The following is a 53,690-nucleotide window of genomic DNA, read 5'->3' on the forward strand; positions in this document are numbered from 1 at the left end:
CGGCATGCCCAGGTGCACCCGCCAGGCGGGCAGTTCGTGCATGGGCAACGCGGCGGCGAAGGCGGCGTCGGAGCGGGGCGCGTCCAGCATGTGCCAGGTGACGATCAGCGGCGCCGGGCCGTCAGTGGCCGGGGGCAGGGCGGTGTACGGCACGCCGGCGGCCGTGCCCGTGATCGGTGAGTGCATGCGGCCACCGTAGGTCCAGGGCTGTGCGCCCGGGATCGGTTACGCCACCAGCGGAATCGCCTGGTTCAGCGCGGCGGGGCCCACCCGCTGCCCGGCGGGGTGGGGAGTGGCTGGACCGGCGGGCGGGTCCGGCCGCGGTGCCGGGCACCACCGCGGCGAAGCCGATGGCGCTGAGCACGTGCACGATGCCGGTCTGGATCTGGGTCGAGCTGGACGGGCTGTACCCGGGCCCGGAGCAGATCCCGCCTTTGCACACCGTCGGCTGCGTCGCCGCGCACCCGGCGGCGCCCAGCAGCACCGTTGTGGTGAGCACGGTCGCGGACATCCAGCCTCGCCGCATCGGGACCCCTCCCCCTCGTCTGTGGCTACCGTGCCTGACGTTAACCACGGAGCAGGGGGAGGGGTCCCGATGGACACAGCGGTGCGCACGCCACGGGGGCTGACCGTGGCCAGGGTGATCATGTTCGCCCAGGCGGTGGCCACGCTGGGCGCCTGGGTGGTGCAGTTGCTGACCATCTCCACCCGCCTCGACCACGGTCAGACCGTCTCCGGGTTCGCCTGGGTGGTGGTCGTGGCCAACCCGCTGATCGCGCTGCTGGTGTTCCTGGCCGCGCTCCGACTGATCGCCAGCCCGGCCTGGGCGCGGCCGCTGGCGGTGACGATGCAGGTGGTCGGCATGGTCACCGCGGCGATCACCGTGTTCACCGGCTTCTACCAGGGCATGCTCGCGATCGGGCTGGCCATCGCGGTGATCGTGCTGATCAGCCGCCACCCGGCCGACTAGAACAGGCTGATCTGCCGCGGTTTCCGCTTGCGCGGCACCGCGTCACCGTGCCGTTCCAGCAGGTCCGGGCCAAGCACCGCCAGGAACGGGGAGACCGGCAGGTTCCGGTCCGCGCCGTGGCGGTGCCGCTGGGCGGCGTGGCTGAGGTAGAGCCGATCCTGGGCCCTGGTCATGCCGACGAAGAACAGCCGCCGCTCCTCGTTGACGTGCTCGGCGTCCAGGCCGGTCGCGCCCTGCCAGCGCAGCGGCAGCAGACCGTCCTCACAGCCGATGAGGAAGACCACCGGGAACTCCAGGCCCTTGGCCGCGTGCAGGGTCAGCAGCGAGACCCGGTCAGCCCTCGGGTCCATCGAGTCGACCTCCGCGCCCAGGGACAGCTCGGTGCGGAAGGCGTCCAGGTCGTGTTCGTGCGCCCGGCTCAGCGGGGCCAGCAGGTCCAGCGCGGTGTGGATGTCCACCGCGCGTTCGTCCAGCTCGGCCGCCGGGATCCGGCTCAGCGCGGTCTCGGCGGCGGCCCGCACCCTGGCCGGGACGTCGGTGGCCTGCTCCGGGCTGACGAAACTCAGCTCGCGCAGGATCTCCGCGACGCCGGGACGGTGCAGCAGCCGGTCGTGCGAGCGTTTCTGGAACGGCACCCCGGCCCTGGTCAGCGCCTCCACCACGGCGCGGGCCTGGCTGTCGGTGCGGTAGAGCACGGCGAAATCGCTGAAGGACAGACCGCCGTCGCCATCCCCCTGGACCCGGCCGCTGTCCAGGGAGTGGAAGGAGGAGCCGCCGAGCAGCTGGTCGATGGTGCGGGCGAGGAAGGCGGCCTCGGTGGTCTCGTCGGCGGCGGTGTGCAGGCCGATCAACGCGTGCTCGGCGTGGCTGCCGCAGGCGAGCAGTTCCCGGCCTGGCACCAGGGTGGTGGGTTCGATGGCCTGGCGGGCGCCGGTGATGATGTGCTTGCCGGAGCGGTAGTTGCGGGTCAGCTGCACGGTCGCCGCGCCGGGGAAGTCCTGCCGGAAGCGCAGGAAGAAGCCGACGTCGGCGCCGCGGAAGCGGTAGATGGCCTGGTCGGGGTCGCCGATGGCGGTCAGATTGGCCCGCTCCCCCGCCAGCAGCCGCAGCAGCCGGTACTGGAGTTCGTCCACGTCCTGGTACTCATCCACCGAGATCCACCGGTACCGGTCACGGTACGACTCGGCCAGTTCCTCATCGGCTTCGAGCAGGGCGACCGGCTGGGTGATCAGGTCGTCGAAGTCGACCAGGTCCCTGGCGCGCAAGGTCTTGGTGTAGCGGTCGCGCAGGTCCGCGTCCCACTCGGTCTTGCCGTCGAGGAGTTCGCGGGCGGTCTTCTCCGCGCCGGTGACCTCGGTGAGGATCGCGAGCTGTTGCTCGGTGCCCGCGATGGTGAAGTTGGCCGACAGGCCGAGGCGTTCGTGCAGCTCACGCAGGAAACGCACACCCAGCGCGTGGAAGGTGCAGATGGTCAGCCGCCCGGCGTGCCCTGGCGCGAGGGCGGCGAGTCGTTCGCGCATCTCCTCGGCGGCGCGGCGGGTGAAGGTGATCGCCAGGCACTGTTCCGGTGGCACGTCGTGCGCGGTGATCAGGTGGGCGAGGCGGTGGGTGAGGGTGCGGGTCTTGCCGGTGCCGGGTCCGGCGATGATCAGCAGCGGGCCGCCAAGGCGTTCGGCGGCGGCGCGCTGGTCGGGGTCCAGGCCGTCGAGCAGGGACGGCGCGGCACTGGGATCGGGCTCAGTGGCGGCTTCGACCACGAGGGTGGCGGGCTCGGCCAGCTCGGGTTCCGGCGCGGCGAACAGCACCGGTTCCGGGTCGGCGCGGCGGACCGGTGCGGTGCGTTCCGGTGCGAAGAGGGAGTCCTCGAACAGGGCGAAGGTGCTGGCCTCATTGCGGCGGCGCAGTTCGCCCGGCTCGAACATCCGGATCACGCCGTACTCGCCGTCGAAGCCGGAATCGCGGAAGACCTTGCCCTGCCGCAACCGGCCGATCGCCTCGCCCAGCAGCTCGTGCTGTTCGGCGATCAGGTGCAGCGGCACCTCGTCCAGGATGGCCAGTTCCGGGCCGAGCGCGGTGGTCAGCGCGTTCAGCGCGGTCTGCACCTTCTTCGACTTCGGCCCGACCCCGACGATCTCGCTCATGATCTCCGGCAGCGGCACCAGGTTGCGGAACCCGGCCGCGCCCTCGGGCCGGAAGCCCAGCGGCCGGTCGGCCAGGTCGTTGATCCGGCTCAGCACGCCGACGGTGAGCGGCTTCTTGCACTCCGGGCAGCGGCCTTCGTGCGCGCGGGTCTGCGCCGGGTCGAAGCGCACCTCGCATTTGCGGTGCCCGTCGAGGTGGTACTTGCCCTCCTCGGGGAAGAACTCCACGGTCCCGGCGAAGCCCTCGCCGGTCTTCAGGGCGCGGCGCAGCGCGAAGTAGTCCAGGCCGGTGTCGAAGACGGTGGCCTCCCGGCCCAGCATCGGCGGGGAGTGCGCGTCGCTGTTGCTGACCAGGCGGTACTTGTCCAGGCCGGAGACCTGCCAGTTCATCTCCGGGTCGCTGGACAGGCCGGTCTCCACCGCGAAGATGTGCTGGGCCAGGTCGAGGTAGCAGTCCTCGATGGCGTCGAAGCCGGATTTGGAGCCCAGCACCGCGAACCACGGCGTCCACACGTGCGCCGGCACCAGGTAGGCATCCGGGCTGGCCTCCAGGGTGATCTCCAGGAGGTCGCGGGAGTCCAGGCCGAGGATGGGGCGGCCGTCCGAGCCGAGGTTGCCGATCTTGCCAAGGCGCTGGTTGAACCGGGCCGCCGCCTCAAGGTCCGGCATGTAGATGAGGTGGTGGACCTTGCGGGTCTTGTCACCGCGCTTGTAGATGGTGGAGATCTCCACCGAGAGCATGAACCGGACGTCGGTGCCCGCGCAGCTGGTCGGCAGGGTCCGGTTGATGTCGCGGTCGAGGTCGGGTTTGAGCCGGTACAGCCCGGGTTCGGCGGGCTCCAGGGTCTCGGTGAGGTGCGCGTACCAGGCGGGGTGGGTGAAGTCGCCGGTGCCGACCAGGGCGATGCCCTTGCGTCTGGCCCACCAGGTCAGGTGTTCCAGGTCGCAGTCGCGGCTGCAGGCGCGGGAGTACTTCGAGTGGATGTGCAGGTCAGCGTAGAAGCGCACACGGCGATCTTGCCAGCCCGCACCGACACCCTCGTCTTCAGACTTCCCGACGGCGCAACGTGATCACCGGGATCGTCCTGGCCCCGGCCCTGACCTGGTACTCCGCCAGCGCGGGGGTGCGGCGGACCGCGGTGGACCAGATCCGGTACCGCTCCGGGCCGGTGGTGACCGCGGCGACGGCGGGGAAGGTCTCGCCGTCGAGTTCGACGGTGACCTCCGGGTGGGTGAGGACCTGGTGGAACCAGTCCGGGTGCTGGGGCGCCCCACCGACGGCGGCGAAGACGACCAGCCGGTCACCATCGGTGTGGTAGGTCAGCTTCGGCCGTTCCGGGCCCGCGGCGAGCGTCAGCGTGCGCTCGGCGGCGTTCGCGCTGCTCAGGTAGGTCATGGCGGCAGCGTAGGCGGGGGTCCTGACGTCGCGCTTACCGCGAACACAACGCCGGGACAGCCCGTTGAATGTCTACAGTCCGCCCGCCACCCGGACCACCGCACCCGTGGTGAAGGAGGAGTCCGGGCCCAGCAGCCAGGCGATGGCCGCCGCGATCTCCTCCGGCTCGCCGGGCCGCCCGGCCGGGATGCGTCCGGCCAGGCGTTGCGGGCGGTCCGGATCGCCCATGGCGGCGTGGATCTCGGTCTGGATGATGCCAGGGGCGACCGCGTTGACCCGGATGCCCTCGGGCGCGAGTTCCTTGGCCAGGCCCACGGTCATCGAGTCCACCGCGCCCTTGGTCGCGGCGTAGTGCACGTACTCGTTGGGGCTGCCCAGGGTGGCCGCGGCCGAGGAGATGTTCACGATCGCCCCGCCCGCGCCGCCCGCGGAGGCGGCCATCTGCCGGGCGGCGCGCTGGGCGCAGAGCAGGTAGCCGACCACGTTGACCTCCACCACCCGGCGCAGGGTGTCCCCGGACAGGTCGGCCAGCCTGCCCAGCGGTCCGGTGATGCCGGCGTTGTTGACCAGCCCGGTGACCACGCCCAGTTCCTGTCCTGCCAGGTCGAAGAGCCGGTCCACGTCGGCTTGCACGGTGGTGTCCGCGCGCACCGCCACACAGCGGCCGCCAGCGCCCGCGATCTCCCTGGCCAGTTCCTCGGCCGGTCCGCTGGCCTGGACGTAGCTGATGGCGACCCGGTGACCGTCGGCGCTGAGGCGGCGGGCGGTGGCCGCCCCGATGCCGCGACTGCCCCCGGTGATCACGGTGACGGGTGGCATGGCTGCTCCAATCGGTTGCGCGCCTGGGCGCCTGGTGTCAAGACCGAAACACAACGGTTCTGCTGGTGCACGTTTTGCGTAGTTTGGGACTGGCTTGTCTCAGGCACACTCATGTGATGACGCCTGGGGGCCAGCAACCACGCCGGCCGGGTCGCCCGGCCAGGTTGACACGAGAGGCGGTGGTCGCCGCCGCGGTGGCCATTGCCACGGAGGAGGGGCTCGCGGGGGTGAGCATGCGCCGGGTCGCCGAGCGGATGCGCTGCTCTCCGATGGCCCTGTACCGCCACATCAAGGACAAGGAGGAACTGGTCGAACTGGTGCGCACCCGCTTACCCGATGATCACTCCAAGCGGTAGAGCAGGCTCTCCCGCTGGCTCTGCTCGACCATCGCGATGGTGATCTCGGGCGAGCGCAGGTGCGCGTGGGTGACCTCGGCCGGAGTGGGCTGGGCGCTGGGATCCGGCCAGCCCTCCGGCTGCCAGGCCTTGGAGCGCACGAACGCCTTGGGGCAGTGCGCGTAGACCTCCTCGGCCCGCAGCACCAGCGCACTGACCGGGGGCTTGCCGACGGCGGTGAGGGAGTCCAGGAGTTCTGGGCGGGCGCTGAGGCAGGCGGCGCCGTTGATCCGCAGGGTCTGCCCGCGGCCGGGGATGACGAAGAGCAGCCCGGCCCGCCCGGTCTCCAGCACGTTGTGCCAGGTGTCCAGGCGTTTGTTGCCGGTGGCGTCCGGGATGGCCAGGTGCTTGTCGTCGAGCACGGTGACGAAGCCTGCCGGGCCGCCGCGCGGGGTGACATCGCAGTCGCCCGCCGCGCTGGCGCTGGAGATGAACACCAGCGGGGAGCAGGCGATGAACCGGCGGGCCATCTCGTCGATCTCGCTGATCTGCTTGCGCGCGGCCAGCGGGGAGGGCGCCTCGTAGAGCGAGCGCAATGCCTCGGGTGAGCGGATGGCGTCGGTGAACAGGTCCCCAGTCATGCCGCCCAGGCTAGCCGCGGATGATCGGATGGCACGTGCCGGTTTCCCGCGCAACCCGACTCCGCCCAGGACCACAAGATCGGGTGGTCTTGCGCCGGATGCCCGCCCGGATGCGTTTCGATCGCCGTGAGCGGACCCGCCTCGGGGTCGATCGCAGGAGCGAAAGGCGCCGACGCGCAGATGACCGACGTCCTGGTGCAGGCGAGCCCACCCGCCGAGCTGCTGACCCGCCGGGCCAGTGATCCCTACCCGTACTTCCGCTGGCTGCGCGAGCACGCCCCGGTCTTCGCCGAACGCAAACGCGACGGCCGCCTCATCTGGCACGTCTCCCGCCACGACGACGTCCGCGCCCTGCTCGGCGACGAGCGCCTGAGCAAGAACCCCGGCACCGTCCCCGGCTACCGGCCGGGACCAGAGGGGCTCAACAAACACCTCGTGCACGCCGACCCACCCGAGCACACCCGGCTGCGCCGCCTGGTCAGCACCGCGTTCCTGCCCCGCCGGATCGCCGCGCTGGAACCCTTCGTCCAGCGCACCGCGGAGGACCTGCTGGACCGGATCGACCCGGACACCGGAACCGACCTCATCGCCGAGTTCGCGCTGCCGCTGACCTTCACCCTGATCTGCACCATCCTGGGCGTGCCCGAGCACCTGAACACCCCCGCGACCCGCACCCTGCTCACCAACACCGTGGTGCCCACCGCCGGACACCGCACCGACGACCGGCTCCGGGCCTTCCTCACCGAACTCATCGCGCACAAACGCCAGCAGCACACCGGCGAACTCGACCTGCTGGGCGCCCTGGTCGGCGCGCGGGAACAGCTCTCCGAGGAGGAGCTGGTCAGCACCGCCTACCTGCTGCTGCTCGTCGGCCACGACACCACCGTCAACCTCATCGGCAACGGCATGCTCGCCCTGCTCCGCCACCCCGGCCAGCTCCAGGCGCTGCGTGCCGACCCGGCGCTGATCGGCACCGGCCTGGAAGAGCTGCTGCGCTACGACTCCCCGGTCCGCGACGCCACCTTCCGGGTGGCCGCCCAGCCGATCCGCCTGCACGAGCGCCTCATCCAGCCCGGCGACATCGTCAGCCTGCTGATCGGCTCGGCCAACCGGGACCCGTCCCACTTCCCCGATCCCGACCGCCTGGACCTGACCCGAGACCCCAACGACCACCTCGCCTTCGGCCGCGGCCCGCACTTCTGCATCGGCGCCGCACTGTCCAGAATGGAGGGTGCGCTCGCGGTGAACCTGTTGCTGCACAAGCTGGGCGAGATCCGCCTGGCCGCCCCCGAGCACGAACTGCGCTGGCGCCCCTCCCGCGTCATGCGCGGCCTGGAAAGCCTGCCGGTGGTACGCCGATGACCGTCGACACCGAGACCGTGCACACCGTCCTGGTCATCACCCTCAACCGCCCCCAGGCCCGCAACGCCATCAACCACGCCACCGCCGTAGCGGTCAGCGCCGCCCTGGACCGCCTCGAGTCCGACCCCGGCCTCACCGCCGCCGTCCTGCACGGCGCCGGCGGCCACTTCTGCGCAGGCATGGACCTACGCGCCTTCGCCGCAGGCGAGGACATCCCGGTGATCGGCGACCACGGCCTGGCCGGCCTGACCCGCCGCCCCCTCACCAAGCCCATCCTCGCCGCCGTCGAGGGCTACGCCATGGCAGGCGGTTTCGAGCTGGCCCTGTCCTGCGACCTCATCATCGCCGCCCAGTCAGCCCAATTCGGCCTCCCGGAGGTCAAACGCGGCCTGATCGCCGGCGAAGGCGGCGTAACCCGCCTCCCCCAGCACCTCCCCCACCACATCGCCATGGAACTCCTCCTCACCGGCGACCCCCTGCCCGCCACCGCGGCGGCGAGTCACGGCCTGGTCAACCGAGTGGTGCCCGACGGCGAAGCGCTGGCCGTGGCGCTGGAGCTGGCGGCCCGGATCAGCCGGAACGCGCCGCTCGCACTGGCCGCGGTGAAACAGATCGTGCGTCCGGTGCTTGAGAGGGACGCGTTCGCGATCCAGGATCCTTGGTATCACAAGGTTTCGGGGTCGATGGATGCCCGGGAGGGGGCGGCGGCGTTCAGCGAGAAGCGGGCGCCGCGGTGGCGGGGCTGTTGATGGGGTGGCTCTGATGGGGTGGCTTGATTGGGGGCAGGCTGCTGATCGGCTGGGCGCTGTTGATCGGCTGGCAGGAGTGGCTGGCCGCTGACTGGCAGCAAGCTCGATTCGCCGACCCGACCCGGCCCGGCCCGGCCCGAACAGGACTGGTCAGGCGCGGTCCGGCCTGGTCTGGTCTGGTTGGGTCTGGCCCAGCGCGGTCCGACGCGGTTTCGAGGCCAGGGCTCGCGGCAGGTTCGAGACTGGGGCCCGCGGCAGGCTTTCTCGGCTCGACCGTCCTGCTGGGCTCCGGCTCCGCGGGGTTCCGCTCTGCTGGGGTTCGGCACACTTTCGGCGGAAGGCCGAGGATGCGGCGGGTGTGGATAAGTCCAGCGGACTGGCGAGTTCCGGCTGGTCGAGGCGGTAAAGTGAGGGCTGGTCGCGGCTGGTCCGCCAGGCGCGTTGGATCGCGAATGACCCGATCGAGCGACAAGATCCACACGCCAAGGCAACCAAAACAGCCGTTTCCGCGTTCCGCAGAGGAACGGTGGCGGCGGCGGACCCCGGCACGGGACGGATCAGGACCTCACGGGCACTGGCCGACCTCACGGCCACCGGCCAGAGTCAGAGGCACCGGTCGGAGCCACTGGTCGGAGCCAGAGGCAACCGCCAGGCAACCGATCGGGGCCAGGGGCATCCGTCGGGCAGCGGCCGGGTCGGGCAGGACGACACCAGCCCGCCGGATCGAAGAGGTCGGGCCAGCGAGCGCGCCGGGCAGGCGGGCGCGGGGCATGCGGGGCCCGGCCCGGCCCGGCCCGGAGCCGACGCCGGTCGCCCGACACCCGGCACCTGTCGCCGACAGTGCACACTGGCATCGTGACCAGCGAGAACACCGTCACGGAGCGCGCATGACCGGCTGCGCGGCGTGGCTGGCCGAGCCGGTGGCGGCCACCGGGCCGACTGCCGCGACCTGGCTCTGCCTGGAGCAGCCTGGGCCGTGGGGACGTAAGGCGCTGCTGGAGAGTCGGCTTGATCCGGGGCTCGGGGCGGAGCTGATCCGGCGCAGTGAGGGCACCGGGGTCAAGGTGTTGTTGATTCGCTCGCCTGGGCGGAGCGACCCCGCGCGGCCGCGGCGGGTTTTCCTGGCGCGGACCGCGCCCGGCGCGACCACCCTGCACACCGCCACCCTCGCCGACCCGCGTGAGTTGCTCGACCTGGACTTCGCCGACCCCCGCCTGGGCGAGCCCACCGCCGAGCCGCTGCTGCTGGTCTGCACCAACGGCCGGCGCGATCGGTGTTGCACCCAGCTGGGCCGGCCCATCGCCGAGGAACTCGACCGGGGGTTCCGGCCCGCGGTCTGGGAGTGCAGTCATCTTGGCGGGCACCGGTTCGCGCCCACCGGGCTGGTGCTGCCCACCGGGTACAGCTACGGCCGCCTCGATCTGGCCACCGCCCAGGCCGCGTTGCTGGGGGCGCGCAAGGGGCAGGTCGAGATCGTGGGGTTGCGGGGGCGGAGTACGTGGAGTCGGCGGGGGCAGGCCGCGGAACTCGCGGTGCGGGAGGTCTCCGCCGAGCTGGATCCGGATGCGCTGACGGTGTTCGAGGAACAGGATGAACCGGTTCGGGTCGAGCACCTAGACGGGCGGCGGTGGCTGGTGGAGGTCGTGGAACGGCCTTTGCCCGCGGCGCCGGCCAGTTGTGGTGAGGAACCCGCGCCTCGGTCCGCCTTCGCGGCGGTCGGGCTGCGGCCGGTCTGAGCGCGGCGGCCGGTCTGAGCGTGGCCTGGCCGGGCGCGATCGGCCCGCACCCGGGTGAGGTTGGGGCCGAGCGTGGGCTGAGATGGGTCTGCACCCCGGCCGAGTCGGGCTTGCGCCCGGGCTGAGTGGGCTTGCACCCGGGCTGACCTGCGCGGAGATTACTTTTTGGGTGTGGGCCGGTCATAACTGGTGACGCGCCGAACAGCGGCGCGGGTAACCCGGGGAGGCGTTGTGGACGTCGCGGTCACCATGAACGAGCAGGACTTCGGACAGCTCGTCGAACGGCACCGGCACGAGCTGCGGGTGCACTGCTACCGGATGGTCGGCTCCTTCGAGGAGTCCGAGGATCTGGTCCAGGAGACCTTCCTGCGGGCCTGGCACCGCAGGGAGACCTACCAGGGGCGGGCCACGTTGCGGGCCTGGCTGTACCGGATCGCCACCAACGCCAGCCTGGACGCCATCGCCAAGCGGCCCGCCCCGCAGCAGACCGCGGTGGCCGATCCGGAACTGGCCACTACCAGTGAGGTGTCCTGGCTGCAGCCCTACCCCGATCAGCTGCTGGAGCTGGCCGCGCCCGCCGCGGACGAACCCGACGCCGTGGTGGTGGCACGGGAGACCATCGAACTGGCCTACCTCACCGCGCTGCAGCACCTGCCGCCCCGCCAGCGGGCCGTGCTGATCCTGCGTGATGTGCTCGGCTGGGCCGCCGCCGAGACCGCCAAGGCCCTGGACACCACCGTCGCCTCGGCCAACAGCGCCCTGCAGCGTGCCCGCGCCACCCTCAAGGACCACCTGCCCCGGCGGCGCGCGGACTGGACCGTGCCCGCCGAACCCTCCGCCGAGGAACGAGACATCCTGGCCCGCTTCATCGCCGCCACCGAATCCGCCGACATGACCGCGATGGCCCAGCTGCTGCACGCCGACGCGCTGCACACGATGCCGCCGCACCCGTTCTCGATGCGCGGCCGGGACGAACTCATCGCGCAGTGGAGCCTCGTCATGCCCGGCGGCTCCGACTCCTGGGGCCAGTGGGCCGCGCTGCCCACCTGGGTCAACCGGCAGCCCGCGGTGGCCAACTACGTGCTCAAGCCCGGCGCGACCGAGTACACCGTGGCCGCACTGGACGTGCTGCGGGTGGAGGACGGGCTGGTCGCCGAGGTGGTCACCTTCGAGGGGAAGTTGATCACCGCCTTTGGTCTGCCCGCGACGCTGCCGATCACCCGGTAAGCCCAGACGAAGGTCAGCGGCCCGCTCGACTTTGGGCAACTGACGGAGTGACCTGCGCTTTTCTACCGTTGTGTCATGTTTGAGGCAGAGAACGTCAGCAAGCGGTTCGGGCGCCGCACGGTGTTGGACGGGGTGTCCTTCGCCGCGGCGCCCGGACAGGTCACCGCACTGGTCGGGCACAACGGCGCGGGCAAGACCACCCTGATGCGCAGCGCGCTGCGGCTGGCCCGGCCCGACGCAGGCCGGCTGCTCGTGCTCGGCAAGAACGTCCGCGACTACCCCTCGGTCGGGCGGGTCGTGGGCAGTTCGCTGGACGCCTCCGCGCTGCCACCCAACTGGACCGGCAGGCTCGCGGCCACCCTCATCGCCGACCTGCTCGGCCTGCCCGCGCACGCCGCCGAGGAGATGCTCGCCAGGGTCGACCTCAGCACGGCCGCCGGGGACCGCGTCCGCACCTACTCCCTGGGCATGCGCCAGCGCCTGGCCCTCGGGCTCGCGCTGCTCGGCGACCGGCCGGTGCTGCTGCTGGACGAACCCACCAACGGCCTGGACCCGGTGGCCCAGCGCTTTGTCCGGGACACCCTGGCCGAACGCGCCCTGGCCGGGGCGACCGTGCTCGTCTCCAGCCACGACCTGCTCGCCCTGGAGACCTACGTCGACCGGGTGGTGCTCATCCGGGAAGGCCGGATCGTGCTGGACGAGTCGATCCAGGTGCTGCGCGCCACCGGCGCCAGCCTGGAAGAGCTGTACCTGCAAGCCCACGACACGGAGCTGAGGAAAGCCGGATGACCACCCTGACACCCACGCCCATCGGCCTGCCGCTGCTGGTCAAAACCCACCTCGGCACCCTCCGCGCGCACCGCGCCGGACTGCTCGCGCTGCTGCTGCCCGCGGCGCTGGGCACCGTCGTGCTGATCACGGTGCTGGCCAACATCAGCTCGTTCACTCCGGACAAGCAGACCACCGGGCTCGCGCTCTACCTCAGTCTGCTGGTGCTGCTCGCCCCAGTCGCCGGGGCGGTGCTCGCGGTCGACCCGTGGGCCCGGCGCGGCGTGGCCGTGGTGCTGGGCGTCAGCTCCGGCCGCGGCCGCTGGTTCGGCGCCCAGGCCATCTCCGCGCTGCTGGCGGGAGTGCTCGGCTTCGGCCTGGCCACCGCGCTCGGCGGGATCACCATCGCGGGCTTCGCCGCCGCGGGCGGGCAGAGCGTGGGCAGTCTGGACGGGCTGCTGCTGGAGGGCTTCGGCAGCCTGATGCTGGCCTACGCCTTCGGTTTCGCCCTCGGCGCGGCCACCCGCAGCGTGCTGTTCAGCCTGCTCATCGCGATCGGGGTGCCGTTCGTGCTCAGCGCCGTGCACGGCCTGGCCACCCTCTCGCCACTGGCCACCGACATCCTGTCCTGGCTCAACGTCACCGCCGCCTTCTCCCGGCTGTTCAACCCGGGCGAGCTGCCGCTGTGGCAGGCGATCACGCTGACGGTGCTGGCCATCGGCGGGCCGCTGGCCATCGCGGTGAGCCGCAACGCCACCGCCGACCTGCGCTGAAACTAGACTGCCCAGATGGACACCACTGCCCGGCAGCCGTGGCTGGGCATCTCCGGCTGGCGGCAGTGGACCCTGGAGGGCGGGCTCTACCTGCTGGTCGGGATCTCCGTGCTGCTGCTGCCGCCCTGGCCGATGGCCACCGAGGTCGCCATCCCGGCGGTGACCTTCACCGCGGTCTCGCTGTTCCTGCGCCGCCGTTTCCCGGCCACCGCGCTGGTCGTGGGCGCGCTCGGGGTGGGCGCGGTGGGCATCCCGCTGGCCTACGCGGCGGGCAGGCGGATCGGGCCGCTGTATAGGCTGCTCGCCGCCGCGCTCGGCCACTTCGCGGTGGCCGCCGCGGTGTCCCCGCTCTACGGGGACAGCGTGGTGGCCAGCATGATGGCCCTGGGCTTCAACGTGATCATGACGTTGTGGTTCATCCTGCTGCCCGCGGTGCTGGGGCGCAGCAGCGCCCGGCGCAGCCTGCTGGTGGAGGCGCTGCGGGAACGCGCGGAGTACCTGGAACGGGAACGCCGCTCGCTGGTCGCCGAGGCGCGGATCCGGGAACGCACCCGGATCGCGGTGGACATGCACGACAGTCTCGGCCACCACCTCACCCTGATCTCCCTGCAGGCCGGCGGGCTCAAGCTCGCGGCCAGCCAGGATCCGGCCCAGGCCGAGGCCGCCGGGATCCTGCACGACACCGCGCGGCGGGCCATGGAGGAGCTGCGGGAGATCATCGGCGTGCTCGGCCAGGACAGCCAGGACGTGCCACTGCACGCCCGCCGCCTGGACCAGCTGCCCGAACTGCTGGAATCCGCGCGCAGCAGCGGTGCCAGGGTCAGCCAGGCCGAGACCGGCCAGGCGGTGCCGCTGCCCCGGCCGATCGAGAACGCGCTCTACCGGGTCACCCAGGAGGGCCTGACCAACGCGCTGCGGCACGCCCCCGGCGGCGCGGTCACCGTGCGGCTCAACTACGAGTCCGACGCGGTGATCATCGAGGTGGTCAACACCGCGGCCACCGCACCGCCGAGGGGTGGCGGCAGCGGGCAGGGGCTGACCGGGCTGCGGGAGCGGGTGCGGCTGGCCGGGGGCGTGCTGCACGCCGCGCACACCGCCGACGGCGGCTTCCGGGTCGCCGCGGTGCTGCCCTTCGAGGGCGAGCCCGCCGCCGAGACCGAGGCGGACCTCGACGCCCCGCTGACCACCGTGCCCGCCACCCATCCGCTGGCCCGCACCGAGGTCAGCACCCTGATGCAGACCATCCGGCACCGCCCGGTGCTCACCGGCCTGGCCATCAGCGGACTCGTCCTGTTCAGCCTGTTCTCCTTCGTCGGGGCCATCGTCTGGGTGATCATCCGCAACGGGGAGATGCTGGTGCCCGAGCGGTTCCACGAGGCCAGGCTCGGGGAGACCGAACAGGTCATGGTGGAACGCTTCGGCGAGGCCAGCGCGGGGGCCGAGACTCGCATCGGCGACCAGGCCGGCCCGGTGCCGGAGGGCACACGCTGCCGGTACTACTACGTGGAGGGCTCCGAACTGCCGGAGAACCGGACCGAGGCGTTCCGGTTCTGCTTCCGGGACGGCCAGCTGACCCAGAAAGATCGGTTGGTCGTCAAACGACCGTTCTGATGTGCCCCGTCGCCGCCGCTCGCCCCGGCTGGATCATTTCCCCGTCGCCGCGGCTCGCCCCGTGCCGGTGTGCGAGCATCTCCCAGCAAGGGCGAGGGCCGGGCGCGGCCAAGTGGGAGGCACACGTGGTCCGGGTGATCGTCGCCGATGACGAACCGCTGGTGCGCGCGGGCATCAAGCTCGTGCTGTCCGCGGCCGAGGACATCGAGGTGATCGCCGAGGCCGGCGATGGCCGCGCGGCCATCGCCGAGGTCACCGCGCGCTCGGCCGACGTGCTGCTGCTCGACATCCGGATGCCCGGCATGGACGGCCTCTCCGCCCTGGCCGAGCTGACCAAACTCGCCCCGGACACCCGGGTCGTCATCCTCACCACCTTCGGCGAGTCCGAGTACATCGGCCGGGCCCTGGACGCCGGGGCCGCCGGGTTCCTGCTCAAGGACTCCGCGCCCGAGGAACTCATCCGCGCCGTGCAGGTGGTGGCCGCCGGTGAGGCCTACCTGTCCCCGTCGGTGACCAAGTGGGTGATCGGCCGGGTCTCGGCCACCGGCGGCACCGCGAAGGCGGTGGACGCCCAGCGCCGCCTGGACGTGCTCACCGACCGCGAACGCGAGGTCCTCGAACTGCTCGCCCAGGGCCTCTCTAACGCCGACATCGGCGGGCGGCTCTACATGAGCGAGGCCACCGTCAAGATGTATGTCAGCCGGGTGCTGGGCAAACTCGACTGCTCGAACCGGGTGCAGGCCGCGATCCTGGCGCATGAGGCCGGGATCGGTGGCACCTGAGATGGACCCCGGGGTAGACCTTCGTGAGCGCGGCCCCAGACTTCAGAGTGATGTGGTCAGCGCCCCCGCCGGAGGAGTCTGGCTGAGTCGGCGGCAGCGGTGGGGGAAGGAACAGTCGGGGTGATGAACCGGAGAGTCCGCAACGCCATGGGGATCGGTGTGGGCGTGGTGCTGACGGTGACCCTGGTCGCCTTCATCGCAGGCTGCTGGATCCTCAAGGCCTGGGACGGCATGGCCCTGGAGCGCAGCACCTACGACGCGGTCAGCGTGGGCCAGAGCAAGGCCGAGGCGGACCGGATCCTGCCGCACGGCAGCTCAAAGATGCTGGCCCGCTACCGCCAGCAGGGCCCGCCGAAACCGCGAGGGGCCAACTGCAGGCACTTCCTGTCCAAGGACGAGCAGCCCAGCGGGCGCGGCGGCATCGTGGTGTACCGGTTCTGCTTCGTCACCAACACCGTGGTGGAGAAGAGCCGGTTCGAGGCGGTCAAGGACAACCACAAGAACCCCCGCCCCTGAGCCGTCCGGCCGGGATTGTCGGTGGCGGCTGCCATAGTCCGCGCCGTGGGGATGAACATCGTCATTACCGACGCGACACCGACCGGGCAGCAGACCGCCCGGCTGCTGCTGGCCGGGGTGCCCAGCCCGATCACGCTGCGGGAGCTGATCCGCTTCCGGGTCCGGGAGGAGGTCGCCCGGCACAACGCGCGCCCGGCGGCCCGCTTCGCCGGGCTGGTCACGCCCTCGGCGGCGGAGACCGCGCTCAACGGCTACCGGTCCCGGCGACGGCTGGACTGGGAGGCCGCCGCGGACACCGCGGTGCGGGCGTTCGGGCGCAACGGTTTCTTCGTTTTCGTCGGCGACCGCCAGGTCGGTGACCTGGACGAGCAGCTGACCCTGACCGAGGCCGACGAGGTGAGCTTTGTCCGGCTGGTTCCGCTGGTGGGGGGCTGAGGTGTCCTGGAAGGACCACGAGAACCGGGCCAAGGACCTGATGGTCCCGCTGCGCGAGGGCCGGTTCGAGGACTGGGCGCTGGGGCTGGCCGGGGAGCCGCCGGAGCGGGTCGGGTCGGCGCTGATGACGCTGGTGCGCCTGACCGCGGGTGGGCGGGTGAGCAACGGCCACTGGTGGGAGCTGCGCGAACTGGTCACCGCGGTGCTGCGCGTCCCGTTCACCGTCACCCCCGAGGACGCCGAACAGGCCGCCGCGGTGGCGATCAAGGCTAAGCACGGCGATGTCCTGGTGCCCTTCCGGGTCGCCGCGGCGCTGGCCCGGCAGGCCGGATCGGTCGAGGCCACCCGGACGTTGCTGGCCGCGCTGAACCAGCGGGCTGACCTGGCCCCGGAGGACCGCGGTTCGTTGCGGTCCCGGCTGGCGGCGGCGTTGCCCGAGGAGCAGGGCGCGGAACTGGATCTCTCGGTGCTCTTCGGCGAGGACGGCTGGGCGATCGCCGTGCGCGCGGAGCTGACCGGGCACGACCCGGCGGCCGCCACCGCCGTGCTGCGGCAGCTGGCCACCGCGCCCGGCAGCAAACCCACCAAGACCTGGACCACCGGCACCGCAACGGTGTTCGCCCAGCCCGGGACCCTGGCCGTGCTGCGCGCCCTGCTGGACCGGGTGGCCGACGCCGCACCCGTCCCGGTGGACTGCGTCTGGGGCGAGCAGCTGCCCATCGTCGTGCATGACCGCAACGCCGACCTGGTCCGCGCCGCGGCCTGGGCGACCGGTCAGCTGCGGCCGGAGTGGGCGGTGACCGCGCTGGTGCGGGTGGCCCAGCGATCGCTGAGCACCGGGGACGGGTGGATCACTAGCCAGAAGGTGCCCAACTCCGCCTACTTCGCGCTCGGCCTGCTCGGCACCGCCGAGGCCGTGCAGGCGTTGCTGCGCCTGGACGCGGCCACCCGCAACAACGGCGACCGCAAACTCATCGCCGCCGCGCTGACCACGGCAGGCGCACGCCTGGGCCTCTCCCCCGGTCAGCTGGCCGAGCGGATGGTGGACGACGCCGGGTTCGACGCCGACGGGGTGGCCGAGCTGAGCCACAACGACGTGCGGGCGCGGGTGCTGCTCGGCGCGGATCTCGGGATCACCGTGCGCTGGCAGGACGGGACGGACTGGGTGGCCAAACCGCCCGCGACGGCCGAGGAATCGACGGTGCGAACGCTCAAGCGGCGGATCACCGAGGTCAAGGCCGTGATCGCGGGCGAGCGGCGCCGGGTGGAGGGTCTCTTCGCCGAGGACCGTGAATGGGACCAGGCCGAGTGGCGCCAGTACTACCTGGAGCACCCGATCACCGGCCGGATCGCCGCCCGCCTGCTGTGGACCGTTGGCGAGACCACCGGGCTGCCCCAGCACGGGCGGCTGCTGACCCTGGACGGCGAGATCGACTTCCCCGCGGGCCCGGTACGGCTGTGGCATCCGGCGCGGGCCGCCACCGAGGAGGTCGCGGCCTGGCGGACCTGGCTGCTGACCGAGGAATTCCGCCAGCCGTTCAAGCAGGCCTTCCGTGAGGTCTACCTGCTCACCGACGCCGAACGCGCCACCGGGACCTACTCGAACCGGTTCGCCGCGCACGTGCTGCGCTACGCCCAGACCTACGCGCTGTTCAAGGAACGTGGCTGGGTCGCCAACTACCTCGGCCCCTACGACGGCGGCTACGAGGGCCGGGCCCGCCGGGAGTTCCGGGACGCCGGGCTGACCGCGGTCTTCGAGCACTTCGCCACCGACGCCAACGCGCACGGACCGGCCGAACTGTGCTCCACCGACCGGATCTGGTTTCACCGGGCCACCGACCGGGCCAAGACCCCGCTCACCCTGGACGAGGTCCCCGAACTGGTCTTCACCGAGGCCATGCGCGACGTGGACCTGTTCGTCGGGGTCTGCTCGATCGCCCTGGACCCCAACTGGGTGGACCGCGGCGAGGACCCGCACTTCGGCTACTGGCAACAGGTCAGCTTCGGCGAGCTGAGCGCGCGGGCCCAGGTCCGCCGGGACGTCCTAGCTCACCTGCTGCCCAAACTCGCCTTGGCCGACCGGGTCGAGCTGACCGAGCGGTTCGTCCGGGTGCGCGGCAACCTGGCCAGCTACCGGGTGCACCTGGGCTCGGCGAACGTGCTCATCGAGCCCGACGACCGCTACCTGTGCATCGTGCCCGGCAACCGCGGCAAGGGCGGGAAGGTGCTGCTGCCCTTCGACGGCGACGACCAGCTCAGCGTCATCCTGTCCAAGGTGCTGTTGCTGGCCAAGGACGACCGGATCACCGACCCGACCATCACCAGCCAGCTGCGCAACCGCGCTTAGTTCTCGCCGCTGACCACGGTCGGCACCGGCTCGCACGGCAGGTCCATCACCACCACGGTCGGCCCGCCCGCCGGGCTGGTCACCATGACCCGTCCGTCGAAGGCGGACAGCCGCCGTTCGATGCCGCGCAGGCCGGTGCCGCCGCTGGGGTTGGCCCCGCCCTGCCCGTCATCGCCGACCAGCACGTGCAGCTGGCCCTCGGAATGGGTCACCCGCACCCACGCCTTGGCCGCGCCGCTGTGCTTGACCACGTTGGTCAGCGCCTCGGCCACCGCGAAGTAGGCCGCGGACTCCACTGGCGCGGGCAACCGGCCGGGCAGTTCGATCTCCACATCGGTGGGCAGCGGGTTGGCCAGCACCAGCGCCTGAACCGCCCCGGCCAGCCCGCGGTCGGCCAGCACCGGCGGGTGGATGCCGCGCACCAGGTCTCGCAGCTCCGAGAGCGCCTGGGTGTTGGCCTGCCGGGCCTCGGCCAGCAGCTCCTGCGCGGCCTTCGGGTCCTTCGTCATGAGTTGCTCGGCCATACCCAGGCTCATGCCCATGGCGACCATCCGGGCCTGCGCCCCGTCGTGCAGGTCGCGTTCGATCCGGCGCAGCTCGGCGGCCTGGGTGTCCACCGCGTCCGCCCGCGATTCGGCCAGTTCACGCACCCGGGTGACCAGCATGGTCTTCTCGGTGGGGGCCAGCAGTGCCCTGGCCAGGATGGCGTAGCCGCGGAAGATCCACTGGCTGCCGATGTACCACAGCGCCAGGTAGACCAGGCCGTGTCCGGTGCCGACGAAGAAGGCCGAGGCCCAGGAGTCGATGGTCCAGAAGGTCAGGGTGAAGCTGCTGCCCTCGGGCAGGAACGGCCAGATGAACCAGGGCAGCGCGACGATCCCGCCCAGCCCGGCGAAGAACAGGGCCAGCACGATCGCGCAGACCGCGATGCCCACCAGGAGGTTCAGCGGCAGCCAGGCGAAGTCCCGCCAGCTCGCCGGATCGCTGACCACGTGCCGCAGCAGCCGGAAGAACCCCTTGTCGGTGCGCGGCCGGTACGGGCGGCCGATCCGGACGCCGAGCACGGCGCCGGCCCAGCGGCGGTGCAGGTCGGTGTAGCCGCGCAGGATCGCGAAGCACAGGATCGACATGGGCAGGCCCAGCCACACCGTGTACAAGGCGAAGGAGGCCACCACCAGACCGAACAGCGCGATGCCCAGTCCCGCGTAGACGACCAGCGGAATCGTCCAGCTCAGCAGGGCGAACCTGCCCACGCGGTGTGCCACGGCCATTCGTCAGATCCTCCCCAGCGCGACTGCAACCCGCTCATTCTCGCTGGTGGCCCCGGACCGGCGCAGTGGTGGTGGACCTACCGTCGTGGTGGTGCGGGGATCCCTCCGGTTACCTTTGCCCGCCCGCTCCCGTCATACCGGCGACACCGACAGTGGAGTGGAGGACCAGGATGCTGAAGAACATCATGTTCGTGACGGTCTGCGTCACCGATCAGGACCGGGCGCTGGAGTTCTACACCGAGGGGCTCGGCCTGGAGAAACAGATCGACTACCCGGGGGCGGAGGGCCGCTTCCTCACCGTGGGGGTGCCCGGCGGCCCGGTGCAGATCATCCTGTGGGCGCACGAGGCGGACCCGCGAGTCGAGGCGTGGCAGCTCGCCGCACCCGGTCCGCTGGTCCTGGAGTCCGACGACCTGCGCAAGGATTTCGAGGTGATGCGCGGGCGGGGCGTGCCCTTCGACCGGTCCGAACCGGAGGACTACCCCTTCGGCGTGCGCATCGCGGCGGTGGACCCGGACGGCAACCGGATCTCGCTGCGCGAACCGCGCCGGGCCCGGTGAGGTGATGACCGACCCCAGCCAGGCGAACCTGGTGGCCGCGGCGTTCCAGGCCCAGCGCGACCGGCTGCGCGCCCTCGCCTATCGCGTGCTCGGCTCGCACGCCGACGCCGAGGACGCGGTCCAGGAGGCCTGGCTGCGGGTCGCCCGCCAGGACACCGCGACCATCGACAATCTGGCGGGCTGGCTGACCACGGTGGTCGGCCGGATCAGCCTGGACGTCCTGCGCTCCCGCCAGACCCGCCAGGAGACCACCTACGGCGAGGAGGTGCCCGGATACGTGATCACCGTCGACGACGGCCCCGAACCGGCCGAGCACGCCGCGCTCGCCGACTCGGTCGGGCTGGCCCTGCTCGTCGTGCTGGACTCGCTCGGACCGGGTGAGCGGCTGGCCTTCGTGCTGCACGACCTGTTCGGGGTGCCCTTCGCCGAGATCGGCCAGATCCTGGGCAAATCCGCCGACGCCGCCAAGATGATCGCCAGCCGGGCCCGCCGCAAGGTGCGGGCCACCGAGCGGCCCACGGCGCCCAGCCGGGAGCAGCGCGCGGTGGTCCAGGCCTTCCGCGCGGCCGCGGCCGGTGGCGATTTCGCGGCGCTGCTGCGGGTGCTCGACCCGGACGTGCGGCTGGCGGTGGACACCCCGGGTGGGGTGGTGGTCACCCTGGGCGCCACCGCGGTCGCCTCCGGCGCGCGCCTGGCCGCGGGCGCGGTCGCCCGGCACCAGGCGGTGCTGGTCAACGGCCTGCCCGGGTACGTGTCCTGGCGGGCGGACGGCACGCCGCTCTCGGTCATCTCCTTCACCGTCGCCGACGGCCGGATCACCGCCATCGCGATCCTGGTCGATCCGGCCCGGCTCGCCGCCGTGGGTCTTCCGGACACCGTCGGCGGGGAAGGGCCCGGCGTTGTCGGTGCCGACCGCTAGGTTGCCCGGGTGGCCTTACGGGGGATCTTCATCAAGGACGACTACCTGCCCGAGTACGGCACCCTGGTGCTGATCGACGCCTTCCGCGGCGGTGATCCGGAGCCGCCCGAGGGCGGCGAGCAGCTCACCGACGGCGCCCTGGACCTGCAGCCGGGCGGGACGGTGGCGGTGGCCGGGTGGGGGTGGCTGCACGGCAACGCCTTCGACGGCTACCACCGGGTCGCCCTCGAACTGCACGACGCGGCCCCGCCGCCGGAGCGGGTGGCCTGGACCGAGGTGGTCGAGACGCCCTACCTGAGCTACTCCGGGTTCGTCGGGCTGACCTTCCTCACCGGCGGACTCATCGAGGAGGGCCTGGACCTGGGCGCGCCAGGGGCCTACCGGGTCCGGGTGTCCAACCGGGCCGCCGAGGACGAGGGGCTGCTGTGGCGGTTGCAGTTCTGGCCAGCCGAACCGGAACCGCCGCGCTGGCACGCCCGCGGCGAGCGGAGCGCGGACCGGTCGAAGTGGTTCGTCACCGACCTGATCATGATGGGCGCGTGGAGCGAGCTGACCGGGCGGCGCTGGCGGCTGGCCGAACTGGCCGACTGGCTGCTGGTGGACCGCACCACCGTGCTCGACGCGCTCGAACAGGTCGCCGACCAGGGCACCGTGGTCGCCACCGGGGACCTGCTCGGCGAGTTCGCGCTGACCACGAACCCGCCACGGGAAGCAGGCCACACCGGTATCACCAGCGGCGTCACCCAGCTGCCGCCGCCCGGCGCGCCCTGGGACTCCCCCGGGTACCGGCCGCCGGCGGGTCCGCCGCCACTGGCCGGGATCCTCGGCCAGGACGGCACGCTGACCCGCTGGGTCGACGGCGCGCCGCTCACCTGCCCGAGCGTGCCCAATCCCCGGCGGGCCCTGGACACCCCCTACGGCGTGGTCGTCTTCGGTGAGCAGACCGTGCTGGTGCGGCCCGGCGGCGAACTGCTGCGGCTGGGTAGCGGGCACCTACCCGGCACGGCGCGGCTGGAGCCGGACGGCAGGCGGCTGTGCGTGGACGAGCACCACATCGGCCGCCAGTCCTACCGGCGGCGGCACCACCTGGACCTCCTCGACGGCGCGCGCAGGCTGGAGTGGCTGCCCGAGTACGAGTGGCCGACCGGGCCGGTCAGCCAGGCCGACTCGCGGTCCGGGCTGATGCTCACCGTCGCCTCCGCCGACGATGTGGTGCTCACCGGGCCCGGCGGGCTGCGCCGGGAACTGTGGCTGCCCAGCACGGTGCGGCTGGCGCCCGGCGGCGCGGGCCTGTTCACCACCAGCCACGCCCCACCCGCGCTGACCTGGTTCGACCTGGCCGAAGCCGATCCCACCGGGGTCGTGCGCTGGCTGCCCGGCGGGATCCAGCCCGACCGTGGCCTGGTCTGGGAGACACCCACGCAGGTGGTGGTGACGGTGGATCCGCGGGACTGGTCGCGGGTCGGGGCCCGGCTGCTCCGGGTCGAGTTGGGGCGCGGCGAGTACCAGGCCGTGCCAGGGGAAGGCGTGCTGGTGGTGGAGCCATGGTTCAGCGTGGGCTAAAAGTATTTGCCGCGGGCCGCCCCGGGGCGATGCTGCTCGCATGATCGCCCCGACCACGCCGTTCGAGCGGCTCACCCCGGCTGACCTGCCCGCCTGCTCCGCGCTGGCCCTCGATCGCGAGTGGCCGCGGGAGGAACGCAAGTGGCGGTTCCTGATGGGCGTCGGCGAGGTGCACGCGCTGCGCGCCCCCGACGGCGGCCTGGCCGCAACCATGGTGCTCACCCGCTACCGGGCCGAGCTGATCGCGGTCAGCATGGTCCTGGTCGCCGCCCGCTTCGCCCGCCAGGGCCTGGGCACACGCCTGATGCGGCACGCCATCGACCAGGCGGGCGGGGCCACCCTGGCGCTGACCGCCACCGTCCAGGGCCTCGGCCTGTACGAGCAGCTCGGCTTCATCTCGCACGGCCGGATCCAGTCCCGCCGGGGCCGGTTCCAGGCCGAACCCGGCGCCGCCGGGCACAGCCGCGCGGCCACCCCGGCCGACCTCGCCGCGGTCCTGGAACTGGACCTCGCGGTGTTCGGCGCCGACCGCTCCCCGGTGCTGCGCCGCCTGCACTCCTTCGCCGAACACCTCCGGGTGATCGAGGTCGACGGCAGACTGGCCGGGTTCGCCGCGGCCTGGCGCAATGACGACCACCTGGTGCTCGGCCCGGTGGTGGCGCAACGCCCCGAACTGGCCCAGGCCCTGCTCACCGACCTGGCCCTGGCCGCGGGCGCGGCCGAGGTGCGCATCGACGTCGACGACCTGCACACCGGCCTGGCCGACTGGGTGGCGGCCCGCGGACTGACCCCCGGTTTCGCCTCGACGATCATGACCTACGGTGGTCCGCTGCCCGCTGACCGGAGCCGCCTCTACAGCCCCCTGATGCAGGCACTGGGCTGAGCCATCCGGCCGCATCATTTCCCGGTGACCTGCGGATATCGAAAATCCAACTAATTTCGATGGCAGCCACCCGGCGAGTTGGGCATTATTGGTGTTGCACCACATTGTTTGGTGACAACAGAACTGGGGAGCGTTTCCATGGGGGAAAAATGGGGATCGCTCGGCAATGCCGGGGGAAGGCAGAGCCGGCGGGCGCGACAGCACACGCGGGGCTGGGACCAGTCAGCCCGTAAGAGCAGGCAGAGGGGTGAAAGGTGACCAGCACCTGACCTGACTGCCGCACCGGCGGCCGGGAAATGCACGTTGCGTTTTTCCGGCCGCCGGAAACGGTGATCTATTCGTTACGCAAGCTTGGCAACCTTTTATCAACGAGCGGTGTCGTCAATATGTTCCGCAGGTAATCCGGCCAGCGTGGCCAGGTCGAGGTTCTCCAGGGTGTCGCGGAAGACGCGTCGGGGGCCTGGCTCGACCGGCACCTCACACGGCACCACCAGCACCGTGCACCCGGCCGCGGCCGCCGAGGCCGCGCCGGTGGGCGAGTCCTCCACCACCACACAGTCGGCGGGGGCGACCCCGAGACGGGCGGCCGCGGTCAGATACGGCTCCGGATGCGGTTTGGTCCGGCTGACCTCATCGCCACACAGGGTGAAGTCGAAGAACTCCCGGCCGATGCTGTCCAGGGCCAGCTCGGTCAGCTCCCGCTGGGTGGAGGTCACCAGCGCGGTCGGCAACCCGCTCGCGCGCACCATCCGCAGCGCCTCCAGGGCGCCCGGCCGCCAGGGCAGGCCCAGGGTGAACAGCTCGGCGGTGCGCTTGGTCAGCCAGGCCGAGGCCGCCGCCAGCTCCGGCTCGACGTGGTCGAGGCCGAGTTCGGTGAACAGCATCGCGATGGTGCGCTCCTGGTTGGAGCCGACCATCGCCTGCCGGGTGGGCAGGGACAGCGTGCCGCCGAGTTCGGCGGCCAGATCGTCCAGGGAGATGTCCCAGACCTTCTCCGAGTCGACCAGGGTGCCGTCCATGTCCCACAGCACGGCGGCCGGGAAACCCGTGGTCCTGGCGGGTCGCGGCAAGGCTTCTAACAGCGGCGACACGTCATGATCAGACATGCCGACAGCCTACGGGCCCGTACCGGGGGTGCTGGGCCTTAGTCTTGCCCGGTGACAGATCCCGAAGAGCGCCCCGCAGCATCCGAGGACACCCAGGCTGACCCGCCGACCCTCGTCAACCCGGTGCTCATCGCGGCTTTCGAAGGGTGGAACGACGCAGGTGACGCGGCCAGCACCGCGATTGAGCACCTCCAGCTCACCTGGGACGCCACCCCGCTGGCGGAGATCGACCCGGACGACTACTACGACTTCCAGGTGACCAGGCCCACTGTGCACATGGTGGACGGGGTCACCCGGCGGGTCGAGTGGCCCACCACCAGGCTGTCGGTGTGCCGCCCGCCCGGCGCGGACTTCGACGTGGTGCTCATGCACGGCATAGAGCCGAACATGCGCTGGCGGGCCTTCTGCGCCGAGCTGCTGCACCACGTGGAGAGCCTGGGCGTGACCACGGTGGTGACCCTCGGCGCGCTGCTGATGGACATCGCGCACACCCGCCCGGTGCAGGTCACCGGCACCGCCTACGACGCGGAGTCGGCGGCCACCTTCGGGCTGGAACGCTCCCGCTACGAGGGCGCCACCGGCATCGTCGGGGTCTTCCAGGACGCGTGCGTGCAGATGGGCGTGCCCGCGATCTCCTTCTGGGCCGCGGTCCCGCACTACGTCTCCCAGCCGCCCTCACCCAAGGCCACCCTGGCGCTGCTGCACCGGGTGGAGGAGGTCCTGGACCTGGAGGTGCCCCTGGGCGCGCTGCCGGAACAGGCCGAGGAGTGGGAGCGCACGGTCTCGGAGATGGCCGAGGAGGACGAGGACGTGGCCAGCTACGTCCGGTCCCTGGAGGAGCGCGGCGACCCCGACGGCGACATCAACGACCGGCTCACCGAGCTGAGCGGGGACGCCATCGCCGCGGACTTCGAGCGGTACCTGCGCCGTCGCGGCGGCCGGGGCGGACGCGGTGATCAGCCGGGGCCGCACGGTCCGGGCGCGCGCTGAGCGGGTTACCCGGGCGCCTCGCGGTCGCCGGGCTGTACGCGGGCGGGTTCCTCGGCCCGTTCGGCGGTGGCGTGGTGGCCTCGATGCTGCCGGAGCTGGGCGAGGCGTTCCAGCTCTCCGCCGGGGCCGCCTCGGCCTCACTCACCGTGTACATGATCCCTTTCGCCGGGTTCATGCTGTTCTCCGGCACCTGGGGTCAGCGCTGGGGCGCCCGCCGCACGGTGATCACCGCCTACCTGGTGTACGTGGCCGCCTCGCTGGGCTGCGCGCTGGCCCAGGAGGAGTACCTGTTCCTGGCCGGGCGCGCGGTGCAGGGGGCGGCCAACGCCTTCGTCACTCCCCTGCTGCTGGGCGCGCTGGCCGCGATCACCCCGCAGGCCCGGCTGGGCCGCACGCTGGGCTGGTTCGCCTCCATGCAGGCCGCCGGGCAGACCTCCGCACCGCTGATCGGCGGCCTCGCGGCTGAGGTGAGCTGGCGTTATGCCTTCCTCGGGGTGGCCGTGGTGGCGGCGGGGCTGGCGGTGCTGGGCTTGCCGGGCGGCGAGTCCGGACCGCGACGCTCGGCCAGTCTGCGCACCGCGTGGCGACCGGCGGTGCTGCGTGCAGGCCTGGTCGCCGGGATCGGCTGGGGCTGCCTGGGCGGACTGTCCTACCTGGTGGCGCTGCGCCTCGACGATGACTTCCAGCTCTCCGCGGGCACCAGGGGACTGGTGCTGACCGGGTTCGGGCTGACCGGGATCCTCACCGCGCGGGCGGTCGGCCGGGCCATCGACCGCTTCGGCGCCCGCCGCTGCGTGCTGACCGGCACGGTGCTCGGCGGCGTGCTGCTGGCCGGGGTCGGCCTGGTGCCCTCCCTGCTCGCGGTCGGCCTGCTGTGGGCGGCGGCCGGCCCGGCCATGCAACTGATCATGGTCGGGCTGAACGCGCTGGTCCTGGCAGGGAACGGCGACAACCGCGGCGGGGCCGTGTCGGTGGTGCAGTCCCTGCGCTTTGGCGGCGGCGCCCTCTCCCCCGTGGCCTTCGTCCCCGTCTACCACCTGGATCCCCTGGCCGCGTTCCTGCTGCCCGCGGCTCTGCTGCTAACCACCGCACCTGTGGTACTTCCGCGGATACCGCCTGGTCAGGGCACGGAGAAATAGTTCGCCACAGTCGTGGTGACTCGCTAGCGTGCCCCTCGTGGCCGATCTTGGACGTGACCCGTTCCCGCTGCGTGGCCGAGTCGCCCTGGTGACCGGCGTGAGCCGGGTGGCCGGCATCGGCTACGCCACCGCCCGCCGCCTGCACGCCTACGGCGCCGACCTGCTGTTGCACCACCACAGCCCACACGACGCCGACCAGCCTTGGGGTGCGGAACCCCTGGCGGAGGTCCTCGAAGGGGTGCGCGCGGCCGGTGACGCCCGGGTCGAGGAGATCAGCGGCGACCTGGTCGCCCCCGACGCGCCCGCCCGGATCGTGGATGCGGCCATCGAACGGTTCGGCCGCCTCGACATCCTGGTCTGCAACCACGCCCGCAGTGGCGGCGACGGCACCCTGCGCGAGATGACCGCGGCCAAGCTGGACGAGCACTACGCGGTGAACACCCGCTCCACCCTGCTGCTCACCCAGCGCTTCGCCCACCACTTCCAGGCGGGCCGCGGCGGCCGGGTGGTGTTCCTGACCTCCGGCCAGCAACTCGGCCCGATGCGCGGCGAGGTGGCCTATGCCGCGGCCAAGGGCGCGCTGGCCGCGATCACCGCCACGGTCTCCGACGAACTGGCCGAGGCCGGCATCACGGTCAACGCGGTCAACCCGGGCCCGGTGGACACCGGCTGGGCCACTCCCGACCTGGCCGAGTTCGTCGCGAAGAGTTCCCCCTCGGGCCGCTGGGGCCGCCCCGACGATCCGGCCCGGCTGATCGCCTGGCTGGCCACCGACGAGGCCGAGTGGATCACCGGCCAGGTGCTCAACAGCGAGGGCGGCTTCCGCCGCGGCTAACGCGGGTGCACGCCGTCCAGGGCGAGGGTCAGCAACCGGCTCGCGGTGGCGGTGCCCTCCGGCGCCTGCTCGGTGAGCAACGAGATCGCGCTGACCAGCGTCAGCAGATCGCCGAGCCCCACTCCGTCCCGCACCGCCCCTGCCCGCTGCGCCCGCCGCAACAACTCACCCCCCGCTTCGCTGATCATCGCGTGCCACCCCACCCCGTCCCCGGCCACGGGCAACACCGACGCCGCCAGCCCCCGGTTGGCCGTGGCCAGCGCCGCGAACTCCTGCAACCAACCCACCAGCGCCGCCCCCGGTTCCAGGGTCTCGGCCAGCACATCGGCCTGATCACACAACCCCTGGACCCGATCCCGGAACACCGCTTCCAGCAGGGTGCGGCGAGACGGGAAGTGCCGGTGCAAGGTCGCCGACCCGACCCCGGCCTGCCGGGCGATCTCCTCCAGTGACGCCTCGGCGCCGTCCCTGGCGAAGGCCACCTCGGCCGCGGCGAGAATCCGGTCATAGTTGCGTTGCGCGTCCGCGCGCATCGGCCGCTCCGGCACAGAGGTCATCCTAACCATGATCAGAACCGATACCGGACCAGCCTGCTGACCCGCCGCAACGGCCCGAACCGGTCCGCGAACCGCGCCACGAGCTGATAGAGGTGCGGCAGCCGATTGAGTCCCCGCAACCGCACCGCCGTCACCTCCTCGACCAACCGAACCCCCGGCACCAGCCGCTCCAGGTCCCGCGCGTCGTCCAGGCCCCACCGGAACCGTGCCCCCATCCGCCGCAACAACGGACTGAGGTTCCCGACCCGGATGCTGAGCCGGTTCATCGCGTCGAAGTCGAGTTCGCCGCGCGGGAAGTGGTTGGTGACCCGGCGTAGGAGGGGTAGTAGTTCGGCTTCGGTGAGGTACATGGTCAGGCCTTCGGCGATCATTAGGCCGGGGCGGCCGGTGGGGAGCTGGCCGAACCAGGCGGGGTCGGTGACGGAGGCGCCGATCAGGTGGTAGCCGGCTTGCGTGACCGGCGGGAAGAGCCTGCGGCGCAGGTCGACGACATCGGGAAAGTCCACCTCGAACCAGTCCACGGTGGACGGTGGTGCCAGCCGCAGGTACCGGCTGTCCAGGCCACAGGCCAGGTGCAACACCACGGCGTCCGGATACCGCCGCAGAAAGGTCCGCACCCACTCGTCGAATTGCCGGGCCCGCATCGCCACCGCCATCGCCGAGGCGCGGTCGACCCGCAACCCGCCGAAGTCGTAGTCGATCCGCGCCACCAGCCGCTCAGCCACCTCATCCCGCAGGATCGGCTCCGGTTCCCGGCTGTGCAACGCCCGCCCGTAGAGCGTCACGAGATTGGTCTCCCGCACCTCGCGATAGTCGATCTTCTCCCGGTCCACTCACCCGATGATCGTCGCGTTCGCACCGCCCCGCATCCCCGGATGCCCTCGGTTTCGGGATTTTTCGCGGACGGTGGGAACCTGGGGGGTGGGGCGGACAGGAGGGGGTGTGGGGATATCCATTCGGGCTCGGTTGCGTGCGGGTGATCCGCGCGCCTTTGCGGAGTTGTTCGATGAGCATGCGGGGGTGGTGCATCGGCATGCGGCCCGGGTCACCGGGAATGTGGCGGTGGCTGAGGATGTGGTGTCGTTGACCTTTCTGGAGGCTTGGCGGGCCCGGGGGCGGCTGGATCCGGAGGGGGAGTCGGTGCGGCCCTGGTTGTTCGGGATCGCGACCAATGTGTTGCGCAATGTGACGCGGGCGGCTCGGCGGCATCAGGTCGCGCTGGGGAAACTGCCGCCGCCGGAGGTGGTGCCGGACTTCTCCGAGGAGCTGGTCGGCCGGTTGCATGATGGGGAGTTGGTGGCTCGGGTGACCGCGGCGCTGGGGAAGTTGCGGCGGGCTGAGCGGGAGGTGTTCACCTTGTGCGTGTGGGCGGGGCTCGACTATGCCGAGACCGCCTCGGCACTGGGGATTCCGGTGGGGACGGTGCGGTCTCGGCTTTCCCGGGCCCGGACGCGGTTGCGGGCCTGGGCGGCGGAACCGGGGGGCCGGGGCGGACAGGTATCGGGTGACCTGGGACTTTCGCCTGTGGAGAGTGGACTGTGAGCCTTGATCAAGAGCGGGTTGAGTTGACCCGGCTGTTGCCGCCGCCGGGGGATCCGGAACTGTCCGAACAGCGGCATGCCGAGTTGCGGGCGGAGTTTCTGCGCCGGGTGCACTCCCCCGCGCCGCGGTGGCGGTGGGCGCGGGTGCGGTGGCCGGTGCTGGCGATTCCGTTCGTCGTCGCGGCCGCGGTGGCCGCGGTGGTGCTGGTGGCGCCTGCTGTTCGGGACGCGGCGCCGGTGGGGTCGAACTCGCAGCTGGCGCGGCCGCCGGTGCGGAATGCGGCCGAGTTGCTGAGTAAGGCTGTGCAGGCGGTGCGGGCCCGGCCGCTGGTGGTTCGGCCCGATCAGTACCTCTACGTGGACAGCTTCAATCAGTGGCGGACGACTGTGGTGGGCGAGGACGGGAACGCCCGGATGCTTCCCGGGCCGGAGTTCAACCGGTTGGAGAACTGGTATCCGGGGGCCACCAGCGTCCGGGGTGCTTCCCGGAACAACGGTGGTGAGCTGCGGGAAGGGCAGAGCTGGGACGAGTCGGACCGGAACATTCCCCCGGTCAGCACGCTGCCCACCGACCCCGACAAGCTGCTCGCCCAGTTCTACGGGGCACTCCAACCGGACCAGCCCAGGGATTGGGGTGTGTTCCACCGGATTTTCGAGTTGCTGCGCAGTGGCGACGCGCCGCCTGATGTGCTCGTCGCCCTGTACCAGGCCGCGGCCCGGATTCCCGGGGTGCAGCTGGTGGGCGAGACGATGGACGCGAAGAGGCGGGCCGTGATCGCGGTCGGGTTCACCATCGGCGATGTGCGGGCCGACTTGTTGTTCGACCGGAACACCTTCGAATACCTCGGGCAGCACAGTGTGGCGCTCAAGGCTGACCAGTACCACCGGGAGGGGCAGAGCTTCGGGCCGGTGCTGATCATGCGGCGGGCTGTGGTGGATCGGCCGGGGCAGACGGCGTGATCACCTCATCGGGTCACGGGGCGGGCTGAGCCTGCTCGCAAATTTGCGTACAGGTATACGTGGGGTCATGTCCAGCCCGAAGCACGCCATCCTGCCTGGGCGCAGTGTCGGCGGTGAACTCCGCGCCCTGCGCAAACAGCGTGGGCTGACCTGCGTCCAGGTGGCCGCGGAACTGGGCTGGCAGGCCTCCAAGATCTCCCGGATGGAGACCGGCAAACAGGGCGTGACGCCGGCGGACGCGGCCTCCATGCTGGCCATCTACCGGGTGGTCGGGGTGGAGCGGCAGCGGTTGCTGACGCTGGCGCAGCGCGATGGCGAGGACGCCTGGTGGGAGCTGAGCGGGCCGCTGTCGGAGGAGGTCAAGACGCTCATCCGGCTGGAGAACGAGGCGATCCGGATCGACAGTTGCCAGCCGTTGCTGGTGCCGGGGCTGTTGCAGACCGCCGACTACACCCGGGCGCTGATGAAGGCGGGCGGCATGCCGGAGAGCGAGGTCGAGGGGCGGGTGGCGGTGCGGATGGGGCGGCAGGCGGTGCTCAGCCGGGACGTGCCGCCGGAGTACCACGCGATCATGGACGAGATGGCGTTGCGGCGGGTGCTGGGCAATCCGCGAGTGATGGCCCGCCAGCTCCGCCAGCTGGTGGACACCGCCGAGCGGCCCTCGGTGACCCTGCAGGTGCTGCCTTTCGACCTGGGTGGGCACGCGGGCCTGGATGGGCCGTTCACCCTGCTCGACTTCGCCGAGCAGGGGCCGGTGGCCTTCCTCGATCACAAGATCTCCGGGTTGTTCCTGGACAAGCCGGAGGAGCTGGCCTTCTTCCAGCACGAGGTGGACAAGCTGATCGAGGTCGCGTTGAGCCCCGCCAGGTCGGTGGAGTTCATCGCCGGCCTGGCCAGGCAGTACGAACAAGCGTGAAGGAGCCGCACCGATGGACCGATGGACGAGCGCGCGCTGGCGGCGCAGCACCCGCAGCGGCACCGGCGCGGACTGCGTGGAGGTGGCCTGGGCGGACGGGCTGACCGGGGTGCGCGACTCCAAGCACGCCGGCGGGCCGGTGCTGGAGTTCGCGCCGCAACGCTGGCTGGCCTTCCTCAGCTCGGTTCCCGCCACATGCCGAACAGCGGTGGCGCCGCCGGGGGCAGGTCGAGTTTCTCGGTGACGGTGAAGCCGAACCTTTCGTAGTAGCCGACGTTGTCCCGCACGCATTCCAGGTAGGCGGGCGCGCGCAGGCCGGTGAGGCGGGCCCGCAGCAGCGCGCCGCCCACCCCGGAGCGCTGCCGGTCCGGGTCGGCGGCCAGCAGGGACAGGTACCAATGCGGTTCGCGCGGGCGGGCGGCGGCCAGGGCGTGGTCGACCGCCTTGCCGCGGCGGAGGAACTCGCGGAAGTTGCCGGGGCCCATGGCGGTCAGGATGGCCGGGATCAGCAGGAGTTTGTGCCAGCGGCCGCCGTGCGCCGGGCCGGGCGGGGCCCACACGCCGCCGCCGAGTAATCGGTCCTGTTCGTCGAGCGCGACCTGCACGCCGCCGCCGGGCAGGTACTGGCGGCGCAACGCCTCGGCGGTCAGGCCGCCGTGCACCCGAGGGCGGCTGGGCGGGTCGAGGTAGACCCAGTTGATGAACTCGTCCCTGGCGAAGGCGCGGACCAGCAGGCCGGTCAGGGCCGGCACGTCGCCGGGTTCGGCGGGGCGGATGTGGATCCCGGTCACGGGGCGGCCCGTTCCGTCTGCCAGCGGGTGATCAGGTTGGGCAGTTGCTCGCGCATGTAGGCCAGGAACTCGCCGGTGACGGCCATCCGCCTGCCCGCGGGGGTGTCCGGGCCGAGTGCGACGGTGCCCTCGGTGGCCGCGGCCAGCAGATCGTCCAGGGCCCGGTTCTTGCGGGAGAGGGTGTCGTACCAGAACTCCTCGCCGACCCGGAAGACATCGCGCCGCTGCCCCGGCTCCCGGTCCCGGATGACCAGGCGGGTCTCGGTCAGGAAGCGCACCGCCCCGGACACCGCGGCTGGGCTGATCTCCAGCCGCTGGGCGATCTCCGCCGCGGTGTGCGCGCCCTGTTCGGAGGCCATGATCAGGGCGAAGACCCTGGCCGCCATCCTCGGCATGCCGCCCTCGGTCATGAGCAGGGCGAAGCGCTCCACGAACCGCGCCACCGCCTCCTCATCGCGCGGCCGCTCGGCCTCGGCGAACTCCGCCGCGCTCACCGGTGCCGCCGCAGCAACAGCACCGGGATGCGGCGGCTGGTGCCCGCCTCGTAGTCGGCGAAGTTCTTGTTGCGGGCCACCGCCTTGGCGTACCAGCGGACCCGCTCGGACTCCTCGGCGATCTCGGTCGCGGTGAAGGCGAAGGTCTCCGCGCCGATCTCGGCGGTGCCGACCGGGTTGGCCTTGAGGTTGTGGTACCAGGCCGGGTGCTGGTCCGCGCCGCCGTTGGAGGCCACCACGCCGAGCTGGTCGCCCTCCTGGAAGTACAGCGCCGGGCTGGTGCGGGGCAGCCCGGATCTGGCCCCGGTGGTGGTGAGCAGGACGAGGTCGGCTCCGGCGAACATGCCGCCGACCTGGCCCGCGCTGGCCCGGAACTCCTCGATCAGCTTCCGGTTGAACTCGTTCATACCCAGGGTTTACCACGATCATCGAGACGGTGGCGGCGGTTGTCCACAGGCCAGGAACCTGTCCACAACTTCGCGGAACGAGTTGCAGAAAAAAGTGTGCACAGGTTCCTTTGCACAGGTATGGTCACTGGCATGACCGAGTCTCCCCGGGAGCTGACCGACCCAGCGGCGCTGAAGGCCTTCGCGCATCCGCTGCGGCAGCGCATCCTGCGGGAGCTGCACCGCAACGGACCGGCCACCGCGACCACCCTGGCCACCGCGCTCGGGCAGAACACCGGGGCCACCAGCTACCACCTGCGCCAGCTCGCCCGGCACGACTTCGTCCGCGAGGACACCGAACTGGGCCACGGCAAGGAACGCTGGTGGCGGCCGGTCTCCAAGGACATCCGGTTCCCTCGGTCGGCGGGTCAGTCACCGGAGGTGCGGGCCGTGCTGGCCCAGCTCGCCGACGACGGACTGGCCGCGGACCTGGCCACCTACGCGCGCTTCGCCGAGCGTCGCGCGGAGTTCGGCGAGTGGGCCGACGCGGTGCCCTACTCGCGGGGCGCGCTCACGCTGACCCAGGAGGAACTGACCCGGTTCTTCGCCGACTACCTCGACCTGCTCAACCGGTACCGGGCCGAGCACGATCCGGCTGCCCCGGACTCGCGCCGGCTGCTGGTCAGGTGGGTGGCCTTCCCCGATCCGGGGGACGGCTGAGAAAGAAGTAAGGCCGGTGTCGCCGAGTTGCCGCTCGGCGACACCGGAGCAACGGAAGCACGCGCCATTTCCCGTGTACGCAACCTCCGCAAGGAAAGGAGAGCACTCCGTGCTGCTCCGGATCAAGCTCGCCACGCTGCTGGCGACTGTCGCCACTCTTGCCTCCGCCTTACCTGGGCACGCCCAACCGGCGGCCAAGGCGGAGCAGACCAGTTTCACCAGGGACGGCCTGTCCTTCCCGGCCATCGTCACCTCCCCCGGCACTCCCGGCCGTCATCCGGCGGTGGTGCTGATCAGCGGTTCCGGGGCCACTGAGGCGGACAACATGCTGCCCGAGGCGCAGGCCTTCGCCAGGGCCGGGATCGTCGCGCTGACCTACCGCAAGCGCACCGAGGGCTACTCGAAAGTGCACCGCGACTACACCCAGCTCGCCGATGACGCCCTGGCCGGGATGACGCAACTGCTGAAGAACCGCCCGGATGTGGATCCGGCCCGGATCGGCCTGCTCGGCTTCTCCGAGGGCGGCTGGGTGGCGCCCCTCGCGGCGACCCGCTCGGACGCGGTGAAGTTCCTGATCACCGTGGGCGCCAACGGATTGACCCCGGCCCGGCAGGAAACCTGGGCGGTGGCCAACCGGGTCCGCTGGCACGGCATCCAAGGCTCGATGGGGCACCTGCTGCACACCGCGATGCGCCAGGTCACCGAGGGCGGGGTGTTCCCGGAACCGTTCTACGACCCGGTGCCCACCCTGGCCAAGGTGACCGTGCCGGTGCTCGCGGTCTGGGGTGGTTACGACGTGCTGACCCCGCCGGGGGAATCCCTGGAGGTCTACCGGGACACCTTCGCCCGCACCGGACACCGCCACCACACGCTCAAGACCTACCCGGACGGTCAGCACCGGATCCTTGGCACCGACGACCGCGGCTTCACCAAGCGCGCGGACTACCAGCCCGGCTACCTGAACCTGTTGGGCGAGTGGGTGAACACCGTCGCCTTCGGCCCGCCAGTGTCCACTGTGGACGCTGCGGCCAAGCAGGACGCGCGCACCCTGCCGCGAGAGCCGCTCGGCTGGTGGGAGGCGGGCTGGCTGCAGCTGGCCGTGCTGGCGCTGCTGCTGATCGCCTTCCTGGGCTACGGGATCGGCGCGCTGCGGCGCACCCGCTCGGTCCGCCCCGCGCGCTGGCTGGCCGGACTCGGCTCGGCCGCGGTGCTCGGCGCGCTCGGCTACCTCGGATTCCTGTTCACCAGCAACGCCTTCCACGTCGGCGGGCCGATCATCCTGGGCCGTCCGCTGCCCTGGCTGGCCGTGCAACTGCTGTGGGTGGCGACCGTGGTGGCCGGAGTGCTCACCGCGCTGGCCTGGCGGCGGGAGAAGGCGAACGTGACCGCGCGGTTCCGGCTGCCGCTGCTGCTGGCCGGGACCGCGGTGCTGGTGCCGTTCGGCCTGTACTGGGGCCTGTTGCTGCCCTGATCCGCAACCGCTGAACGGCGCTACCGTGCCCCGGACACCTCATGTTAGGAACTGACTGTTCCTGCGGCAAGGTTGCCAATGGGTAACCATGCCGTGCCGTCCCCCACCACGGCAGGTGTCCATGCGGAGAACACTGTCACGTCCCTTGGTCGTCGGCGGCGTCGCGTTAGCGGCGGCGCTGTCGGCGACCCCGGCCGCGCTGGCCGATTCCAGCCGCTGCACCGCGGACGCGGCCTGCGCGGGCAAGGCGAGCTTCAAATCCCTCGGCGAGGTCTTCACCCTCACCGACCAGGTCGGCGACGGGCACTCCGCGGTGCTCCTGTACTGGCTGCCCGACGGCACCGGCCCGCACCTGGTGTGGAACCCCAACGGCAAGGGCACCAGCGTCACCGCGAACCTCGAACTGGGTGAGGGCAGCTGGGTGCACTACCGGGTCTGCCTCGGCGAACACGGCAGCAAGGACGTCCTGGAGAACACCTGCGGCGCCCCCATCACCGACCGAGCCTGACCGGAGGATCCCGATGTCGCTGAACCGTCGCCTGTTCCTGGTCACCGGCCTGGCCGCCACCGGAGCCCTGGCCGCTCCCGGAATCGGACTCTCTGACGCCCCCGCCCGCAGGCTCGCGCCCCTAGCTGACCCCTTCACCCTGGGTGTCGGCTCCGGCGAACCGCGGCCGGACGGCATGGTGCTGTGGACCCGCCTCGCGCAGAACCCCCTTGACCCCGACGGTGGCATGGGCGCCGCCGCGGTGGAGGTCGAGTGGCAGCTGGCCACCGACGCCGCGATGACCGCGATCGTGGCCTCCGGCAAGGAAACCGCGGTCGCCGCCGAGGGCCACAGCGTGCACGCCGAACCCCGCGGCCTGCAGCCGGGCCGGGAGTACTTCTACCGCTTCCAGGCAGGCACCGCCCTCTCCCCCGTCGGCCGCACCCGCACCGCACCGGCCGCTGGCACCGAACCAGCCAAGCTGACCTTCTCCTTCGCCTCCTGCGCGCACTTCGAGGAGGGCTGGTACCACGCCTACCGCTACCTGGCCGCCGACCGACCCGACCTGGTGCTCTTCCTCGGCGACTACATGTACGAGAAGCCTTCCGGCCAGGCCACGAAGGTGCGTGGCTACACCGATTTCGACGAGACCGACACCCTCGGCGAGTACCGGATCCGCTATGCCCAGCACCGCCTGGACCCGATGTTGCGGGCCGCGCACGCCGCCGCGCCCTGGCTGGTCGTCTTCGACGATCACGAGCTGCGCAACAACTGGGCAGGCGGGCACACCGAACCGGCCGCGGCCCGCAGACAGGCGTCCTTCCAGGCGTTCTGGGAGAACATGCCGTTGCCCAAGGCGATGAAACCGGCCAGCGGCAAGATCAACCTGTATCGCGGGGTCGCCTGGGGCTCCCTGGCGCGCTTCCACATGATGGATACCCGGCAGCACCGCTGGTTGCAGGCCCCGGCCGGTAGTTGCGCGGAGATCACCAAGGAGGCCCGCACGCTCACCGGCGCGGCCCAGGAGAAGTGGCTCCTCGATCGGCTGGCCGTGAAGGACTCGCGCTGGGACATCCTGGGGCAGCAGGTGTTCTTCGCCCAGCGCGACACCGACGGCGCGGCCGGGACCTGCGATGTCAGCACCGACGCCTGGGACGGCTACCGGCGCAACCGGGAACGCCTCACCCAGGGCTGGATCGACCGCGGCGTGCGCAACCCGGTGGTGCTCACCGGCGATGTGCACCGGGCCTGGGCGAACAACCTGCGGCTCAACTACTTCCAGCACTCCTCGCCGATCGTGGGCGCCGAACTGGTCACCACCTCGATCACCTCGCACAGCTCCACCACCGTGCCTGGCGGGCTGGACAAGAACCCGCACCTCAACTACGTCGGGCACACCCGGGGCTATGTGCGGGCCACACTGACCCCAGCCCAGCTCACCGCGGAGTTCATGCAGGTCTCCTCGGTGCTGGAGAAGGATCCGGCGAAGGTGACGCTGTCGGTGGCGCGCCGGTTCGCGGTGCTGGACGGCAAGCCGGGCGTGCAGCGGCTCTGAGGCGGTTACCGTGGGGACATGGCACAGCTCGGTGAACTGTTTCCCAGCCGCAAGCTCGGCAAGGTGACCACGAACGAGGACGACGACGGCGAGAAGTTCGAACGCGGACCCCTGGACCTGGAGTCCGGTGTCGTGCGGTTCGGCCGCCCCGCACCCCGCAAGGCGGCCGAACCCACGAACGATCCGGAGAGCTAGGCCGGGCGCTGGCCGATGACCACGGTGGCGCCCGCCTCCTCGTCCTCGGCGATCTCCGGGACCAGGCCGTGCCGGGCGAAGGTGGCCGCGGTGTGCGGGGCCTGGCGGCTGCTGGTCTCCACCAGCAGGTGACCGCCGGGCGCCAGCCATTCCAGGGCGTCGGCGGCGACCCTGCGTTGCACGTCCAGGCCGTCCGGTCCGCCGTCCAGGGCCACCCACGGTTCGTGCAGGCGGGCCTCGGCCGGCAGCAGGCCGATCGCGTCGGTGGGCACGTACGGCGCGTTGGCGACCAGCACGTCGATGCGTCCGCGCAGGTCGGCGGGCAGTGGCTGGTACAGGTCGCCCTCGTACACCGCGCCGAGCAGGTTGCGGCGGGCACAGCGCACCGCGGCCGGGTCGATGTCGGCGGCGTGCGCCTCGACCTCGCCGAGTTCGGCCTCGATGGCCGCGGCGACCGCGCCGGAGCCACAGCACAGGTCCACCAGCACCGCCCCGGGCTTGGCCAGTGCGACGGCGCGGCTGACCAGGAACTCGGTGCGGCGGCGGGGCACGAACACGCCGCGGTCCACCACGATGCGCAGCCCGTGGAACTCCGCCCAGCCCAGCACATGCTCCAGGGGTTCACCGGCGATCCGGCGCAGCACCATGGCCTCGACCTCGGCCGGGCCGGTGGCGGTGTCGTGGATGAGCCGGGATTCGTCCTCGGCGTAGACGCACCCCGCGGCGCGGAGCCGGGCGATGGTGCTGGGGGTGGTTCGAACGGAGAGAGTCGTCATGAACGCGCCTTTCGGGTGGCCGATAGGGGCGCTCGGGATCGACGCGGTCAGGCGGACCGCGGGACCGGGTGGCGAGAGCACCCCGCTGCACAAGCGGTAATGGGTCCCACCTCCTCGGTCGATCCGGTGTTGAGGCGGCCAAGGCTACACCAGCGCCACCGCCGGGGACTCAGTGGTTCAGGATTCCGCGCTGGTACCCGGCGGCGACCGCGGCGGCCCGGTCGGGCGCGTCCAGCTTGGCGAACAGGTGCAGCAGATGGGTTTTCACGGTGGCCTCGCTGATGTGCAGCACGGCGGCGATCTCCCGGTTCCCCTTGCCCTGGGCGACGAGCGCGAGGACCTCGCGCTCCCGGTTGCTGACCGTGCCGCCGCGCAGTGCCCGCGGCGCGCGGACCCGGTTGACCAGGCGGGCGGCCACCGTCGGCGAGAGCACCGTCTCGTCCCTGGCGGCGGCGCGCACGGCCCGGAACAGCTCCTCCCTTGGCGCGTCCTTGAGCAGGTAGCCGATGGCCCCGGCCTCGATCGCGGGCAGCACGTCGGCGTCGGTGTCGTGGGTGGTCAGCACCAGGATCCGCACCTCGGGGGCGCGTTCGCGGAGCAGCCGGATCAGGGTGGCGCCGCTGGGTTCGGGCATCCGCAGGTCGGTGACCACCACATCCGGGCGCAACGCGGCCACCAGGGTCAGCGCCTCGTCGCCGCCGGCGGCCTCGCCGACGATCTCGAAATCGGGCTGGCTGCCGAGCATGCCGCGCAACCCGTCCCGCACCACCGGGTGATCGTCGACCACCAGCAGCCGCAGCGCGCTCATGGCCGTGCCGCCAGCACCGGCAGGGTCACGTTGACCGCGGTGCCCTCGCCGGGCGCGGATTCGACGGTGACCGTGCCCGCGAGCCGGTGCACGCGTTCGCGCAGCGCGGTCAGCCCGAAGCCGTCCGCCGTGGCCGGGTCGAACCCGGTCCCGTTGTCCAGCACGTCCAGCACGACCACATCCTCCATGTAGGACAGGGTGAGATCCACCCGGTCCGCGCGGGCGTGCCTGCCCGCGTTGGCCAGGGTTTCCTGGGCGGCGCGCAGCAGGGTGATCTCCAGTTCGGGGTGCAGTGGCCGGGGGTCGCCGGTGATCACGCAGGTGGCCACGGCCTGGTGCTGGTCCCGCCAGGTGGCCACGGCCTGGCCGATCGCCTCGCCGAGCCTGGCCTCGCGCAGCGGGCCGGGGCGCAGCGCGTCGATGGCCCGGCGCACCTCGACCAGGCTGTCCCTGGCCAGCCGCCGGGCGGTGGCGATCCGGCCGCGCACCGGATCGCCGTCGGCGGTGAGCGTTTCGGCGACCTCCAGCTGGGTGACGATGCCGGTCAGGCCCTGGGCCAGGGTGTCGTGCATCTCGCGGGCCACCCTGGCGCGTTCCTCGACCACGGCGGCGGCGCTGGCCAGCCGGGTGTTCTCCTCGGCCATCGCGGTGAGCCGGGTGTTGGCCTCGCGCCGCCGGATCCCCTCGCGTTCCATCGACCGGATGATCCAGCCGATCATCCCGGCCATCGGGGTGGCGAAGGCCAGGTTGACCAGCACCGACCGCGGGTCGGCGCCGGCGGGCAGCAGGAAGATCCCGCTGGTGGCCAGCACGCCGAGGTAGGCCAGCGCACCGGGCAGGGTGACGAAGGCGAGCGCGTAGCAGGCCGGGACGAACAGGGCGAAGGCGTTGTCCAGCCGGACCAGCGTGGCGGTGGCGGCGAGCAGTCCGGTGAAGTAGACCGCCATCGGTCCGCCCGCGCGTTCCGGCCAGCGCGGGTGGGCCAGCACGAACCAGCCGTGCCAGCCGCTCAGCAACGCCACCAGCGGCAGGATGACCGGCCAGGCCGTGGCATCGGAGACCAGCGAGACGGCGGTGGCCAGGGCGAGCAGCGGGTAGGGCGCCAGTGCCCAAACCCGGTTCCACCGGTGTTCGGCCTGTTCGCCCCGCTGGTCCTCGATCATGCCCGCACCGTCCCCCGTCGCGCTCGGCTGCCGTGCACCAGTCGCCGCAGCAGCGCTTCGGCGGGTCCGGTCCGGCCCGCCCGGCGCAGCAGTTCGGCGAGCACCACCGAGATCATCCAGGTTGCCAGCGCCAGCGCGGCCACCCCCGCCGAGCCGAGCACGCCGCCGAGGGCGAGGGTGTAGGGCTTGAGCAGCAGGGTGAACACCACCGACTGGAACAGGTAGCCGCTCAGCGAGCGTTGTCCGCAGGCGGTGATCGCGGTGACCACGGGTCCGCGCCGCTGCCCGATGCGGGCGGCCAGCAGTCCCAGCAGCGCGCCGTAGCCGAGGCCACCGGCCACCCCGGTGACCGCGTGCAGGGCCGAGAGCGCGAACAGCGAGCCGGCGGGCGGGGTCCAGAAACCGCCGGTGGCCAGGCCGGTGGGCAGACCGCCGAGCACACCCAGGGTGATGCCGATGGCCGCGGCGCGGATCAGCAGCCCGCGGTGCGCACCGGGGTCGGTGAACAGGCCGCGGCGGGCCGCCCAGACGCCGGCCAGCGCGGCACTGACCACGCCGATGATCCCGAACGGGGTCATCACCCACTCCAGGGGATGCAGGCTGAACGCGGTGCCAGGGTCGGCGATCGCGAAAGACCAGAGGTGGCTGCGCTTCTCCCCCGGCGGGGTGGCGTGGGCCATGCCCTGGATGAGCGCGACCACGGCCAGCCAGCCGGTGGCCAGGATCAGCAGGGTGCGGTCGGTGACCTTGGTCAGGCAGGTCAGCGCCAGCCCGAGCAGGCCGTAGAAGCCGAGCACGTCGCCGGGGAAGAGCAGCAGGGCGTGCGTGCAGCCGAAGACGATCAGCCACCGGCAGCGCCGCCGCACCACCGGGGTGGCCTGCGCGGCGACGCCGTAGGCGAACAGGGCGGCGAAGAGCGGGTAGGCACGGGTGTCGACCAGGGTCGCGGTGAGCAGGCTGACGATCCGGTCCAGCAGACCGGTCTCGACGATGTGCTGACGTAGGCCGTAGGGGCGGGCGTAGAGGTAGAGGGCCGAGTTGGCCACGGCGATCAGCGCGAGCATGCCGCCCCGGGCGAGGTCCGGGGTGAGCAGCCGGTTCTGGCTGTAGGACATGGGATTGAGCCTGCTGATCACAGCCCTGGACGACATCGGTCGGCTGGTTGCGCGCCGCCCTCCACCGTGGCCGCGCCGGGGTCAACCGGATGGTGGATGCGCGCGGACCGGGTCGGTGATCAGCAGCGGGTTGCCGGTGGCGAGTTCGGCGAGCACCCGGTCCGCGCCGTGCTCGCGGATCCGGGCTTGTTCGGCCGGGGTGAGGCCGACTGCCTGCAGGAACAGCACCTTGCCGTTGGGGGTGGCCAGCTCGCCCAGGTCGGGGTCGACGGTGAGGGCGTAGCCGGTCAGGCCGGTGGGCGGGGCGTCCGGCAGGCTGGGGTGGCCGGTGGCGGGGCGGCGCAGGTCGAGGCGGTGGCCGGGTTCCAGGATGACCAGGCGGGTGTTCACGTGCCGGGCCAGGTGTTGCACGATCTCGAACGGCCAGGCCGGGGCGGTGGTTTCGGGGCCGCGGCGCACCCGCAGGGTCAGCTCGAAGCCCCAGCCGGAGAATTCCGGGTCCTCCTCGGGACCGGCCTGGTGCAGTTCGCTGAGGCCGTAGCCGATGTAGTGCCAGTGCCCGTCGGCCGGATAGGCCACGCAGCCGGCCAGCGCGCCGCCCGGTTCGCCGCGGCCAGGCCGGTAGCCGACCCGGTGTGGCACCCGGTCCGGGTAGAGCCGGGCCAGGGCGGCCTCGATCGCGTCCTGGCCGGGCGCCGGGCGGTCGGTCATCGGCGCATCATGCCGGTTCAGGCGGCCCGGTGCAGGAAGCCGCGCACGGCCGCGGCGAATCCGGCCGGATCGTCGTCGTGGATCCAGTGCCCGCACCCGGGCAGCTCGACCAATTCCACCCCGGGCCGGACCATGTCGGCGGCCAGTGCGGCGGGCAGCATCGGGCTGTGCTGCCCGCGCAGCAACAGGATCGGGCAGCGCACGGCCAGCCAGTCCGGCCAGTGGTCGCCGAGCCCGCCGCGCTGGGTGGCGGCCAGATCGGCGTGGTCGAAGCACAACCGCCAGCCCTGGGCGGTCTCGATCGCGCTGGCCATGAAGTAGTCCACCACCGGCACCAGCCTGGCCACCGCCGCCCGCAACTCCGCTTCGGAGTCGGCCAGCAGTGGCCAGCCGGTGAGGTCCAGTTCGGGGTGTTCGACCTCGGGTGTCCGCATGACCGCGCCGAAGTCCTCGACGATGAGCGAGCTGACCAGGTCCGGGTGCCGGGCGGCGAGCTGGAAGGCGTTGAGCCCGCCAAGGGAGTGGCCCAGCACCGGTAGTGGCCCCAGGTCCAGGTGGCGCAGGAACTCCGCCGCGTCGGCCACGAACTCCGCGCGCCCGAAATCGCCGCCGTGCTCGCTGCGCCCGTGTCCGCGCTGATCCAGCGCGAGCACCCGGAACTCCGGGCCCAGATCGGCCGCCAGTCGCGCGTACTGGCTGCCCCGCCCGAAACTCCCGTGCAGGGCCAGCAAGGGCCGTCCCGGTCCGCCGAAGTCGACGTGCCCGAACCGCCGTCCACGAAGGTCCACAGTGGACTCGATCATGCCGACGCTCCCGGCAGCAGCGTGCACAGGCCGCGGATCACGTTGCGGCGGAAGGAGACGAACTCGTGCCCGCCGGGCGCCTCGAAGTAGTCGACCTGGTTTCCTTTGGCCCGCAGCACGGTCCGGAAGTGCCGGTTGGCCGCGCGCGGGTCGACGCCGGGGATCCACGGCACGTTCCCGGCTTCCAGGATCCCGCAGTCCAGCCAGAACCGGACCGGCACGGCTGGCGCGTCGGCGTACTGCCGGGTGAGCCATTCCGGTTCGCCGTCCTTGCCGCCGAGGGTGGCGGCGATGGGGTGGTCGGCGTAGCCCCACCAGAAGGAACCGGAGCTGGACAGCACGTTGCCGTAGACCTCGGGCCGTTCGAGGGCGGTGTAGGCCGCGGCCAGCCCGGTGAGGCTGTTGCCCGCCAGGACGGTGCGGGCGGGGTCGGTGGTGACGTCGAACTCGCGCAGCAGCGGCGGCAGTTCGTCGGCGAGCAGCATGGTCAGCGCCGGGTTACAGGTGCTCTCCCGCAGCCGCGCGCCCGGCCGGTCCGCGACCTCCGGGGTGTGCACGAAGGCGACCACGGCCGGGGCGAGCGCGCCGTCGGCGATCCGGTTGTCCAGCGCGGTCGGCAGCTCGGCGACCCGGGTCCAGCACTCCCCGTCGAGCATGACCACCAGCGGAAACGGCCCTTCGCCGACCGGCGGCCGGTACACGGTGACCCGGCGCTCGTTGCCCAGCGCGGCCGAGGTCAGCCGCAGTTCGGTCAGGGTGCCCGCGGGCGCGCCTGCCGGGGTGAACCAGGGGGCGGGTTCGGCGCCGGGGAGTTCGAGGATCGAGTCCCACTGGTGTTCGGGCAGGTCGAGGCGTCCGGCGATGAGGCCGGTCTGCGGGTAGAGGCGCTTGTCGTTGAAGGGATCCGCGCGCCAGCAGCCGACCTGGCGGCGCAGGGCTTCGAAGGCGTCGCCGATCAGGTCACCGGCGGGCGGTTCGTCCACAATGTACTGATAGCTGCTGGTGACCTCGGCGGGCACGGTGGTGGACAGGTGCCAGATGTCGGTGCCCGCAATGCGGTGCATCGGGTGCGAGGGCGCGAGGTGGTCGGGGAAGAGCTGTCCGGCGCGGATCGAGACGCGCTCGGCGGGGCCGAGCCAGACGAAGGTGACGAGCACGGATCCGGGGGTGCCGGGGGCGGCTTCGATCAGGGGGCCGCCGGTGGTGCGGAGGTGGGCGGCGAGGTTCTCGGGGGTGGTGGCGAGCGCGGCGAGCGTCGGGCTGGTGATCGTCACGGCGACCTACCTTCGGGCACGGGCGGCCGTGGCGCAACCGGGTTCCGGATCAGCCGAGTCCGGCGAGGAACTCCGCCGCCCGCCTCATGCCCAGCGAGCTGCCGGCCTGCCGGAACTGCTCCGCCGCCCGCTCGCCCAGTTCGGCGGCCTTCGCGATCGAACCGAGGGCCGCGTGCACCTCGGCGCATTCCAGCACCGCCCGCGTGGCGAATACCCTGGGGTCCGACCGGCCGGTCTGGTGCTGGGCAGGCTCGATGATCGGCAATGCCTCCCGCGCCCGGCCCATCGCGCGCAGTGTCTCCGACAACCGGATCCGGGTCTCGCCGAGGATGCCGCCGGTGTCGTGGCCGAGTTCGGCGAGAGCCTCCTGGTGACAGCCCAGGGCTTGGGCGAGGCGACCGGCCCTGCGGTGCAGCAGGCCGAAGACGTTGAGTGCCGCTGCCCGCAGCCGATGGTCGTGGGCGTCGGCGATCCGGTCGTACACCTCGTGTGCGATGGCGTGGGCCTCAGCGTCTTGGCCGACTTCGGCGAGGACTTCGGCGAGCCAGATCTTCATCGACATGGCGCTGTGCCAGAACTCGCCCTGGTCGGTGATCTCGACGGCCGCACGGAGCCGGGCGATGGCTGGCTCGAACCGATCGCTTTCCCAGTGCCCGGTGGCCAGGCAGGCCAGGAAACCGGACCGGTCGCCCACGTTGGACTCCAGGGTCAGGCCCAGTTCGGCCTGACGGATGAGTTCTTCGATCTCACCTAGCGCCCACAGCCCGTTGACCAGGGTGTAGATCGCCCGGACCTGCGCGTCGACGTCGCGGGCCGCGGCGCAGCGCCTGCTGAGTTCGCCTGCCTTGGCGAGCAGCTCGGGTGACCAGCCGTGCCGGAAACCGGCGATCAGCAGCCGGCTGGACTCGACGGCGCGTTGCGCGGGCTTTCCCGCGGTCAGCTCGTAGGCGTGGTCGATCAGTTCGGCGGCGAGGTCGTTGGAGCCCAGGGTGATCAGGTGTTCGCCCAGGTTGAGCGCCAGTTCGGCTTCGGCGTCCTGATCGCCGTCCTTGGCCGCGGCTTGCTGCCCGGCGGCGCAGACCGCGGTCAGCTCGCGGGAGAGGCCATGGCGAAGCAGATCCGGCACCAGCGCGGCGGCCAACTGGTGGCAGGCGCGGCACGGGCCCTGCTGGGCGGCGTGCTCGACGGTGGCCAGCAGCACCACGCGTTCGGCGGCCAGCCACTCCGGGGCGGCGGCTGCCGCGGTGGCCGCGTAATGCTCGATGAGCCCGTCCAGCGCTTCCGGTCCGTCCACGTCCTCGGCGACCAGTTCCGCGGCGTAGAGCCGGAGCAGGTCGTGGCTGGTGTGCCGGTCGTGCTCGGCGGTGAGCAGGCCCGCGGTGGTCAACTCGGCCAGCAGCGGGGCGGCGTCGGCGCCGCAGAGCGCGGTGGCGGCCGGGGTGGTGATGTCCGGGCCCGGGATCAGGCCGAAAAGGCGGAACAGGCGGCGGGCAGCCGGGCTGAGGCGTTGGTAGGACTGGGCGAAGACGCCGCGGACGGCGGCGTCGGGGTCGCCGGTGATGGACAGTGCGGAGAGGCGGTTGCCCGCACGCAGGCGGGTGACGTGGGTGGCCAGGTCGGCTTCGTCCAGGGCGTTGGCGGCGGCGATGCGCAGGGCCAGCGGCAGGCGGCCGCACAGGTCCAGGAGGTCGCGGGCGGCGTCGGGGTCGGCGCTGACCGCCTCGCCGAGCAGGCTGGTGAGCAGGCCCAGGGATTCCTCGGTGGTGAGGACGCCGACCGGGCGGGCGTGCGCGCGGGGCAGGGCGAGTTCGGCGCGGCTGGTGGCCAGCACGGCGCACTCGCCCAGGTCGGGCAGCAGGGCGGGGTCGGCGAGGTTGTCCAGCAGGACCAGCAGGCGTCGGCCCGCGGTGATCTCGTGCAGCAGCGTGGTCAGCGCGGGGGCGTCGGCGGGGAGGTCGGCCGGGGGCAGGCCGAGGGCGCGCAGCAGACGGGCCAGCACCTGGGCCGGGTCGGTGATGGCGCCGGTGGTGTAGCCGCGCAGGTTGACGTGCAGCAGCCCGTCGGGGAACCGGGCGCGCAGGCGGTGGGCCAGGTGCACGGCCAGTGCGGTCTTGCCGATACCGGGCGGGCCGGAGAGCAGCACGGTGGCGCCGGGGCGCAGCACGCTGTCCAGGTCGGCGAGCAGGCCGGTGCGGCCGATGAACGCGCCGATGTCGCCGGGGAGCTGGTTGACCGGCCGCCAGGTGGGGGCGGGGGTGGTCTCGCCGGTGAGGATGGCCTGGTGGGCGGCGCGCAGGGCCGGACCGGGTTCGGCGCCCAGTTCGGCGGTCAGCAGGGTGCGGGCACGCTGGTAGGCGGTGAGCGCCTCGCCCTGGCGGTCGCCCCGGCGCAGGGCGAGCATGAGCAGCCGCCAGAAGCCTTCGTGCAGTGGGTGCCGGGCGGTGAGCACCTGGAGTTCGGCCACCAGGTCGGCGTGCGCTCCGGCGGCCAGGTCCAGTTCGATCCGGCGTTCCAAGGCGCGCAGGCGTTCGGCTTCCAGGCGGGGGGCTTCGAGTTCGCGCAGCCCCCCGGCCGGGATGCCCTGCAACGCGGGTCCGCGCCACAGTTCCAGGGCTTCGTGCAGCCGCTGCCGCTCCCCCTGCCCCTCGGTCAGCAGCGCCCGGAACCGGTGCACGTCCAGGGTTTCCGGCGGCACCGCGAGCCGGTATCCGGCAGGCTCGGTGTGCAGCAGGTCCGCGCCGAGCTGCCTGCGCAGCCGGGACACGTAGGTCTGCACGGTCGCCTTGGCCCGTGCACCTGCGCCCTCGGGCCAGAGTTCGCGGACCAGGTCGCCGACCGGGACCGTGCGGCCGGCCCGCAGCAGCAGGCAGGCCAGCACGATCCGGTGCTTGCTCGCGTTGATCTCGACCGGCCGCCCGTCGATGATCACCTCAAGCGGGCCGAGCAGGCGGAAGTCGAGAGCGGGCACGAAAGCTAGAGTGCCACGCCCAGCAGCGCGTCGACCGCGGCCCGCACCAGCGCGGGCGCGGCCGGGTCGCCGCCGGCCCGCTGTTCCAGGGCTTGCGCGGCCCAGGCGTCCACGGCGGACAGGGCGCGCGGGGTGTCCAGGTCGTCGGCGAGGTGGTCGCGCAGCCGGTCCAGCAGGGCCTGGCCGTCGGGTCCGGCGTCCAGGGCGACCGCGGCCCGCCAGGTGTCCAGGCGGTGCTGGGCGGTGTTGAGCAGCGCCGCGCTCCACGGCCGGTCGGCCCGGTAGTGGTCGGCGAGCAGGCCAAGGCGCACGGCCATCGAGTCGACCTTGTCCGCGCGCAGCCGGGAGACGAAGACCAGGTTGCCGCGGGATTTGGACATCTTCTCCCCGTCCAGCCCGATCATCCCGGCGTGGCTGTAGTGCCGGGCGAAGGGCTGGAACCCGGTGAGCGCCTCGGCGTGCGCGGCGCTGTACTCGTGGTGCGGGAAGATCAGGTCGGACCCGCCGCCCTGCACGTCAGGGCCCGCGCCGAGCCGGTTGAGCGCGATCACCGAACACTCGATGTGCCAGCCGGGACGGCCACGGCCGAACTCGGAGTCCCAGGCCGGTTCGCCCGGTCGTTCCAGCCGCCACAGCAACGCGTCCAGGGGGTGCCGCTTGCCGGGGCGGTCCGGGTCGCCGCCGCGTTCGGCGAAGTAGCCGAGCATGGTCGGCTCGTCGTAGTTGGACTCGTAGCCGAAACGGCCGGTGGCGTTGTGGTCGAAGTAGATGTCGGCGTACTCGTCGTCATCGACCCGGTAGGCCGCGCCCGCGGCGAGCAGCTTGCCGATGGCCTCGGTGATCTCCGGGATGGCCTCCACCGCGCCGACGTAGTGCCGCGGCGGCAGCACCCGCAGCGCCTCCATGTCCTCCCGGAACAACGCGGTCTCCCGCATGCCCAGCACCACCCAGTCGTCCTGGTCCCGGATGGCGCGTTCCAGCAGCGGGTCGTCGATGTCGGTGACGTTCTGCACGTAGTGCACGTCGTGCCCGTTGTCCAGCCACAGCCGGTGCACCAGGTCGAAGGCCAGGTAGGTGGCGGCGTGGCCGAGGTGGGTGGCGTCGTAGGGGGTGATGCCGCAGACGTAGAGCCGGGCGGTGTCGCCCGGGGTCGTCGGCCGGACCTCCGCGGTGGCGGTGTCATAGAGCCGCAGCGGGCGAGGGGAACCGGGGAGCCGGGGTACCGGAATTGACGACCAGGTCTGCATTCCTCAGACGATAATCAACAGTTCCGCATGAGTCACAGCCCACCGCGCTTCCGCGTGATCCTCCCAACATCAGGGAATTAGCAGGTAGTGACATTGGCGCGCTCCGCGCGCGGGATTTTTCGCTCTTAGTCGCCTTGTCGTGTACCCGCCGCACGCGAAGCAAGCTTCGGATGCGTCGGGCACACGACAAGGCAACGCGAAAAATCGGTACCCCGCCACTGGTTAAAGGCCCGCCGTGTCGCTGGCGCGCCACGCCTTTTCGCGAGCCGATACTACCGGCGTACGGCCGCCACTGGCAGGGAGCGGCCCAGCAGTGGCAGGGCTGCGGTGGCCAGGGCGAGGACTCCGGCGAGCACCAGCCACGGAATCGCCGGGCCGAAGGCGGTCAGGCCGATCAACGCGGGTGCGACCACGTTGGACACGCCGAAGGAGTACTGGAACGTGGCCACGTACCGGCCGCGCCTGCCGGGTGGGGCACTGGCCTCGGCCAGTGCGGTGGAAGTGGGCGCGTGCACCAGGGCGGCCGCGCAGTAGATCAGGGTGATCGCCAGCAGGTAGGGCAGCTGCCACGGCGCGGGCACCAGCAGCGCGGCCGCGGCGGCCAGCGCCCAGCAGATCCACAGCACTCCGGCGCCCAGCAGCGCGGTGGTGCGCGGGATGTCGCGCAGCCAGTGCACCACCGCGACCTGGAAGAACAGCCGGAACACGGTGCTGACGATGATGACCGCGCCGATCGTCCAGGCCGGGGCGTCCAGCACCAGGCGCAGGTAGACCGGGACGCCGAGCACGAACAGGTCCCCGGCCAGGGCGAAGGCGAAGTTGACCAGGATCAGGCCCAGGTAGGGCCGGTCCCGCAGCAGCAGCCGGAATCCGCCGTCGCCGGGCGCGCTGGGCAGGTGCGCGACCGGCCGGACGTAGCGCAGCAGGATGGCCGCGCACACCAGGAAGCTGATCGCGTTGCCCGCCGCGACCAGCCGGTAGGCCCACTCGCCCTGCCCGATCAGCAGTCCGGCCACCCCGCCGCCCACGCCGAAGCACACCGACATGGTGACCCCGGCCAGCGCGAACGGCTTGTCCTTGACGATCTCGGTGGACAGGTCGGCGATGAGCACGAACACCGAGCAGTAGAACCCGCGCTGCCCGGCCGCCAGCAGTGCCGCGGCCAGGAACGCCTCCGGCACACTCGTCGCGACCAGGTACAACACCGCGCCGGCCGCCTGCACGAACTGGGCGGTGACCAGCACGGCCCTCGGCCCCCACCGGTCGACCAGGTGCCCGGCCAGCGGCGGCACGAGCAGGCCGACCGCGGTGCCCGCGGCGCCGATGATCCCGGCGGTCGGCAGGTCCAGGCCGATGACGAAGGTCAGGTACAGCACGCTGACCGGCAGGAACACCCCGGTGCCGAAGGAATCCACCCCAAGCGCGACCAGCAGCGCGTTTCTCCCCATGTGGTCCAGACAACCAGAGGGGTCAGGGGGTGCCGGGCGACGGCCCCGCGGGATGTCCGTAAAGTCCGGGTCCGTCCACCCGCAGCCGGGACAGGAACTCGGTGCACTCGGCGTAGGAGCTGGCGATCAGCTCGCTGGTGAACCGGAAGTCCAGTGGGGTGACCGGGCGGGCCGGGGCGCCGGGCAGGTAGACGATCGGCGCGAACTCCGCGCAGCGGGTCGCCTCCAGCACGGCCTGGTTGCGGGTGGCCAGGGTGGCCCAGAACAGCAGGGTCTCCGGCAGCGAGCCGGGCACGCCGGGCAGGTGGCCGGGGAAGGCGCAGTCCAGCACGATCAGCGATTTCGCGCCCATGCTCAGCGCTTGCCGCACCGGCACATTGGCCAGCACGCCGCCGTCGTAGAGCACCTGCCCGCCGATGCGCACCGGCGGGTAGATGCCGGGGATGGCGGCGCTGGCCAGGATCGCCGGGACCAGGTCACCTTCGTGCAGCAGCACCGGCAACGCGGTGACGGCGTCCACCGCGACCGCGCCGAAGGGCAGTGCGAGGTCGCTGAACCGGGTCGCACCGTCCAGTCCTTCGGCGAGCACCTCGGCGAGGCCGGTGTTGCGGAACAGGTGGTTGCGCCCGGCTCGCAGCGTGCGGAGTTGCTTGAGCGGGCCGCCGGGGAAGACCCGGGAGCGGGTCATCCTCGCCCACATCCGGGTGAGTCGTCCCGCCGCGTGCTCCGGGTCCAGGGCCAGCAGCGAGCCGTTGACCGAACCGACCGAGGTGCCGATCACCAGGTCGGGGCGGATGCCGTGTTCGGCCAGCGCGCGGAGCATGCCGACCTGGATGGCGCCCAGGCTTCCGCCGCCGCCGAGGACAAACCCGACCGGGGTCGGCAGGCCGTGATCCAGCACGGCGAGCATCGTCTCATGTGGACTGAGCGAAATGGGGTTGCGGCGCGATCCGGGCGGTCTTAACGTGGAACGCGTCCCATTGCCGTCCCAGGGAGTGCAGGTTGACCGGCTGAGGTTGCGAGTCACCGCGACGTTGAGGCATGTCCGCCTCCGCCCGTGCTCGGACCTGGCCGCTCCCTTCTTGGACGCGTTGCCTCCCTCCTGAGTTGTGCCGTCGCCGTGCGCTCGCCCGTCGCCCCCTTCTTTTCTCGCGACGACTGCCCGGGAGGTGCGCATGAGCGCATCCATTGTGTGTTCCGCGCTCGGATTCCGTTGGCCGGACGGGGATTCCGTCTTCACCGACCTCAACCTGCTCATCGGCGAAGGCCGCACCGGGCTGATCGGGGTCAACGGTTCCGGGAAATCCACCCTGCTGCGGCTGCTGGCCGGTGAGCTGACCCCGGCCTCCGGGTCGATCAGCATCACCGGCGAACTCGGCTACCTGCCGCAGACCATCACGCTGGACGCCACCAGGAGGATTGATGACGTACTCGGTATCACGGCGCAGCGCCAAGCCCTCGCGGCGATCGAATCCGGTCGCGGCACCGAAGCCGACTTCGGGACCGTCGGGGAGGACTGGGACGTCGAGGAACGCACCAGGGCCACCCTCGACCGGCTCGGCCTCGGCCACCTCGACCTCGACCGCACCGTCGGAGCCGTCTCCGGAGGTGAGTCCGTCCTGCTCGCGCTTGCCGCGCTGCTGGTGCGACGGCCGCCGGTCCTGTTGCTCGACGAACCGACCAACAACCTGGACCTTCGTGCCCGCCGCCTGGTGCACCGCGCCGTAGCGGACTGGCCGGGGGTGCTGGTGGTGGTCTCGCACGACCGGGAACTCCTGGACCTGGTGGACCGGATCGCGGACCTGCGCGAGGGCGAGGTCCGGTACTACGGCGGCAATTTCACCGACTACGAGGCCGCGGTGGCCGCCGAGCAGGAGACCGCGCAGCGCCTGGTGCGCGCGGCCGAGCAGGATTTGCGGCGGCAGCAGCGGGAACTGGTCGAGGCACGCACCAAGCTGGACCGGCGGCAGCGGTACGGGCAGAAGATGAGTGAGCAGAAACGGGAGCCCAAGATCGTGATGGGCAACCGGAAACGGGCCGCGGAGGTCTCGGCCGGCAAGCACCGGAACATGCATCTGGAGAAGCTGGCCGAGGCCAAGGACCGGGTCAAGGAGGCCGAGGAGGCGGTGCGGGTGGATGAGGAGATCCGCATCCGGTTGCCGCACACCGAGGTCCCGCCCGGCCGCGAGGTGCTGCGACTGTCCACAGTGGAATTGCGCAACGGTCCGGTGCTCGATCTGGACCTGCGCGGGCCGGAGCGGATCGCGCTGGTCGGGGCGAACGGCTCCGGCAAGACGACCTTGCTGCGCACCATCGCGGGCACCCTGGCGCCGGTGTCCGGGGAGGTGGCGCTGAAGGTGCCGATGCGCTGGCTGCCACAACGCCTGGATGTCCTGGACGACCGGTTGTCCACGATCGACAACGTGGCCGCGGCCGCGCCGGAGGCCTCGGCGCAGTCGATCCGGGCCCAGCTGGCCAAGTTCCTGCTGCGCGGCCGCAAAGCCGAGCAGCGGGCAGGCACCCTCTCCGGCGGCGAACGGTTCCGGGCCACGCTGGCCACCCTGTTGCTCGCCGAACCCGCCCCACAGCTGTTCCTGCTGGACGAGCCGACGAACAACCTGGACCTGGCCAGCGTCGCCCAGCTCACCCAGGCGCTGACCGCCTACGCGGGCGCGCTGGTGGTGTCCAGCCACGACATCCCGTTCCTGCGCGGCCTGGGCATCACCCGCTGGCTGCACCTGGACGGCGACCTGACGGAGGTAGACCCCATGTGACCCACCCACCACGGCCAACGCTCGCGCGGGCGGCGGAGCCCGAGCTGGAACTGGTCGCGGGCAACCGCGGCGGCGACCGGCTCGGGCTCGCCGTTCAGTCGGTCTTGGTGCCCGGCGGGTATCCCTGCTCCGGGTCCCACGGTTCCGGACGCTTGCCCGCGAACAAATGCACGTAGCCGCACGATTCGCAGATCAGGCCGAGTGCCGACCGGTTGGCCCAGGCCAGGCCGAGGAACTCCGCGCCAGTGCTGTTGAGCTTCACCTCACGGGACCAGAACTCCCGGTCCCCGCAGACCAGACAGCGCAACGCGCGCCCGCGCACGGTGGCGAGCCGAGAAGTCGACATACCCACATCATGCCAGAACGCGCCGTCACGGTGATCAAGGAAAGCGGCAGCAGACGCGCTTTCCCGAACCGTCCACTTGACCCACCCACCACGCCCAACCCGCTGACCCATTCCGGCCAACACACCGTCCACAACGGCCAACACGCGCGAGGGGTTCAACCCTCCCCGGCGTGTTGGCCGTTGGGTGGTTTCTAGCGGTTGTTGCGTCACGGTGGGCTAGCGATGCTGGGCCAGGAGCGTATGCATGCGCTGGGCTGGGTTGTCCCAGCCCAGTGTCATGCGTGGTCTGCGGTTGAGTCGTTGCGCGATC

General features: G+C 71.9%; 55 protein-coding genes (1 of these 55 only partly in view). 30 read left to right on the forward strand and 25 right to left on the reverse strand.

Annotated features, from left to right (window positions below; all coding sequences use genetic code 11):
* Nucleotides 1–186, reverse strand: partial view of an alpha/beta hydrolase family protein gene (locus ACTOWY_RS24410; protein ID WP_441311984.1) — the 5' portion only. The gene continues 600 nt to the left of window position 1, outside the view; 186 of the gene's 786 nt are visible here — the first part of the coding sequence; the start codon lies at nucleotides 184–186; its stop codon lies off the left edge, out of view.
* The gene (locus tag ACTOWY_RS24415; RefSeq protein WP_441311985.1) at nucleotides 122–526 is read right to left on the reverse strand and encodes a hypothetical protein; all 405 of its coding nucleotides are present in this window, start codon (nucleotides 524–526) and stop codon (nucleotides 122–124) included. The genes ACTOWY_RS24410 and ACTOWY_RS24415 overlap by 65 nt, the downstream gene beginning before the upstream one ends.
* 69 nt (nucleotides 527–595) lie before the next feature.
* Between ACTOWY_RS24415 and ACTOWY_RS24420 the strand changes: the two genes are divergently transcribed.
* The gene (locus ACTOWY_RS24420; protein ID WP_441311986.1) at nucleotides 596–970 is read left to right on the forward strand and encodes a hypothetical protein; all 375 of its coding nucleotides are present in this window, start codon (nucleotides 596–598) and stop codon (nucleotides 968–970) included.
* On the opposite strand, the gene ACTOWY_RS24425 is transcribed toward ACTOWY_RS24420, so the two are convergent.
* From ACTOWY_RS24425 to ACTOWY_RS24435, 3 genes are all read right to left on the reverse strand, one after another.
* Nucleotides 967–4,119: a UvrD-helicase domain-containing protein gene (locus ACTOWY_RS24425; RefSeq protein WP_441311987.1), complete on the reverse strand. Its 3,153-nt coding sequence runs from the start codon at nucleotides 4,117–4,119 to the stop codon at nucleotides 967–969. The two genes, ACTOWY_RS24420 and ACTOWY_RS24425, sit on opposite strands and share 4 nt — an antisense overlap.
* Nucleotides 4,120–4,156: 37 nt before the next feature.
* On the reverse strand, nucleotides 4,157–4,507 hold the full coding sequence (locus ACTOWY_RS24430) for a nitroreductase/quinone reductase family protein (RefSeq protein ID WP_247756991.1): 351 nt from the start codon (nucleotides 4,505–4,507) through the stop codon (nucleotides 4,157–4,159).
* A gap of 72 nt (nucleotides 4,508–4,579) precedes the next feature.
* Nucleotides 4,580–5,326, reverse strand: a complete 747-nt coding sequence (locus ACTOWY_RS24435; protein WP_441311988.1) for an SDR family oxidoreductase — start codon at nucleotides 5,324–5,326, stop codon at nucleotides 4,580–4,582.
* Between the two features lie 116 nt (nucleotides 5,327–5,442).
* On the opposite strand from ACTOWY_RS24435, the gene ACTOWY_RS24440 reads away from it, so the two are divergent.
* The gene (locus tag ACTOWY_RS24440) at nucleotides 5,443–5,682 is read left to right on the forward strand and encodes a TetR/AcrR family transcriptional regulator (RefSeq protein WP_185004968.1); all 240 of its coding nucleotides are present in this window, start codon (nucleotides 5,443–5,445) and stop codon (nucleotides 5,680–5,682) included.
* Here ACTOWY_RS24440 and ACTOWY_RS24445 read toward each other — a convergent pair.
* Nucleotides 5,667–6,302: an MSMEG_1061 family FMN-dependent PPOX-type flavoprotein gene (locus ACTOWY_RS24445; RefSeq protein WP_441311989.1), complete on the reverse strand. Its 636-nt coding sequence runs from the start codon at nucleotides 6,300–6,302 to the stop codon at nucleotides 5,667–5,669. The genes ACTOWY_RS24440 and ACTOWY_RS24445 overlap by 16 nt on opposite strands.
* 180 nt (nucleotides 6,303–6,482) lie before the next feature.
* Between ACTOWY_RS24445 and ACTOWY_RS24450 the strand changes: the two genes are divergently transcribed.
* The 11 genes from ACTOWY_RS24450 to ACTOWY_RS24500 all read left to right on the forward strand — a co-directional run bounded on the left by ACTOWY_RS24450 (nucleotide 6,483) and on the right by ACTOWY_RS24500 (nucleotide 18,608).
* Nucleotides 6,483–7,664, forward strand: a complete 1,182-nt coding sequence (locus ACTOWY_RS24450; RefSeq protein ID WP_441311990.1) for a cytochrome P450 family protein — start codon at nucleotides 6,483–6,485, stop codon at nucleotides 7,662–7,664.
* A complete protein-coding gene (locus ACTOWY_RS24455) occupies nucleotides 7,661–8,413 on the forward strand; it encodes a crotonase/enoyl-CoA hydratase family protein (protein WP_441311991.1) in 753 nt (250 codons plus the stop codon). Before ACTOWY_RS24450 ends, ACTOWY_RS24455 begins: the two co-directional genes overlap by 4 nt.
* A gap of 887 nt (nucleotides 8,414–9,300) precedes the next feature.
* Complete coding sequence (locus ACTOWY_RS24460; RefSeq protein ID WP_441311992.1) at nucleotides 9,301–10,149, forward strand: sucrase ferredoxin; 849 nt, start codon at nucleotides 9,301–9,303, stop codon at nucleotides 10,147–10,149.
* 231 nt (nucleotides 10,150–10,380) lie between these two features.
* A complete protein-coding gene (locus tag ACTOWY_RS24465) occupies nucleotides 10,381–11,376 on the forward strand; it encodes an RNA polymerase subunit sigma-70 (protein ID WP_441311993.1) in 996 nt (331 codons plus the stop codon).
* Nucleotides 11,377–11,451: 75 nt separating this feature from the next.
* The gene (locus ACTOWY_RS24470; protein ID WP_441311994.1) at nucleotides 11,452–12,165 is read left to right on the forward strand and encodes an ABC transporter ATP-binding protein; all 714 of its coding nucleotides are present in this window, start codon (nucleotides 11,452–11,454) and stop codon (nucleotides 12,163–12,165) included.
* A complete protein-coding gene (locus ACTOWY_RS24475; RefSeq protein WP_441311995.1) occupies nucleotides 12,162–12,917 on the forward strand; it encodes a hypothetical protein in 756 nt (251 codons plus the stop codon). Before ACTOWY_RS24470 ends, ACTOWY_RS24475 begins: the two co-directional genes overlap by 4 nt.
* Nucleotides 12,918–12,932: 15 nt before the next feature.
* On the forward strand, nucleotides 12,933–14,528 hold the full coding sequence (locus tag ACTOWY_RS24480; protein ID WP_441311996.1) for a sensor histidine kinase: 1,596 nt from the start codon (nucleotides 12,933–12,935) through the stop codon (nucleotides 14,526–14,528).
* Nucleotides 14,529–14,653: 125 nt separating this feature from the next.
* On the forward strand, nucleotides 14,654–15,310 hold the full coding sequence (locus tag ACTOWY_RS24485; RefSeq protein WP_441311997.1) for a response regulator: 657 nt from the start codon (nucleotides 14,654–14,656) through the stop codon (nucleotides 15,308–15,310).
* Between the two features lie 123 nt (nucleotides 15,311–15,433).
* Nucleotides 15,434–15,826 (forward strand): hypothetical protein, encoded by a 393-nt coding sequence (locus ACTOWY_RS24490; protein WP_247757010.1) that lies wholly within the window; start codon nucleotides 15,434–15,436, stop codon nucleotides 15,824–15,826.
* A 51-nt stretch (nucleotides 15,827–15,877) separates the two neighbouring features.
* Nucleotides 15,878–16,261, forward strand: a complete 384-nt coding sequence (locus ACTOWY_RS24495; RefSeq protein WP_441311998.1) for a hypothetical protein — start codon at nucleotides 15,878–15,880, stop codon at nucleotides 16,259–16,261.
* 1 nt (nucleotide 16,262) lies between these two features.
* Nucleotides 16,263–18,608, forward strand: coding sequence for a DUF4132 domain-containing protein (locus ACTOWY_RS24500; protein WP_441311999.1), 2,346 nt, complete (start codon nucleotides 16,263–16,265; stop codon nucleotides 18,606–18,608).
* On the opposite strand, the gene ACTOWY_RS24505 is transcribed toward ACTOWY_RS24500, so the two are convergent.
* Nucleotides 18,605–19,879: a sensor histidine kinase gene (locus ACTOWY_RS24505; protein WP_441312000.1), complete on the reverse strand. Its 1,275-nt coding sequence runs from the start codon at nucleotides 19,877–19,879 to the stop codon at nucleotides 18,605–18,607. The genes ACTOWY_RS24500 and ACTOWY_RS24505 overlap by 4 nt on opposite strands.
* A 170-nt stretch (nucleotides 19,880–20,049) precedes the next feature.
* Between ACTOWY_RS24505 and ACTOWY_RS24510 the strand changes: the two genes are divergently transcribed.
* Genes ACTOWY_RS24510 through ACTOWY_RS24525 form a run of 4 tightly spaced genes read left to right on the forward strand, consistent with a single transcriptional unit; the run spans nucleotide 20,050 to nucleotide 23,804 of the window.
* Nucleotides 20,050–20,439, forward strand: coding sequence for a VOC family protein (locus ACTOWY_RS24510; protein WP_441312001.1), 390 nt, complete (start codon nucleotides 20,050–20,052; stop codon nucleotides 20,437–20,439).
* 4 nt (nucleotides 20,440–20,443) lie between these two features.
* Nucleotides 20,444–21,358 (forward strand): sigma-70 family RNA polymerase sigma factor, encoded by a 915-nt coding sequence (locus ACTOWY_RS24515; RefSeq protein WP_441312002.1) that lies wholly within the window; start codon nucleotides 20,444–20,446, stop codon nucleotides 21,356–21,358.
* A 9-nt stretch (nucleotides 21,359–21,367) separates the two neighbouring features.
* Entirely contained in the window at nucleotides 21,368–22,921 is a 1,554-nt protein-coding gene (locus ACTOWY_RS24520; protein ID WP_441312003.1) for a hypothetical protein, read from the forward strand.
* A 40-nt stretch (nucleotides 22,922–22,961) separates the two neighbouring features.
* Complete coding sequence (locus ACTOWY_RS24525; protein ID WP_441312004.1) at nucleotides 22,962–23,804, forward strand: GNAT family N-acetyltransferase; 843 nt, start codon at nucleotides 22,962–22,964, stop codon at nucleotides 23,802–23,804.
* 365 nt (nucleotides 23,805–24,169) lie between these two features.
* Here the strand turns inward: ACTOWY_RS24525 and ACTOWY_RS24530 are convergent, their stop codons facing one another.
* Entirely contained in the window at nucleotides 24,170–24,910 is a 741-nt protein-coding gene (locus ACTOWY_RS24530; RefSeq protein WP_441312005.1) for an HAD family hydrolase, read from the reverse strand.
* Between the two features lie 51 nt (nucleotides 24,911–24,961).
* Here ACTOWY_RS24530 and ACTOWY_RS24535 point away from each other — a divergent pair, with 51 nt between their 5' ends.
* The 3 genes from ACTOWY_RS24535 to ACTOWY_RS24545 are packed head-to-tail and all read left to right on the forward strand — an operon-like array spanning nucleotide 24,962 to nucleotide 27,874.
* Nucleotides 24,962–25,900, forward strand: coding sequence for a PAC2 family protein (locus tag ACTOWY_RS24535; RefSeq protein WP_441312006.1), 939 nt, complete (start codon nucleotides 24,962–24,964; stop codon nucleotides 25,898–25,900).
* Nucleotides 25,901–25,932: 32 nt separating this feature from the next.
* Nucleotides 25,933–27,039: an MFS transporter gene (locus ACTOWY_RS24540; RefSeq protein ID WP_441312042.1), complete on the forward strand. Its 1,107-nt coding sequence runs from the start codon at nucleotides 25,933–25,935 to the stop codon at nucleotides 27,037–27,039.
* A 37-nt stretch (nucleotides 27,040–27,076) separates the two neighbouring features.
* Nucleotides 27,077–27,874, forward strand: coding sequence for an SDR family oxidoreductase (locus ACTOWY_RS24545; RefSeq protein WP_441312007.1), 798 nt, complete (start codon nucleotides 27,077–27,079; stop codon nucleotides 27,872–27,874).
* Here ACTOWY_RS24545 and ACTOWY_RS24550 read toward each other — a convergent pair.
* Nucleotides 27,871–28,431, reverse strand: coding sequence for a TetR/AcrR family transcriptional regulator (locus tag ACTOWY_RS24550; RefSeq protein WP_441312008.1), 561 nt, complete (start codon nucleotides 28,429–28,431; stop codon nucleotides 27,871–27,873). The genes ACTOWY_RS24545 and ACTOWY_RS24550 overlap by 4 nt on opposite strands.
* A gap of 11 nt (nucleotides 28,432–28,442) precedes the next feature.
* Nucleotides 28,443–29,264 carry a class I SAM-dependent methyltransferase gene (locus ACTOWY_RS24555; protein WP_441312009.1) on the reverse strand — a complete coding sequence of 274 codons (822 nt, stop codon included), beginning with the start codon at nucleotides 29,262–29,264 and terminating at the stop codon, nucleotides 28,443–28,445.
* Between the two features lie 133 nt (nucleotides 29,265–29,397).
* Between ACTOWY_RS24555 and ACTOWY_RS24560 the strand changes: the two genes are divergently transcribed.
* From ACTOWY_RS24560 to ACTOWY_RS24575, 4 genes are all read left to right on the forward strand, one after another.
* Entirely contained in the window at nucleotides 29,398–29,973 is a 576-nt protein-coding gene (locus tag ACTOWY_RS24560; protein WP_441312010.1) for an RNA polymerase sigma factor, read from the forward strand.
* Nucleotides 29,970–30,932 (forward strand): CU044_5270 family protein, encoded by a 963-nt coding sequence (locus ACTOWY_RS24565; protein ID WP_441312011.1) that lies wholly within the window; start codon nucleotides 29,970–29,972, stop codon nucleotides 30,930–30,932. Before ACTOWY_RS24560 ends, ACTOWY_RS24565 begins: the two co-directional genes overlap by 4 nt.
* 67 nt (nucleotides 30,933–30,999) lie before the next feature.
* Entirely contained in the window at nucleotides 31,000–31,848 is an 849-nt protein-coding gene (locus ACTOWY_RS24570) for a helix-turn-helix domain-containing protein (RefSeq protein WP_441312012.1), read from the forward strand.
* A 13-nt stretch (nucleotides 31,849–31,861) separates the two neighbouring features.
* Nucleotides 31,862–32,092: a DUF397 domain-containing protein gene (locus tag ACTOWY_RS24575; RefSeq protein ID WP_441312013.1), complete on the forward strand. Its 231-nt coding sequence runs from the start codon at nucleotides 31,862–31,864 to the stop codon at nucleotides 32,090–32,092.
* Here the strand turns inward: ACTOWY_RS24575 and ACTOWY_RS24580 are convergent.
* From ACTOWY_RS24580 to ACTOWY_RS24590, 3 genes are read right to left on the reverse strand one after another with little or no spacing between them, the layout of a single operon-like run.
* Nucleotides 32,025–32,639 (reverse strand): GNAT family N-acetyltransferase, encoded by a 615-nt coding sequence (locus ACTOWY_RS24580; RefSeq protein ID WP_441312014.1) that lies wholly within the window; start codon nucleotides 32,637–32,639, stop codon nucleotides 32,025–32,027. The two genes, ACTOWY_RS24575 and ACTOWY_RS24580, sit on opposite strands and share 68 nt — an antisense overlap.
* Nucleotides 32,636–33,133, reverse strand: a complete 498-nt coding sequence (locus tag ACTOWY_RS24585; RefSeq protein WP_441312015.1) for a GbsR/MarR family transcriptional regulator — start codon at nucleotides 33,131–33,133, stop codon at nucleotides 32,636–32,638. The genes ACTOWY_RS24580 and ACTOWY_RS24585 overlap by 4 nt, the downstream gene beginning before the upstream one ends.
* A complete protein-coding gene (locus ACTOWY_RS24590; protein ID WP_441312016.1) occupies nucleotides 33,130–33,540 on the reverse strand; it encodes a nitroreductase family deazaflavin-dependent oxidoreductase in 411 nt (136 codons plus the stop codon). Before ACTOWY_RS24590 ends, ACTOWY_RS24585 begins: the two co-directional genes overlap by 4 nt.
* A gap of 132 nt (nucleotides 33,541–33,672) precedes the next feature.
* On the opposite strand from ACTOWY_RS24590, the gene ACTOWY_RS24595 reads away from it, so the two are divergent.
* The 5 genes from ACTOWY_RS24595 to ACTOWY_RS24615 all read left to right on the forward strand — a co-directional run bounded on the left by ACTOWY_RS24595 (nucleotide 33,673) and on the right by ACTOWY_RS24615 (nucleotide 37,947).
* A complete protein-coding gene (locus tag ACTOWY_RS24595; RefSeq protein WP_441312017.1) occupies nucleotides 33,673–34,239 on the forward strand; it encodes a helix-turn-helix domain-containing protein in 567 nt (188 codons plus the stop codon).
* A gap of 109 nt (nucleotides 34,240–34,348) precedes the next feature.
* A complete protein-coding gene (locus ACTOWY_RS24600; RefSeq protein WP_441312018.1) occupies nucleotides 34,349–35,710 on the forward strand; it encodes a dienelactone hydrolase family protein in 1,362 nt (453 codons plus the stop codon).
* A gap of 121 nt (nucleotides 35,711–35,831) precedes the next feature.
* On the forward strand, nucleotides 35,832–36,218 hold the full coding sequence (locus ACTOWY_RS24605; RefSeq protein WP_441312019.1) for a hypothetical protein: 387 nt from the start codon (nucleotides 35,832–35,834) through the stop codon (nucleotides 36,216–36,218).
* Nucleotides 36,219–36,231: 13 nt separating this feature from the next.
* The gene (locus ACTOWY_RS24610) at nucleotides 36,232–37,752 is read left to right on the forward strand and encodes an alkaline phosphatase D family protein (protein ID WP_441312020.1); all 1,521 of its coding nucleotides are present in this window, start codon (nucleotides 36,232–36,234) and stop codon (nucleotides 37,750–37,752) included.
* A gap of 18 nt (nucleotides 37,753–37,770) precedes the next feature.
* The gene (locus ACTOWY_RS24615) at nucleotides 37,771–37,947 is read left to right on the forward strand and encodes a hypothetical protein (RefSeq protein ID WP_441312021.1); all 177 of its coding nucleotides are present in this window, start codon (nucleotides 37,771–37,773) and stop codon (nucleotides 37,945–37,947) included.
* Here ACTOWY_RS24615 and ACTOWY_RS24620 read toward each other — a convergent pair.
* From ACTOWY_RS24620 to ACTOWY_RS24670, 11 genes are all read right to left on the reverse strand, one after another.
* Nucleotides 37,944–38,723: a putative protein N(5)-glutamine methyltransferase gene (locus tag ACTOWY_RS24620; protein ID WP_441312022.1), complete on the reverse strand. Its 780-nt coding sequence runs from the start codon at nucleotides 38,721–38,723 to the stop codon at nucleotides 37,944–37,946. The genes ACTOWY_RS24615 and ACTOWY_RS24620 overlap by 4 nt on opposite strands.
* A gap of 169 nt (nucleotides 38,724–38,892) precedes the next feature.
* Nucleotides 38,893–39,531 carry a response regulator gene (locus ACTOWY_RS24625; RefSeq protein WP_441312023.1) on the reverse strand — a complete coding sequence of 213 codons (639 nt, stop codon included), beginning with the start codon at nucleotides 39,529–39,531 and terminating at the stop codon, nucleotides 38,893–38,895.
* A complete protein-coding gene (locus ACTOWY_RS24630; protein WP_441312024.1) occupies nucleotides 39,528–40,694 on the reverse strand; it encodes a sensor histidine kinase in 1,167 nt (388 codons plus the stop codon). The genes ACTOWY_RS24625 and ACTOWY_RS24630 overlap by 4 nt, the downstream gene beginning before the upstream one ends.
* Nucleotides 40,691–41,809, reverse strand: a complete 1,119-nt coding sequence (locus ACTOWY_RS24635) for a DUF418 domain-containing protein (protein WP_441312025.1) — start codon at nucleotides 41,807–41,809, stop codon at nucleotides 40,691–40,693. The genes ACTOWY_RS24630 and ACTOWY_RS24635 overlap by 4 nt, the downstream gene beginning before the upstream one ends.
* A gap of 81 nt (nucleotides 41,810–41,890) precedes the next feature.
* Nucleotides 41,891–42,520 (reverse strand): suppressor of fused domain protein, encoded by a 630-nt coding sequence (locus tag ACTOWY_RS24640; protein WP_441312026.1) that lies wholly within the window; start codon nucleotides 42,518–42,520, stop codon nucleotides 41,891–41,893.
* A 17-nt stretch (nucleotides 42,521–42,537) separates the two neighbouring features.
* Nucleotides 42,538–43,323: an alpha/beta fold hydrolase gene (locus tag ACTOWY_RS24645; protein WP_441312027.1), complete on the reverse strand. Its 786-nt coding sequence runs from the start codon at nucleotides 43,321–43,323 to the stop codon at nucleotides 42,538–42,540.
* A complete protein-coding gene (locus ACTOWY_RS24650; protein ID WP_441312028.1) occupies nucleotides 43,320–44,597 on the reverse strand; it encodes an alpha/beta hydrolase-fold protein in 1,278 nt (425 codons plus the stop codon). Before ACTOWY_RS24650 ends, ACTOWY_RS24645 begins: the two co-directional genes overlap by 4 nt.
* A gap of 49 nt (nucleotides 44,598–44,646) precedes the next feature.
* Nucleotides 44,647–47,565, reverse strand: coding sequence for a BTAD domain-containing putative transcriptional regulator (locus ACTOWY_RS24655; protein ID WP_441312029.1), 2,919 nt, complete (start codon nucleotides 47,563–47,565; stop codon nucleotides 44,647–44,649).
* A gap of 5 nt (nucleotides 47,566–47,570) precedes the next feature.
* Entirely contained in the window at nucleotides 47,571–48,812 is a 1,242-nt protein-coding gene (gene mshC / locus ACTOWY_RS24660; protein WP_441312030.1) for a cysteine--1-D-myo-inosityl 2-amino-2-deoxy-alpha-D-glucopyranoside ligase, read from the reverse strand.
* Nucleotides 48,813–49,084: 272 nt separating this feature from the next.
* Entirely contained in the window at nucleotides 49,085–50,260 is a 1,176-nt protein-coding gene (locus tag ACTOWY_RS24665) for an MFS transporter (RefSeq protein WP_441312031.1), read from the reverse strand.
* A 22-nt stretch (nucleotides 50,261–50,282) separates the two neighbouring features.
* Nucleotides 50,283–51,170 (reverse strand): patatin-like phospholipase family protein, encoded by an 888-nt coding sequence (locus tag ACTOWY_RS24670; protein ID WP_441312032.1) that lies wholly within the window; start codon nucleotides 51,168–51,170, stop codon nucleotides 50,283–50,285.
* Between the two features lie 265 nt (nucleotides 51,171–51,435).
* On the opposite strand from ACTOWY_RS24670, the gene ACTOWY_RS24675 reads away from it, so the two are divergent.
* On the forward strand, nucleotides 51,436–53,034 hold the full coding sequence (locus ACTOWY_RS24675; protein WP_441312033.1) for an ABC-F family ATP-binding cassette domain-containing protein: 1,599 nt from the start codon (nucleotides 51,436–51,438) through the stop codon (nucleotides 53,032–53,034).
* Nucleotides 53,035–53,128: 94 nt separating this feature from the next.
* Here ACTOWY_RS24675 and ACTOWY_RS24680 read toward each other — a convergent pair whose 3' ends face one another.
* A complete protein-coding gene (locus tag ACTOWY_RS24680; RefSeq protein WP_441312034.1) occupies nucleotides 53,129–53,380 on the reverse strand; it encodes a hypothetical protein in 252 nt (83 codons plus the stop codon).
* Between the last annotated feature and the right edge of the window lie 310 nt (nucleotides 53,381–53,690).

Source organism: Crossiella sp. CA198 (assembly GCF_052078295.1).
GTDB lineage: Bacteria > Actinomycetota > Actinomycetes > Mycobacteriales > Pseudonocardiaceae > Crossiella.

What these genes read in the sequence shown, in the direction of transcription:
- ACTOWY_RS24415 (WP_441311985.1), bottom strand. Translation starts at nt 526, where the DNA reads ATGCGGCGAGGCTGGATGTCCGCGACCGTGCTCACCACAACGGTGCTG.
- ACTOWY_RS24420 (WP_441311986.1), top strand. Translation starts at nt 596, where the DNA reads ATGGACACAGCGGTGCGCACGCCACGGGGGCTGACCGTGGCCAGGGTG.
- ACTOWY_RS24430 (WP_247756991.1), bottom strand. Translation starts at nt 4,507, where the DNA reads ATGACCTACCTGAGCAGCGCGAACGCCGCCGAGCGCACGCTGACGCTC.
- ACTOWY_RS24435 (WP_441311988.1), bottom strand. Translation starts at nt 5,326, where the DNA reads ATGCCACCCGTCACCGTGATCACCGGGGGCAGTCGCGGCATCGGGGCG.
- ACTOWY_RS24440 (WP_185004968.1), top strand. Translation starts at nt 5,443, where the DNA reads ATGACGCCTGGGGGCCAGCAACCACGCCGGCCGGGTCGCCCGGCCAGG.
- ACTOWY_RS24445 (WP_441311989.1), bottom strand. Translation starts at nt 6,302, where the DNA reads ATGACTGGGGACCTGTTCACCGACGCCATCCGCTCACCCGAGGCATTG.
- ACTOWY_RS24450 (WP_441311990.1), top strand. Translation starts at nt 6,483, where the DNA reads ATGACCGACGTCCTGGTGCAGGCGAGCCCACCCGCCGAGCTGCTGACC.
- ACTOWY_RS24455 (WP_441311991.1), top strand. Translation starts at nt 7,661, where the DNA reads ATGACCGTCGACACCGAGACCGTGCACACCGTCCTGGTCATCACCCTC.
- ACTOWY_RS24460 (WP_441311992.1), top strand. Translation starts at nt 9,301, where the DNA reads ATGACCGGCTGCGCGGCGTGGCTGGCCGAGCCGGTGGCGGCCACCGGG.
- ACTOWY_RS24470 (WP_441311994.1), top strand. Translation starts at nt 11,452, where the DNA reads ATGTTTGAGGCAGAGAACGTCAGCAAGCGGTTCGGGCGCCGCACGGTG.
- ACTOWY_RS24475 (WP_441311995.1), top strand. Translation starts at nt 12,162, where the DNA reads ATGACCACCCTGACACCCACGCCCATCGGCCTGCCGCTGCTGGTCAAA.
- ACTOWY_RS24480 (WP_441311996.1), top strand. Translation starts at nt 12,933, where the DNA reads ATGGACACCACTGCCCGGCAGCCGTGGCTGGGCATCTCCGGCTGGCGG.
- ACTOWY_RS24490 (WP_247757010.1), top strand. Translation starts at nt 15,434, where the DNA reads ATGAACCGGAGAGTCCGCAACGCCATGGGGATCGGTGTGGGCGTGGTG.
- ACTOWY_RS24495 (WP_441311998.1), top strand. Translation starts at nt 15,878, where the DNA reads ATGAACATCGTCATTACCGACGCGACACCGACCGGGCAGCAGACCGCC.
- ACTOWY_RS24505 (WP_441312000.1), bottom strand. Translation starts at nt 19,879, where the DNA reads ATGGCCGTGGCACACCGCGTGGGCAGGTTCGCCCTGCTGAGCTGGACG.
- ACTOWY_RS24510 (WP_441312001.1), top strand. Translation starts at nt 20,050, where the DNA reads ATGCTGAAGAACATCATGTTCGTGACGGTCTGCGTCACCGATCAGGAC.
- ACTOWY_RS24515 (WP_441312002.1), top strand. Translation starts at nt 20,444, where the DNA reads ATGACCGACCCCAGCCAGGCGAACCTGGTGGCCGCGGCGTTCCAGGCC.
- ACTOWY_RS24525 (WP_441312004.1), top strand. Translation starts at nt 22,962, where the DNA reads ATGATCGCCCCGACCACGCCGTTCGAGCGGCTCACCCCGGCTGACCTG.
- ACTOWY_RS24530 (WP_441312005.1), bottom strand. Translation starts at nt 24,910, where the DNA reads ATGTCTGATCATGACGTGTCGCCGCTGTTAGAAGCCTTGCCGCGACCC.
- ACTOWY_RS24550 (WP_441312008.1), bottom strand. Translation starts at nt 28,431, where the DNA reads ATGACCTCTGTGCCGGAGCGGCCGATGCGCGCGGACGCGCAACGCAAC.
- ACTOWY_RS24570 (WP_441312012.1), top strand. Translation starts at nt 31,000, where the DNA reads ATGTCCAGCCCGAAGCACGCCATCCTGCCTGGGCGCAGTGTCGGCGGT.
- ACTOWY_RS24575 (WP_441312013.1), top strand. Translation starts at nt 31,862, where the DNA reads ATGGACCGATGGACGAGCGCGCGCTGGCGGCGCAGCACCCGCAGCGGC.
- ACTOWY_RS24590 (WP_441312016.1), bottom strand. Translation starts at nt 33,540, where the DNA reads ATGAACGAGTTCAACCGGAAGCTGATCGAGGAGTTCCGGGCCAGCGCG.
- ACTOWY_RS24595 (WP_441312017.1), top strand. Translation starts at nt 33,673, where the DNA reads ATGACCGAGTCTCCCCGGGAGCTGACCGACCCAGCGGCGCTGAAGGCC.
- ACTOWY_RS24605 (WP_441312019.1), top strand. Translation starts at nt 35,832, where the DNA reads ATGCGGAGAACACTGTCACGTCCCTTGGTCGTCGGCGGCGTCGCGTTA.
- ACTOWY_RS24610 (WP_441312020.1), top strand. Translation starts at nt 36,232, where the DNA reads ATGTCGCTGAACCGTCGCCTGTTCCTGGTCACCGGCCTGGCCGCCACC.
- ACTOWY_RS24615 (WP_441312021.1), top strand. Translation starts at nt 37,771, where the DNA reads ATGGCACAGCTCGGTGAACTGTTTCCCAGCCGCAAGCTCGGCAAGGTG.
- ACTOWY_RS24620 (WP_441312022.1), bottom strand. Translation starts at nt 38,723, where the DNA reads ATGACGACTCTCTCCGTTCGAACCACCCCCAGCACCATCGCCCGGCTC.
- ACTOWY_RS24625 (WP_441312023.1), bottom strand. Translation starts at nt 39,531, where the DNA reads ATGAGCGCGCTGCGGCTGCTGGTGGTCGACGATCACCCGGTGGTGCGG.
- ACTOWY_RS24630 (WP_441312024.1), bottom strand. Translation starts at nt 40,694, where the DNA reads ATGATCGAGGACCAGCGGGGCGAACAGGCCGAACACCGGTGGAACCGG.
- ACTOWY_RS24635 (WP_441312025.1), bottom strand. Translation starts at nt 41,809, where the DNA reads ATGTCCTACAGCCAGAACCGGCTGCTCACCCCGGACCTCGCCCGGGGC.
- ACTOWY_RS24640 (WP_441312026.1), bottom strand. Translation starts at nt 42,520, where the DNA reads ATGACCGACCGCCCGGCGCCCGGCCAGGACGCGATCGAGGCCGCCCTG.
- ACTOWY_RS24645 (WP_441312027.1), bottom strand. Translation starts at nt 43,323, where the DNA reads ATGATCGAGTCCACTGTGGACCTTCGTGGACGGCGGTTCGGGCACGTC.
- mshC (WP_441312030.1), bottom strand. Translation starts at nt 48,812, where the DNA reads ATGCAGACCTGGTCGTCAATTCCGGTACCCCGGCTCCCCGGTTCCCCT.
- ACTOWY_RS24665 (WP_441312031.1), bottom strand. Translation starts at nt 50,260, where the DNA reads ATGGGGAGAAACGCGCTGCTGGTCGCGCTTGGGGTGGATTCCTTCGGC.
- ACTOWY_RS24670 (WP_441312032.1), bottom strand. Translation starts at nt 51,170, where the DNA reads ATGCTCGCCGTGCTGGATCACGGCCTGCCGACCCCGGTCGGGTTTGTC.
- ACTOWY_RS24675 (WP_441312033.1), top strand. Translation starts at nt 51,436, where the DNA reads ATGAGCGCATCCATTGTGTGTTCCGCGCTCGGATTCCGTTGGCCGGAC.
- ACTOWY_RS24680 (WP_441312034.1), bottom strand. Translation starts at nt 53,380, where the DNA reads ATGTCGACTTCTCGGCTCGCCACCGTGCGCGGGCGCGCGTTGCGCTGT.